The following is a 57,505-nucleotide window of genomic DNA, read 5'->3' as shown; positions in this document are numbered from 1 at the left end:
CGAAATAGGGGCCGACAAACGCGACGACCACGATCAGCACCAGGATGAAGATCGACAGCACCGCAGCCTTGTTGCGGCTGAGGCGATAGAGCGCGTCCTGCGTCAGGGACCGGCCCTTGGGCGCGTCCAGAGTGGCCAGCTTGTTGGCGTAGTCGGTGAGAACGGCGTCTTTTCCGGTAAACCCAGCCATCAGCGATACCTCACCTTGGGATCGAGCCAGGCATAAATGAGGTCCACGATCAGATTGAGTGCGAGAATAATGAACATATAAAGGATGGTCGTTCCCAGAACGATGCCGTAGTCGCGGTTGAGCGCTGCGGTCACGAAGTACTTGCCAATCCCCGGCAGGCCGAAAATCTGTTCGACGGCCAGCGAGCCGGTGAGCAGATAGGACAGGCCGGGCCCGAGATAGGAGACCACGGGCAACAAAGCCGGCTTGATGGCGTGACGCGCCAGCACCAGCCGTTCACCCAAACCCTTGGAGCGCGCCGTACGCACGTAATTGGTGCCCAGCACTTCGATCATCGAACCGCGCATCAGCCGGCTGATGCGCCCCGCATGCGGCCAGGCCAGCACGGTGACGGGCAGCACCAGATGCATCCAGCTGCCATTGACCCAGCCGCCGGCCGGAAGCCACTTGAGATAGACGCCAAACCACAGCTGCAGCAGCGCCGCCATGAGGAAGTTCGGGATCAGCACGCCAATCATCACGCCCAGCACCAGCACATAGTCGGGCCACTTGTTCTGATAGACGGCGGCGACCATGCCCGCGAGCATGCCAATGGCCGTGGCGATGACGAAAGCGGTCAGCGCCATGGTGAGGGTGAAGGGGAAGCCGATGGCGATCAGCTGGCTGACATTGAAGCCGTCGATCACCATGGAGGGACCGAGGTCGCCCTGCAGCAGGCGCCAGACATAAATGAAATACTGCGTGATCAGCGGCTGATCGAGATTGTAGTGGGCCCGCAGATTGGCCAGCACGGTGGGGGGCAGGGCCCGCTCGCCGTCGAAGGGGCCACCGGGCGCCAGACGCAGGATGAAGAAACAGACTGTAACAGCGATCAGTGCAATCGGAATGGCCGAGAGCACGCGCCGGAAGGCATAGGCCAGCATGAATTAGGACTCCTTGCCGGAGCGCTCGCAGACAGGGGGCCTGTGCGCATCACGGACAAAAGAACCGTGGGGGCTGTTGGCCCCCACGATCATCATTCTTTCCGCTTATTCCGACTTCGAGAGCCAGCGGGTGCGGAAGATGTTCTTCGGGTTTTCCTCGAAGCCCGAGATCTTCGGCGACACGACGTCCTTGGACACGTACCAGTAGATGGGGATCGCGGCGAACTCGTCCATGGCGATCTTTTCGGCCTTGGCGAGCAGCTCGCCGCGGGCCACCAGATCGAGCTCGGTCGAAGCCTGGGTCATGAGCGCGTCGAACTCGGCGTTCGAGAAACGGCCATAATTGTTGCCCCAGTTCATCGTGCCGGCCTGGTCGGTACCGGTCTTGAGCAGGTCCAGCGTGTTGGACGGGTCATTATAGTCCATCAGCCAGCCAGCACGGCCGACCTGGAAGTCACCGGCGCGCAGGGCGTCGTAGTGAACGGCGGTTTCGGCGTTGAACAGCTCGACCTTCACACCGATCGGCTCCCACATGGCGGCGATCGCCACGGCGATACGCTGGTGGTTGTCATTGGTGTTGTAGCGCAGCTGCAGGGTGAGCGGGTTGCTCGGGCCGTAGCCGGCTTCGGTCATCAGGCCGATGGCCTTCTCGACGCGTTCTTCATAGGGAACGTCGGCCCATTCGGGATGGTAGGCGTTCTCGACATAGTTGGCAGCGCCCGGCGGCACCCAGCCATAAGCCGGCAGTTCGCCGGTGCCCAGGATATCGGGACCGATCACGTCACGCACGATGGTGGTCGAGAGCGCTTCGCGGATACGGACGTCGGAGAGGACCTGGCCCTCTTCCTGGTTCATCACATAGTAGTAGATGCCCAGGAACGGGGTCACGTGAGCCTGGCCCGGCAGGTTCTCCTGCATCCAGGCATACTGGTCTGCGGGGAAGTCGGTCAGGATGTCGAATTCGCCGGCGCGGTAGCGGTTGAGCGCTGCGGCCTGGTCTTCGAGCACGTGGTAGAACACTTCATCGATCTGCACATTGGCAGCGTCGTAATAGTCGGCGTTCTTTTCCGAACGGACATAGGAGCCCGGCAGCCATTCCTTGATCAGGTACGGGCCGTTGCCGACGATGTTCTCGACCTTGGTCCAGTCATCGCCCAGCTTCTCAACGAGATGCTTGGGAACCGGATAGGCGGTGTAGTGGGTCAGCGCTTCGAGGAAATAGGGGGTCGAAGCGTTGAGGGTGATTTCGAGCGTCTTGTCGTCAATGGCCTTGACGCCAAGTTCGTTGAGATCGGTGATCTCGCCGGAATTGATGGCTTCAGCGTTCTTGATCGGGAACTGCAGGTAGGCGTAGTCGGCGGCGGTGGTCGGGTTGAACAGGCGCTGGAAGGCGAACACGAAGTCGCCGGCCGTCACCGGGGTGCCGTCGGACCACTGAATGCCGTCACGCAGATGGAAGGTATAGACCGTGCCATCTTCGGAGATATCCCAGCTTTCGGCCTGGCCAGGAATGGCTTCGGCGGTCGGGCTTTCGGTCAGCAGGCCTTCGATATAGTCGCCGATGACGCGGTTTTCCCAGTCGCCAGAGGCCTTATGCGGGTCGAGCGTGCCCGGATCACCACCATTGTGCAGCTGCAGCGTCACGGCGGAAGCTGCAGTGCTCATCATCAGCGCCATTGCGCCGGCGGTAGCGACCGCCTTCAGAGCTGTCGTGAACTTCATTCTCGTCCCATCTCCTTGTGGAATTCTTCGATCTTTGTCGGCTGCGCCGTTCAGTCTGCGCAGCGTGCGAACCTCATGGCCGCCAGTTTTTACCTGTCGGTCAAGGTAATTGGACGGTATCCCGCAATTCCGTCCACTGACAAGCAAAAGATTGACCTAAACGTCATCAAACCGCCGGTTGTGAACATTCTGCGATGACCTGACACAGGGAAACGTTATTGCGCCCGCTATTGGTGCGACGCAAAGTCGTTTCCAATCCGTCATGAATTCGCCACGAGCCCTAACGGCAATAATGCAAACACGGCGCCCGCCTGCCGGCAGCTCCGGTTAACAAACTGGCAACACCCAAAAATTTCAGCCGCCCAGCAATCCGGCGTTCTGCACGGCATAGATCGCCAGGGCCAGCGCAACCAGCGCGGCAAAGGGTACCCAGGCGGGCACTGGCCCGCGGGGTTTCTTCACCGGCGGCTCGGGCTTTTTCTCCGGCCGCCGGAATTTGATAACGTTTTCGCTCATGCCGCGCTCTCTACCAGAGCGGCGACGCCCATGCCACCGGCCGTGCACACCGAGATCAGCGCGCGCTTACCCACCTGTCCCGAAAGCAGCTTGGCTGTCAGCCCCAATATACGCGCCCCGGTGGCGGCGAAGGGATGGCCATAGGCCAGGCTCGAGCCCTTGACGTTGAGCTTGGCCGGATCGATCTCGCCCAGCACCGCGTCGCGGCCCAGCACGTCGCGGCAATAGGCTGGATCGTTCCACGCCCGCATCGTGCACAGCACCTGCGCCGCAAAGGCTTCGTGCAGCTCGAAATAATCGATATCGGCAAAACCGAGCCCGGCACGGTCCAGCATTTCGCTGACCGCAATGGTCGGCGCCATGAGCAGGCCCTCGCCATGGGCGAAGTCATTGCCGGCGACCCGCCCCATGCTCAGATAGGCCAGGATCGGCAGGCCGCGCGCCTTGGCCCAGTCTTCGCTGGCCAGCAACACGCTCGACGCCCCATCGGTGAGCGGCGTCGAATTGCCGGCGGTCAGCGTGCCACTGCCGGACTTGTCGAAAGACGGCTTCAGCGAGGCCAGCTTTTCCAGGCTCGTATCGGTACGCACATTATTGTCCCGCACCAGCCCGGCGCATTGCACCAATAGGTCGTCCTGGAAGCCCTCGTCATAGGCCGCCGAGGCATTGCGATGGCTGGCCACGGCCAGCGCATCCTGCGCCTGGCGGGAAATCCCCCACTCCTTGGCCATCAATTCGGCATGCTGGCCCATGGAAAGGCCCGTACGCGGCTCGTTGACCGATGGCGCTACCGGCGCAAGTTCCCCAAAGGAAAACCCCTTGGTGAAAGCCTTTAGCTTCTGCCCCGTGGTCTTGGCGGCATTGGCCGCAAGCAGGCGGTGCTGGAATTTCGGCCCGAAGACGATGGGGCTGTCGCTGACCGTGTCCGATCCAGCGGCAATACCGCTGTCGACCTGTCCGGAAGCAATCTTGCCGGCCAGGAGCAGCGCCGCCTGCAGGCTGGTTCCGCAGGCGATCTGCACCGTCGTCCCCGGCGTGCGCGGCGACAGCCCCGCATCGAGCAGCGCCTCGCGGGCAATATTGAAATCGCGCGAATGATTGATCACGGCGCCCGCAATCACCTCATCCACCTTCTCGCCCTTGAGCCCATATTTCTCGGCCAACCCAGCCAGGGTCGCGCCCAGCAGGGAGAGATTGGTTTCATCGCTATAGGCCGTACCGCCCCGCGCGAATGGAATCCGGGCCGAACCGACAATGGCAACGCGCTTGAGTTCAGTCATGTTTTTGTCCCTCAACGAGGTTGCAATTCTGACGCGGGAGGCGCCCAACCCACTGATCGTCACCCTCGGGCTTGACCCGATGGCTCTTCAGTTGGGGATGGCGCAGCAAGTTCAGGCCCCTCGGGTCAAGCCCGAGGGTGACGGCCGGGGATAGTGCGGACAGATGCGCAATAACGCCCATCACGCCCGCCCATCCGCACGAGCCCGCATCGGACCACCGAGGAAAGGCGCAAATCCCGTCCCCATGATCACGCCAACATCGGCCAGGTCAGCCGAACCGACGACGCCCTCTTCCACCACCACCTCGGTCATGTCCACCAGCGGCTTCACCAGTTCGCGGCCCAGCGCCGCAAGATCGGCATGCGCCGGGGTCTCACCCTTGACCGCCTTGCCCTTCTCCCACTTGTAAAAACCTTCGCCGGTCTTGCGTCCCAATTTGCCCTCGGCGATCAGCCGCGCAAACCGGCTATCGGCCGGTATGGAGTGTCCCAGTTCGGTCGCCACCGACTTGCCGACATCCAGGCCCACTGTATCCATGAGCTCGATCGGCCCCATCGGCATGCCGAAGGCCACGGCGGCGGCGTCGAGCAATTCCTTGCTCTCGCCCTTTTCCACCCGCTCCACGGCGCCCAGCATATAGGGCATGAGCACGCGATTGACCAAAAAGCCCGGCGCCGATTTCACCACCACAGGCGACTTGCCGATGGCGAGCGCAAAGCTTGCACCCCTGGCGATGGCTTCGTCGGAATTGAAGCGCGAGCGGATCACCTCGACCAGCGGCAATTGCGCCACCGGATTGAAGAAGTGCAGTCCGATCAGCCGCCCCGGCTCCTTCAGCGCCTCGGCAATGCGTTCGAGTTCGATCGAGGACGTATTGGTCGCCATGATCGCGCCCGGCTTCATCCGGCCCTCGACGCCGGAAAAGATCGATTGCTTGACCTCGAGCTTTTCCACCACCGCCTCGATGATCACATCGGCGCGCGGCACGCCACTGCCCTGCGGGTCGGCGGTCAGCCGCAGCATGGCGGCATCGACTTCGCGCTTTTTGCGGTAGCGCTTCTGAAACAGCTTCTTGGCCCGATCCAGCGCCGGCTGGATGCGCGCCATGTCGAGATCCTGCAGCGTCACGCTCATCCCGCGATAAGCGCACCAGGCCGCGATATCGCCGCCCATCACCCCAGCGCCGATCACATGCACACGCGCAAACTTTGCGCCCTTGAGCCCCTGCTTCTTGAGCCCCTCGGAGAGAAAGAATACCCGGCGCAGATTGGTGGCGGTGGGCGAGCCCATTAGTGGCACGAAGGCATCGATTTCCCCGCGCACCATCGCCTGCCAGTCATTGCCGTGCTTTTCGAACAGATCAATCAGCGCATAGGGCGCTGGATAATGCTCGCGCCGCGCCTTCTTGCCAGCCTGCTTGCGCATCTGGTTGGCCACCGCCTCGCGCACCAGCGGCAAGGCGGTGAGCTTCTTGGTCCAGCCGGCGCCACTCGACCGGCGCGATTGCAGCACCGCCTTGCGGCCTTCCCAGCGCAGCATGTCGCGATGCCGCACCAGCTTGTCGACAAGATTGAGCCCCCGCGCCGCGCCGGCCCGCAGCATCTTGCCGGTCAGCATGATCTGCATGGCATCGACCGGCCCTGCCTGCCGGATCGACCGACCCGTACCGCCAAAGCCGGGAAAAATCCCGAGATTGACTTCGGGAAAGCCGATGCGGGTTTTGTCGTCATTGACGGCGATGCGATAGTGGCAGGCCAGCGCCAGTTCCAGCCCGCCGCCGAGGCAGAAGCCGTGGATGCCGGCGACGACAGGCACCTTCAAATTCTCGATCCGCCAGAACAGCGCATGGGTCCGCTTCAGTGCCTCGGTCAGCACCGACGGCTCGCTGATGCCATCAAACTCGGAGACATCGGCCCCGGCGATAAAGCCGCTATCCTTGCCGGACAGCAGCACCACGCCGACCAATTGCTTGGAATTGGCCAGGTCCTCGATCCGCGCCACCAGCGTTTCGAGCTCCATGATCGCTTCCCGGCTCAGCACATTCACCGAACCCTCGGGGGAATGAATGGTGAGCCAGCCGATCTTCTCGAGATCGGTGTGAAAGCTCCAATGCTTCGTCTCGGTTGCCTGTGGGGCGATCATGGTCACTCCTCAAATCCTCCAGTCGGTCTCCCCTCCCCCTTGAGGGGAGGGGTCGGGGGTGGGGGTCCATCAGTGCACCACCAACCACCCCCACCCTCATTCCCTCCCCTCAAGGGGGAGGGAGGCGCAGGCTCAGCTCGCATCACTCGATTTCATCCAACGAATGAAGCCAACTCCGCGGCCTGCGGCTTGGTTTCCTTCAAGACATCCATCTCGAAATCATCGACATGCACCGCCCGGTTGGTCGCCTCGTCGGCCGCCCGCATGATGCCGGCCTCATTGTCGTTGAGCACGCCCGCAGCCACCGCATCGGCAATGGCATCACGGTCGAGCCGCCGCTCGAACACACCCTTGCGCGACGCCTTGATGAACCGACCTTCGATCTCCTCAGCCTCGGTCACCTTGATGAACGCGTCTTCCAGAACGCCCGTAACGTCATTGGGGTCCATCGAAACATAAACGCCCGTCGTCAAACGATCGCGGAAGGCGCCGGGCCGCAGCACCGCGCGCACGAAGCGATAATTGACCCGGTCGCTTGAGCGCTTGGCATGCCGCCCCAGCGGAAAGCAGAGGAAGCGCATGGCATTGGCGAAGACCGGATTGGGGAAATTGGCAAACACCTCGCCGAAGATGCGTTCGATATTGGCAACACGGTCTTCCATGATCGCGTCGACCAGTTCCTTGTCCTCGGCGATGCGGCCTTCCTCGTCGAAACGCTTGAGCGTTGCCGACATCAGGTAGAGCTCGCCCAGGAGGTCCGCCATGCGGCCGGAAAGCTTCTGCTTGCGCTTCAGCGCCCCGCCCAGCACCACCGTGGTCCAGTCGGCCACCAACGCGAAATCCTGCGCATAGCGATGCAGGCGACGATACCATTTGGCCATTGGCCCTTCATTGGGCGAGGTGGCGAAGGCGCCATTGCTCACCCCATGCAGGAAGCTGGCAGCGATATTGCGCAGCATGAACTTGGTGTGGCCGCCAAAGGCGGCGTGGAACGCCTCCATGCCGGCGCGCTTGTCCTGCGACTGGGCCGCTTGCACTTCCTTGAGCAGATAGGGATGGGCGCGCAGCACCCCTTGCGCAAATGTCATCAGCGTGCGGGTGAGAATGTTCGCACCCTCCACCGTGATGGCCACCGGCAGGGCCTGATAGGCGCCGAACAGATAATTGCCCGGCCCGTCCTGAATGGCGCGCCCGCCATGGATATCGAAGGCATCGTCCATGCTGTCGCGCATGGCTTCGGTGGTGGTGTATTTGAGCAGGCCCGCAATCACGGCCGGGCGCTGGCCTTCATCCACCATAGACGCCGTCAGCCGCCGCGCCGCCTCGTACATATAGGCGCGCTTGATCATCTCGCCCAGCGGTTCGGCCACGCCCTCCATGATCCCGACCGGAATGCCGAACTGTCGCCGCACCCGCGCATAGGCAGACGTGGCGCGCAGCGTCGCCTTGATCGAGGTCGAACCGATGGCCGGCAGCGAAATGGCGCGGCCGGTCGAGAGACATTCCATCAGCATGCGCCAGCCCTGGCCGGCATAGTCGGTGCCGCCGATCAGGAAATCCATGGGCACGAACATGTCCTTGCCGCGCACTGGCCCGTTCATGAACGCCTGGCGCGCCGGAAAATGCCGGCGACCGATATCAAGGCCGGGATGGTCATGGGGGATCAATGCCAGGGTAATGCCGATATCCTCGCCCCGCCGCAGCAGGTTATCGGGGTCCTTGAGAATGAAGGCGAGGCCTACCAGCGTCGCGATCGGGGCCAGGGTAATATAGCGCTTGTCGAAGCTGAGCCGCACGCCCAGCACTTCCTCGCCATTATACATGCCCTTGGTAACGACACCGATATCGCGCATGCCACCCGCATCCGAGCCCGAATGCACGCCGGTTAGCGCAAAGCACGGCACGTCCTGGCCAGTGGCGAGGCGATGCAGATATTTCTCCTTCTGCGCCGGCGTGCCGTATTTCTCAAGCAGCTCACCCGGCCCGAGCGAATTGGGCACCATGACCGTGATCCCCGCCGCCACCGAGCGGCTGGCGATCTTGGAGACGATCATCGACTGCGCCTGAGCCGAAAACCCGAGCCCCCCATGCTCCTTGGCAATGAGCATGCCCAGGAAACCCTTGTCCTTGAAGAACTGCCAGAGCTCCGGGCTGAGATCGGCGCGATTGTGACGGATATCCCAGTCGTCGATCATGCGGCAGGCCGCTTCGGTCTCATTGTCGAGAAAGGCCTGCTCTTCGGCGGTCAGGGTCAACGGCCGGATTTTGGTCAGCTTGTCCCAGTCCGGGCGGCCGGAGAACAGTTCGGCGTCCCAGCCGACAGTACCGGCGTCGAGCGCCTCCTGTTCGGTGCGACTGACCTTGGGCAGGATGGATTTGACTGCCGCATAAATCGGCGGCAGCAGCAGCGCCATCCGCACCGGCTTGAGACTCAGCGCCAGCAGCACCGCGCCCAGGACGATCAGCAGCCAGCTGCCAAAGCCCAGCCCATAGACTGCACTGCCCGCCTCGGTAAAGCCGATCCCCGACAGCAGCGCAATGACCACCATCGCCAGGCCCCACTGCCACATCGGGCTTTCGCGCATCGCCAGCACGGCGAAAACCACAAGACTGACTGCAATTAGCAACAAGGTCACTGCTCTGTCCTCCCAGAGCGTCTGCCGGCGAAAGGTCTGGGCCGCCGTTTGCAAACGCGCCAACTTCAAGATCGGGCGCCGGCAATCGTTCCGCCACCCCGTCCATTCTACCCATGCAGGACCTGCCCTCGACGCGGCAAGCCCCAGTGCCGTCTCCACAGCTTAGCGCCGTGACCAGCATTTGTTGAGCCAGTTTACTCAAGTTTACGTATACGTCAATCCAGCGCACATTAGGTCATGCATCAATGTGCAGAACCCGTAGGATGACCAAGTCCGGGCATCGAATTGACGCTAACGTAAAGCCATGGAATACTTTGCTAACCACGCAATGCCAGCCGCAGCAGCGGCAACCGGTCAACGTCCGGACATTGCGCGAGGGAGCCATCCGCTGGCGACAGCGGCATATGAGGAGGAACGCCATGGATACCACGACGACGACCCCCGCTACGCCGCGCCCCTGGATATCGAGCTATCCCGAGGGCATGCGCTGGGACGCCGAGATCGACACCACACCGGTACATGAACAGGTGCTTGCCGCCTGCGCCAAGAATCCATCCGCCGTTGCGTTGGATTTCCTCGGCGGCACCACCACATTCGGCGATCTCGCCAAGCAGATCATCGCCTTTGCCGGCGCCCTGCAGCGCCAGTTCGGCGTCACCAAGGGCACGCGCGTCGCCATCATGCTGCCCAACACGCCCTTCTATCCCATTGCCTATTTCGGCGTGCTGCGGGCCGGCGGAACGGTGGTCAATTGCAACCCGCTCTATACCGTGCCCGAGCTCAGCCACATCACGGCCAATGCCGGCGCCGATGTGATGATCACGTTGGACCTGCAGCAGATTTTCGAGAAGGGCGAAGCCCTGCTCGCAGCCGGTCACGTCAAGTCTCTGGTGGTCTGCCACTTCCCCAATGCCCTGCCGCTGGTCAAGAAAATCCTGTTCTCGGTGGCCAAGCGCAAGGATCTGGCGCAGCCGAAAAAATCCCGCTTTGCCGATCGCATCACCAGCTTCGGCGACATGATCGCGGCCAAAGCCACGCCCGACGCGGTGGTCATCGCCCCCGATGACGTTGCGGTGCAGCAATATACCGGTGGCACCACCGGCGTCCCCAAGGGCGCCCTGCTCACCCATGCCAATATCGCCGCCAATATGAGCCAGATCGACCAATGGGGTGACGGGCTGTTCTACCCGCCTTCCAAGGTCGTGGCCGTGCTGCCCTTTTTCCATATCTTCGCCATGACCGTCTGCATGAACGTGCCGCTCTGCAACGGCACTCAGGTGGTGATGCTGCCGCGCTTCGAGCTCAAGGCACTGCTCAACCTGCTCACCCGCACCCGCGCCAATGTGCTGCCGGCCGTGCCGACCCTGCTCAACGCCATTGCCCGCGCCGACACCGCCACTGCCGAACAATTGGCAAGCCTTGAAGTCGCCATCTCCGGTGGCGCGGCCCTGCCAGACGAAGTGCGCAATGCCTTCGCCAAGAAATCCAAGGCGCTGCTCGCCGAAGGCTATGGCCTCACCGAAGCCTCCCCCGTCGTATGCTGCGCCGCCCTGCGCGTGCCCTCCAAGCCCATGTCCATCGGCATGCCGCTCCCCGCCACCGACCTGCGCTTCGTCGATGTCGACAGTGGCAAGGTGGTGGAAACCGGCGAGGACGGCGAACTGCAGGTCAAGGGCCCTCAGGTCATGCCAGGCTATTTCGAGGACCCCAAGGCCAGTGCCGACGCCTTCATGGATGGATGGCTGCGCACCGGCGATGTCGGCCATATCGACGAGGACGGCTACGTGTTCCTGGTCGATCGCATAAAGGATCTCATCATCTGCTCGGGCTTCAACGTCTATCCGCGCACCATCGAGGAGGCGCTGATGACCCATGAGGCCGTCGAAGAGGTCAATGTCATCGGCGTGCCGGACGAGTATCGCGGCGAAGCCCCCGTCGCCTATATCAAGCTGCGCGCCGGCCAGTCTGCCACAGAGGAAAGTCTCAAGACCTTCCTCAAGGACAAGCTCAACAAGATCGAAATGCCCAAGGAGATCATTTTCAAGGACGCCTTGCCCAAGACGCTGATCGGCAAATTGTCCAAGAAGGAACTCCGCGAGGACTATGCCCAGACAAGAGCCGCAAAGAAGTGAACCGGATCGACGCCGACAACAAGGATCTCTACGCCATTGCCGACCTCGCCAAGGAGTTCGGCATCTCGACGCGCGCGATCCGTTTTTATGAATCCAAGGGCCTGATCGCCCCCGAACGGGTGGGCGCCACCCGCGTCTTCCGCCGCCGCGACCGCGCCCGGCTGATCCTCATCCTGCGCGGCAAGCGGCTGGGCTTTTCCCTGCGCGACATCTCCGACTATCTCAGCCTCTACGATGCCGACCGCAACCAGCAGGTCAACCTGCTCGCCGAAAAGGTCGACGAACGCATCGCCCTGCTCGAACGTCAGCGCGACGACCTTGAAACCACCATTTCCGAACTCCGTGAAATCAAGAACCTCGCCGACCAGCGGGTGCAGAAAGCGAGCTGATTGATTTTTTGTACAAAATAACGTACATAAGCGCGCAAGGAGACCTCCCATGCGCGCCAAATCCATTTCCGACTTTCGCAAAAACATCGCGGCCGACATCGATACGGTCATCGAAACCCGCGAACCCCTGATCGTCACGCGGACCGGCGGGAAAAAGCCTGTAATTGTCATCCCTCTGGATCAGGCGAGCGCCTGGGATGAGACAGCATATCTGCTGAGCAGCCCGGCCAACGCCGCAAGGCTTCGTGAAGCCATTGCCGAAGCCAATCGGGGCGAAGGAACGGTCCGCGAGCTGATTGAGGAATGAAAGTCGCCTTTATGTCGAAAGGCTGGGAGGACTATCTGTATTGGCAGGCGACCGACAAACAGGTGATCAAGAAACTCAATTCGTTGATCAAGGACTGCCAGCGCTCGCCCTTTGAAGGCATCGGGCAACCCGAAGCGTTGAAGCACGAATTCTCCGGCTGGTGGTCGCGACGCATTACGGACGAGCACCGCCTTGTCTATCGCCTGGTGGAAGACCGGCTGGAAATAGCCCAATGCCGCCATCACTATTGATGGCCAGGACCTAACGTCCCCGCGGCTTCCCTTTCGTCATCAGGTCCGGCTTTTTCGGCTTCACCCAGCCCTTGGGCGGTTGCCGCACCGGACTGTCCGATCCCAATCCCATCTGCCCCGGCGGTGGTTGGCCCACCGAAACCTCGACTGGCTTGCCCTCGTCGAGGATCACCTGCGTGGCGCCATTCTCCCCCTTGAGCCGGGCAATCTCGTCGCGCAGCGTCGCCGCCCGCTCGAAATCGAAATCCGCCGCCGCGTGCTCCATCTCCTGCTCCAGCGCCGCGAGACGCGCATGATTGCTGCGTGATGACATCTGTCTCTCCCAATTCGCCGAACCGCCCCTCCCCCTCTTTCAGGGGAGGCTGGGTGGGGGCTACCCCACAAATGCATCCATGTCCTCGAGCCGCGCCGCCTGCTGCGCCGGCTTGTCCCAGCGGATGCGGTTGATGCGCGGAAACCGCAGGGCCACGCCCGACTTATGCCGCCCGCTCTTTTGCGCGCTGTCGAACGCCACCTCGAAGACCAGTTCCTTCTTCACCTCACGCACCGGCCCGAAGGCCGCTGTGGTATTGGCGCGGATCCAGCGATCGAGCTGTTTCAGCTCCTCGTCGGTAAAGCCGAAATAGGCCTTGCCGATCGGCACGATCTCATTGCCCTTCCATACGCCGAATGTGTAGTCCGAATAATAGGAACTGCGCTTGCCATGCCCACGCTGGGCATACATCAGCACGGCGTCCACCACATTGGGATCGCGCTTCCATTTGTACCAGAAGCCTTTCGGCCGCCCGGGCACATAAGGAGCGGTCCGGAGCTTGATCATCACCCCCTCATGCCCGTGCTCGTCCGCCCCCTGTCGGCGCAAACGGCCGAGATCGTCCCAGTCGGCAAATGGCAATATTTCGGACAGGTCCATGCGGGTCTGCGGATTGGCCGCAAACCAGTTTTCAAGCCGCGCTCGCCGGTCCTGCCAGCCGAGTGCCCGGATATCCTCATCGCCATCGAACAGCATGTCATAGACCCGCACGAAAGCCGGCAATTCGCTCATCTGCTTGCCCGACGCCACCTTGCGATTGAGCCGCTGTTGCAGGTCGTTGAAACTCCTGGCGTCGAAGTCGTGCCCCACCAGCAGTTCCCCGTCCAGCACCGCCCGGCCCATCGCCGCCTCGACGACGTCTGGAAAACTCGCCGCAATATCGTCGCCGGTGCGCGAAAACAGCGAAGCACCGTTCTTGCCCAGCACCAATTGCACCCGAATGCCGTCCCATTTCCATTCGGCGGAGAAATCGGCGGGATCGAGCTTTTCGAAATCCTTGTCCTCGATCGGGTTGGACAGCATCAGCGGATGAAACCGCGCCGTATGATCAATTTCTGGCCGTTCCGCCTTGCCCTCCAGCCAGGCGAACAGTTCCTCATAGGGCGGCTTCAGCCCATGCCAGACTTCCTCGATCGCCTGCAACTCGACCCCGCTCATCTGCGCCAGCGCCGTCTTGGCCAGTCGCGCCGATACGCCGATGCGCAGGGCTCCGGTGGCCAGCTTGACCAGGGCCCAGCGCTCATGAATCGCCGCCTGCGTCAAAAGCCCACCAATCACCTTGGGCAATTGCGCCTTGCTGGTGGTGTTGAGCAACTGCACCAGATCGCGCAATCGCGGCAGCTCGCCCGCGCCGTGGTGGGGCCAGATCAACGCGATGGTCTCGCCGAGATCGCCGACATAGTCGTAGCTCAGCGCAAACAGCGTCTCGTCCACCTCGGCCAGCACCGTTTCCTTGAGCAGCGCCGGTTTGACATTGCTGATGTCCATTTCCCCGGTCAGCACCGCCAGCGCCAGCCCGCGATCGGGATCGGGCACCTCGGCAAAATACTGCGCCAGCGCTACAATCTTGCGCGTCCGCGATGGCGTCAATGCGAGAAGTTCCAGCAGGTCGGCAAAGCGCTTCATTCGCCACCCTCCCCGCCATCGTCGTCCAATCCCGGCAGAGCCAACGGCTCCGCGTCGAGGCCCTGGGTGCGGCACCAATAGACCAGCGCATCCTCGCGACCATGCGTCACCCACACGGTCGAAGCGCCGCTTTCGAGGATGGAGGCATTGAGCTCGCCCCAGTCGCAATGGTCCGAAATTACCAGCGGAAGTTCCACCAGCGCCTGACGCGCCCGCTGCTTGACGCTCATCCAGCCCGAGGCCTGGCACACCACGGGATCGGGAAAGCGTCGGCTCCAGCGGTCGCGAATGGCCGAGGGCGGTGCGATCACGATCTGCCCCGCCATCGCCGCCTTGGGCATGCCGGTAGCCGGGATCAATTCGCCCAGCGACACACCCAGTTCTTCATAAAGAGCACAAAGCCGGATCATCGCCCCGTGCAGATAGATCGGCCGGTCCCAGCCGGCATCGCGCAACAAGGCGATCACCCGCTGCGCCTTGCCCAGCGCATAGGACCCCACGAGGTGACAGCGCTCCGGCTGCGTCGCCACCGATTTCAACAGCCGACCGATCTCCTCGCTTGCCCGTGGATGCTGGAACACCGGCAGCCCGAACGTCGCCTCGGTCACCAGGAGATCGCAGGCCACCGGCTCATAGCGCTCGGCCGTGCGGTCCGGCAGCCGCTTATAGTCGCCTGTTATCACCACCCGCTCGCCACCGCGCTCGAGCCGCACCTGCGCCGAACCCAGAATATGTCCGGCGGGATGAAGGCTCACCTTTGTGCCGTCAATATCGAGGTTCTCGCCAAACCGCAGCGCCTCGAACCGCCCGGCGCAATCCTCGCCATAGCGCACCTTCATGATGGCGATGGTCTCGGGCGTCGCCAGCACCGCGCCATGCCCCGATCTTGCATGGTCGGCATGGCCATGGGTGATGATGGCACGCGGCCGCGGCTCCGCCGGGTCGACCCAGGCGTCGATGGAAGGCACATAGAGATTGCGTTCGATGATGGCCATGACACCCCGCGCTCAGCAATCGGAAACGGCGCGCACCCGCATCCGGTTGCGCCGCCTACCTCTCACCTTGCCCCACTCACCCTGCCACCCGCTGGCAGCAATACCATTGCGGGGCCGGATTTGACCCTCACGCGCGGGATCGGCATGGTGCAAGGCCCTTTCCCTGACGAGCGATTCCCCCATGACGCCCAAGGACTGGTCAACCATCTGGCCGCCGCTCAAGTCGATCTACGCCATCTTCCTGCGCCAGGAGCGCTGGATGCTGGTCGGGATCGCCATGGTGGTCCTGGTCAGCGCCATTCTGGCGGTGGTCACGCCCTATGTCTTCTCCCGCCTCGTCGACATGCTGGCAGCAGGCAATCTCCCGGCCGGCATTCTCATGGGCTTTATCGGCTTTGCACTCTTGCGGGGCATCGCCACCATTGCCGGTTATTCGGTCAATTACCTCGCCATCATCGCCGCCGAAAACCTCAACTACATCGCGGCCACCAGCTTCTTTGCCACTCTCTTGCGCAAGCCCGGCGGCTTTTTCATCGATCACAACCCGGTCGAAATCCAGACCGCCCGCAATCAGGGCGAAAACGCCGTCTATGCCCTGGTGCAGCTGGCCATCATCGTCTTTATCCCCGGCATCACCCAGATCATTCTTGCCATTGCCCTGCTCGGCGCGGTGATCACCCCCGAGCTCATGCTCATCGTCGTTATCTACGGCATCTTCTTCATTGGCCTTACCGCCCTCGCCAATCGCTGGACCCGCCCCCTGCTCGACAAGGCCATCGAGGCGCAGCAGGACAATTCCAGCTTCGTCGGCAATGCCGTCAATGCCATGGAGACACTGCGCTATTTCAACGGCGACCGCTGGATCAGCGAGCGCTTCGCCGAAAAGGCCAATCTTTCCCGCGCCTCCTGGATCGGCTGGTCGAGCCGCCGCATCTTCCTCGCCGGCATTTTCGGCGGCGCCCTCGCGGCACAGTTGGCCATTACCTATGCGCTACTGCTGCCGCGCTTTGCCGCCGGCGAAATCAGCGTCGGCGACATCGTCCTCATCAACATGATCCTCATTCAGCTCAACCAGCCTTTCGAGATGATCGGCACCTCGATCGATGAATTGATGCGCGCCGCCGCCCGCTTCATGCCCTTTGCGCGCATGTGGTCCTCGCCCGACGACACCGCCCGCCATGGCGATGCCGCGCTTGTCGTGCGCGAGGGACGATTGGGGTTCGAGAGTGTCGGTTTCCGCTATGGCGAGCGCCAGACTCTCGCGGGCGTCAGCTTCACCGCTGCGCCCGATCGCATCACCTTCATCACCGGGCCCACCGGCTCGGGCAAATCCACCCTGTTCAAGCTGGCGCTCAAGACGCTGGAACCCACCCAAGGCACGATCCGTGTCGACGGCACCGATCTCTCAACCATCAGCCGCACCAGCTGGTATGATGCGGTGGGCGTCGTGCCGCAGGACGTCATGCTGCTCAACGATAGCCTTTCTGCCAATATCGTCCTCGGCCGCCCCTATGACGAAGCCCGCATGCGCGAAGCGGCGGCCCAGGCCTCGGTGCTGTCCTTCATTGAAACCCTCCCCGATGGCTTCGCCACAACGGTGGGCGAACGCGGCCTGAAACTCTCGGGTGGGGAAAGACAGCGTGTATCCATCGCCCGGGCCCTTTACGGCCGCCCCAAGGTGCTGTTTCTGGACGAAGCCAGTTCGGCACTGGACGAAACCACCGAAGCCGAGATCATGATGGAACTGCGCAGCCTGCGCCATGCGGTCACGATCCTGGCCATTACCCACCGGCGCAGCGTCATCGGACCGGAGGACCAGATCGTTACCCTGGCTGAGCGCGCACCGGCCATCCCAATGGAGACTAAGCAATGAAAACGCGGCGACTGGGCAAGACCGGTTATGACGTCAGCGAAATCGGCCTCGGCTGCTGGCAGCTCGGTGGCGATTTCGGCCCGGTGGGCGACGACACCGCCACCGCCATTCTCGACGCGGCCGAGGCCGCCGGCATCAGTTTCTGGGACACCGCTGACGTTTATGGCGGCGGCCTCTCGGAAAGCCGCATCGGCGCCCATGCCAAGCCGGGCATACGCATCGCCACCAAGGTCGGCCGCGATTCCAGCCTCTTTCCCAATGCCTATAGTTTCGAAGGCATACGCGAGAGCCTCCTCGGGTCGGCCCGTCGCCTGGGCGTCCAGACCCTCGATCTCGCCCAGCTCCATTGCGTCCCCACCGAAGTGCTGCGCGAAGGCGCCATTTTCGGCTGGATGGACCAGCTCCGCGCCGAGGGTGTGGTGCGCCATTGGGGCGCCAGCGTCGAAACCATAGAGGAGGGCCTGATCTGCCTCGACCAGCCCGGCTGCGCGACGCTGCAGATCATCTTCAACCTGTTCCGTCAGGACGCCGCCACCACGCTTCTGCCCAAGGCCGCCGAGCGCGACGTCGGCATCATCGTCCGCCTGCCCCTGGCGAGCGGGTTGCTGAGTGGCAAATACGACAAGACCACGCGGTTCGAGGCCAGCGACCACCGCAATTACAATCGCGACGGCGCCGCTTTCTCGGTCGGCGAAACCTTTTCCGGCATTCCCTTCGAGCGCGGCGTCGAACTGGTGCAGGAACTGAGAGGCCTGGCGCCCGAAGCCCTGCCGATGAGCCAGTTCGCCCTGCGCTGGATTCTCGACCACCCCCAGGTGTCGACCGTGATCGCCGGCGTCTCCAAGCCCGAACAGATCGCTGATAACGTCGCCGCCAGCGAGCACAAGAGCCTGTTCCCGGCGCTGATGACCCAGCTGGGCGAATGGTATGAGCGCGAGGTCAAGCCCGAAATCCGCGGCGGCGTCTGAACCTTTGCTGCCCGGCGCCAGGCCGGGTAGCAAATTACTCCTCGCAGCGCGCCGGCAGAATGGCGTCAAGCGCGCCCGAGGCCGGTTTCATCTCGCCCTTTTCGATATGCAGCGGCTGGTAGGGCGGCGCATCCTGAATGCTCGGCTGGGCCAGCCTGAGCGTATAGCAACCGACGAATTGGCTATGCTTGCCGGCCGCATCTACCGCATCGATGGCGACGGGCAAGGTGTAATAGCTGCTGCCAGCAGCCCCCTCCTGCGACTCGTCACCGGTCAAGAGCGTCACGAATTCGGTCTCGGCATAGCCCTTCTTGAACGCCTCGTAATCTTCTGCAGCCTTGGCATCATCGGCCCGCGCCACGGCGTTCTCGCCATAATAGGACCAGGCGCGCAGATATTCCTTGCGGTTGATGGCATTGTAGAGCGACTGCACCAACGCTGCCCCAGAGGAGCGGTCATCCTGATAGCTCGGCGGCTCCTGCGCCAGGGTCGGTGTTGAAATCACCAGGGCAAGTGCAAGACAAATATAGCGCATAGGGGCCTCCGAACTGCAGCGCCCCAACCTGCCCACCCTTTGCGTCAGCATCGCGGCGAAGCGCTCATCGGCCCTGCTGCGCCTTCACATAGGCCTTGAGCACATCCTGCATGCGGGTGATGTGCCCCTTGCCCTGCTGCTTGAAAAACGCGAACACGTCCGGATCGAGCTTGAGATGCACAGACGTGGGAGATGATCTGGGAGGAACCAGAACAGCGTGCTTCCAGAATTCTTCGCCCAATTCAGGGCCCTCTGGAGCGTCTGGGTTGTGTCGAATCTCACCCCTCTCCTTCATCGCGCGGATTTCCGCGAGGGTTGATCGCTTGATATTTTGCTCGGTCACGTCGACCTCCTTTCCAGGCAGAAATGAGCCTTACCGCTTCATCTCGCTCGGTGTGTATGACGACATAACAAACGTCATCGACAAAACCGACCGACTTGTACCGAACCTCGCCGTAGTCATGGCGGAGATCGGGAATGGTCAGTGTTTCACCCTCAAAAATTAACGCAGCGATCAGAAGATCGACACCGCGCTTTTCCAGATTTGCCTGACGCTTGGCTTCATCCCACTCAAGATGCATGGATTAGCTCCGATTGATGTGGTCTTCCGCATTTTCATTCTCCGTAAAACTCAATCAATCAGCGCGGATGCCTGCGACCGATTTCGCAGAAACTTAAATGTACATTATAATGTACACAAATCAAGCCTCTGCAGGCGTGCGTCGGGATCAGATCACTCCCGTTGGCACCGCCCAGGCAAACTTGCGCGACCTGCATCGAACATCGCCCCTAGCGACGCCGCATTTGTGCACCTAGGTTAGATGCCTGAAAATCAAGAAGAGTAGCCGTCAATGTCCCACCCTGCCTTCGAGCTCGTCCGCGACGAGACCATCGCCGAGATCAATTCGCAGGCGCAGCTCTTCCGGCACAAGAAGACCGGGGCGGAGGTGCTCAGCCTCGTCAATGACGACGAGAACAAGGTGTTTGGGATCACCTTCAAGACCCCACCCGAGGATTCCACCGGCATCGCCCATATTCTCGAGCACTCGGTCCTGTGCGGCAGCGCCAAGTTTCCGGTGAAGAAACCGTTCGTGGAGCTGCTGAAGGGCTCCATGCACACCTTCCTCAACGCCATGACCTTTCCGGACAAGACCGCCTATCCGGTGGCCAGCCAGAACCTCAAGGACTTCTACAACCTCGTCGATGTCTATCTCGACGCCGTGCTGTTTCCGCTTTTGACCGAAGACACCTTCGAGCAGGAAGGCTGGCACTATGAGCTGGAAAGCCGCGACGCGCCGCTGGTCTATAAGGGGGTCGTCTTCAATGAGATGAAGGGTGTCTATTCCTCGCCCGATTCGGTGATGCACACCCTCACCCAGAATGCCCTCTTTCCCGACACCACCTATGGCAAGAGCTCGGGCGGCGATCCCAAGGTTATTCCCGAATTGACCTTTGCCGACTTCAAGCGCTTCCACCAGACCTATTACCACCCGTCCAATGCCCGTGTGGTCTTTGCCGGCGATGACCCCGCCGACAAGCGCCTGGAGCTGCTTGACGCCTATTTCAGCCGCTTTGAGCCCATCCCCGTCGATGCCGAGGTCAAGCTGCAGCCGCGCTGGAACGCCCCGCGCCAGGTCAGCGGCACCTATGCCGGCGATATCGACCCCGACAAGCGCCGTGACGGCATGGTCTCGGTCAATTGGATGCTCGAGCCGCCGCAAGGCCGCGAGGAAGTGCTCAGCCACGGCATGCTGAGCTACCTGCTCGCCGGCAATCCCGCCGCACCCCTGCGCAAGAAACTCACCGAAAGCGGGCTGGGCGAAGGCATGATCGGCGGCGGCATCTCCACCTTTCTGCGCCAGCCCATGGGTGGCTTCGGCCTCAAGGGCATCGATCCCGCCGACGCCGAAAAGGTTGAGAAACTGGTGCTCGAGACCCTGGCCGAACTGGCCGAAACCGGCTTTTCCGCCGAACAGCGGGAAGCGGCGATCAACACCTTCGAATTCAACCTGCGCGAGCAGAATACCGGCTCCTATCCGCGCGGCATGAGCTACATGTTCTCAGCCCTCGGCAATTGGCTGCATGGCGGCGACCCCCTGGCGCCGCTGCAGTTCGAAGCCGCGCTCGACGCGCTCAAGGACAAGGCCGGCAAAGGTCATTTCGAAAAGGAAATCCGCCGCCTCTTCCTCGACAATCCGCATCGCCTCACCAGCCTCTTGCAGGCCGATCCCGAGCAGGGCGCCCGCGAGGCGCGCGAGGAAACCGAAAAGCTCGCGGCCATGCGCGAAACCCTCGACGACACCGCCATCGATGCGGTGATCGCGCGCACCGAACGGCTGAAAGCCCTGCAGGAAGAAGTCGACAAGCCCGAGGATCTGGCCAAGATCCCGACGCTGACCCTGGCCGATCTCGACCGCGACATCCGTACCATCCCCACCGAGGAAAGTCGGGTGGGCGGCGTCCGCATGCTCTACCACCCGCTGCCGACCCTCGGCATTCTCTACCTCGACATCGGCTTTGACCTGCGCGTGCTCGACAAGGCCCTCCTGCCCTATCTGCCGCTCTTCGGCCGCGCCCTCTTGCAGACCGGCACCGGCAAGGAAGATTTCGTCTCCCTCACCCAGCGCATCGGCCGCACCACCGGCGGCATCGCCCAGCATCGCGCTCTCGCCACCAAACAGGATGGCAGCGGCACCGCCGCGTGGTTCTTCCTCTCCGGCAAGGCCGTGCCCGACAAATTCGGCGCCATGCTGGAGATCATGGGCGATGTGCTGCTCGACGCTCAATTGGGCAATCGCGAGCGCTTCAAGCAGATGGCGCTCGAGGAAAAAGCCGGCTTCGAGGCTCGCCTCGTTCCCGGCGGCAATGGCATTGTCGATACCCGCCTCAAGGCCGGTCTGACCGAAGCCAGCTGGGTGGCCGAACAGCTGGGCGGCGTCTCCTATGGGCAGTTCCTCAAGACCCTGGTCAAGACCATCGACAGCGACTGGCCCGCGGTCGAAGCCACGCTCCGCACCATCCGCGACCGCCTGTTCAACCGCACCCGCATGGTGGTCAACGTCACCGCCGACGAGGCGCTATGGCCGCGGGCCCAGGGGGAAATCGCCGGCTTCGTTTCGGGCCTGCCTGATGCAGCGCTGCCCGACGCCGACTGGAGCCACGCCTTTGCCCCGCGCAATGAAGGTCTGATCATCCCGGCCCAGGTCAATTATGTGGGCAAGGGCGCCAATCTCAAGGCGCTCGGCATCGAACTCAGCGCCGCCACCAGTGTGGCACTGCGCCTGCTCAACACCACCTATCTCTGGGACAAGGTGCGCGTGCAGGGCGGCGCCTATGGCGGGTCGAGCCGTTTCGACCTCACCTCGGGCAATTTCGCCTTCCTCTCCTATCGCGACCCCAACCTGCTCAAGACCCTCGACGTCTATGACGGCGCGGCCAAGGCTCTCAGGGCCGAGATCGGCGAAACCGACCTCACCCGCTCGATCATCGGCGTCTTCGGCGATCTCGACCGGCCGGAATTCGTCGATGCCAAGGGCTATTCCGCCATGTGGCGCCTGTTGACCGGCACCACCGATGCCCTCCGCCAACGCCGCCGCGACGAAATCCTCGGCACCAGCCGCGCGGATTTCCTCGCTCTGGCCGACGCTCTCGACGCGGTTGCCAAACACGGCCATGTCGTCGTCCTCGGCGGCGAAGCCGCCATCACCGCCGCCAACGAAAAACGCCCCGGCCTTTTGGAAGTCAGCAAGGTGCTTTAGGCCCGCCGCGACCTTTCAGCGCCACAAAGCCGCCCTCGGGATTGACCCGAGGGCCCTTAGCAGGTCTGCCACCGCCTCAAGTTCCGCGCGGCTTGGCCCGGCTGGTGGCCGGGGCCGCCAGCGGGTCATCGGGCCAGGGGTGGCGGGGATAGCGCCCCTTCAGATCCTTGGCGACATCCTTCCAGCTGCCGCGCCAGAAGCCGGGCAGGTCGCGCGTCGTCTGGATCGGCCGATGCGCCGGCGACAATAGGATCAACAACAGCGGCACCTTGCCATTGGCGATGCTCGGATGCCGGTCGAGCCCGAACAACTCCTGCACCCGGATCTCCAGCGCCGGACCGTTTTCGGCGGCATAGTCGATCGGCAGGTGGCTGCCCGACGGCGCATGGAAATGACTGGGCAGCAGCTTTTCGATCTCCTGCCGCTTCGCCCAAGGCAATAGCGCATCCAACGCCATACCCAGATGCTCGGCTGAAATCGCCGAAAGTTTTGTCTCGCCCACAATATGAGGCACCAGCCAAGCCGTATCAGTCGCCAGCGCCGCGTCCGAGAGATCGGGCCAGTCCCCGCCCAGCGTCTGCTGCAGGAAACTGGCGCGGGCCCGCAACGCCTTCTGCTCCTTGCTCCAGGGCAGCGTTTCCGGCCGTTTGAGCGCCGCTTCGGCCAGCAATTGCGCCGCCGCCTCAAAGTCGCTTACCGGCGCCGTGTCGTCCGCCAGCCGCAGGGCGTCGAGCCGCCTCTGCCGCCGCGCCCGCACCGAGCCGGTGGCGGCGTCGAAGGCCAGCACTGTGCGGCTTTCGATATGCGCCACGAACAGGGTTTCGAGGTCGTCGCCATCCAGCGCCACCGCCGAGCGGATGCGGCCCTGCGTGGCACTGCCGGTAAGATCGGCCACCACGATGAACGGCGACCCCGCCAGCCCATGGCCCTCGTCCAGCTGCGCCTGCCGGCCATTGGCCAGCCGAAACCGTCCCCGCGCGCCCGCCGATTGCGCCACCCGATCGGGGAAAGCCCGTGCCAGATGCTGCCCCGCCGGCAATGCCTCGCCCGTGGCGCCGCCCGCCATGCGTGCCCAGCGTCCAGCCAGCGCCCGCGCCTCCTCGGCCCGCTTGCCGCGCTCATTGCGAAACCGGTCGAGCCGGCGCGCCAGGTCGACATCATCGCCCCCTAATCCCCGCTCGCCGATCAGCACCGCCAGTTCCGCCGCGCCACGCGCATCGCCATCCTCGGCTCCGGCCATCACCATATGAGCCAGCCGAGGATGCAGCGGCATCTGCGCCAGCCCCCTGCCCGCCGCCGTCAGATGCCCAAACGCATCCACGGCATCGAGCCGGGTCAGCAGTGCCCTGGCCTCAGCCCAGGCCGGGGCCGGTGGCGGATCGAGAAAGCGCAGCGTGTCCGGGTCGGACACGCCCCAGGCCGCTAGGTCGAGCATCAGCCCCGGCAGATCGGCGGCGAGGATTTCGGGGGTGTCGAAGGCCGACAAAGCCGCCGTCTGCCCCTCGTTCCAGAGGCGTATACAAACGCCCGGACTGGTGCGCCCAGCGCGGCCGCGGCGCTGATCGGCACCCGCGCGCGACACCCGCACCGTGGCTAAGGTGGTCAGCCCTGTCGCCGGCTCATAGACCGGCACCCGACGAAAGCCGCTATCGAGCACGATCCGCACGCCCTCGATGGTCAGCGAGGTTTCGGCGATCGACGTCGCGAGCACCACCTTGCGCCGCCCCTCCGGCGCTGGCTGGATGGCGCGGTCCTGTTCGGCGGGACTGAGCTGGCCATAGAGCGGGGCGAGATCGATAGTGCCGGGCAATTGCGCAGAAAGCCGTTCGGCCACGCGGGTGATCTCCCCCTGCCCCGGCAGAAACACCAGCATCGAGCCCTCATGCTCGCGCAGTGCCCGCAATGCCGCCACGGCCACTTGGTCCTCGAGCCGCTGCAACGGATCGGGCTCGGCATAAAAGGTCTCGACCGGAAATGTCCGGCCCGGACTATCGATCACCGGCGCGGCATCGAGCAATTGCGCCACCCGCGCCCCGTCAATGGTCGCCGACATCACCAATAGGCGCAGATCCTCGCGCAGCGCCTTGGCGTCGAGCGCCAGCGCCAGGCCCAGATCGCCATCGAGGCTGCGTTCGTGAAATTCGTCGAACACCACCGCCGCGATCCCGCTCAGCTCCGGGTCATCGAGGATCAGCCGGGTAAACACCCCCTCGGTGACGATTTCAATGCGCGTACGCGCCGAGACCCGGGTTTCCATGCGCACGCGATAACCGACCGTCTGCCCCACCTCTTCGCCCAGAAGCTTCGCCATCTGCCGGGCGGCGGCGCGTGCGGCCAGCCGGCGCGGTTCGAGCACGATGATGCGTCCATCGCCCCGCCAGGGTGCGCCGAGCAGCGCCAGGGGCACGCGCGTGGTCTTGCCGGCGCCCGGCTGCGCCACCAGCACCGCACTGCCATGGCTCGCCAGCGCCTCGGCCAGCGCCGGCAGGGCAGTATCAATCGGCAAGGGCGGCAGCGGCGGCAGGCTCATGGCTTTGGCGATAGCCGGTTGCGCCAATGCCCGGCAAGGCCTATTCGGCGCGCCGCGTTCAGACACCGTTCACGACAAGGCGTACTCGGTGGTTCTCACCGGCCGGATATGGGTTTAGGCTCCGCCACGTTCAGAAACGAATCGTCCGGAGAGACGCCATGCAACTGACCCGGATCGGCAATGGCGAGCTCACCGTCGATATCGCTGCCTTGGGCGCCGAGATGCAGTCGATCCAGACCCGCGACGGCCGCCACTGGCTCTGGCATGGCGACGCCAGCTACTGGACTGGCCGCTCGCCCATTCTCTTCCCCATGGTCGGCAAGGCGCCCAACGACACGGTGACCATTGAGGGCGAACGCTACCAGATGAGCCAGCACGGCTTCGCCCGCCGCAGCAATTTCACCCTTGTTGTGGAAGAATCCGACCGCTGCATCTATCGGCTGGAGGCCTCCGAAGCCAGTCGCGCCCTCTATCCCTTCGATTTCCGTCTCGATGTCGAACATCGCGTCCATGGCCGCAGCGTCAGCGTCACCGCCGAGGTCACCAATCGCGACCATCGTCCCATGCCCTTCGGCATCGGCTTTCACCCCGCCTTTGCCTGGCCGCTGCCCGGCGCCGCAGGCCAGCCGCACCGCATCGCACTGGACAACCAGTCCGACCCCGCTTTGCACCGGCTTTCCGGCGGTCTCGTTGTCCCCGAGCAATTGCCTTCGCCTTTCGACCACGGCCTGCTGACGCTCGACCACAGCCTTTTCCGCGACGATGCCATGATCTTCCCGCAAGGGGCCGGTGCCGGCTTGCGCTATGGCCCCGAAACCGGCCCAGCCCTGCGCTTCTCCTGGGAAAACCTGCCCAATTTCGCCATCTGGTCCAAGCCTGGCGCCGGCTTTGTCTGCCTCGAACCCTGGCGCGGCACCGCTGCCGAAGTCGGTGGCTCCGATGATCTCAGCGAACGCCCCTATGCCGAAACCCTCGGCCCGGGCGCCCTCGGACGCTACCGCTTCACCGCCGAAGTCATCGGCTGACACGCCGGCCCACCTGACCGCCCGCTCCTATTCAAAAAAGTCCGGAAAATCCTCGATCGTCTGGCTGAGCAAAGTTTCGGCGCGGGCCAGATGGTCCCGCATGGCCGCTTCTGCCGCGATGGGATCGGATTTGGCGATGGCATCGGCGATCAGCTTGTGTTCGGCGATGGCGCGCTGCTTGGACGACACCCCCAGCGTCAGATAGCGCACCCGATCGAGCTGGATCTTGTGGTCGTCCACCAACTGCCAGGCATATTCGACGCCGGCCAGGCGGGCGAGCGTGCGGTGGAACAACTCGTCCAGCGCGTGAAAGCGCCGGGTATCGTCGGCGCGGGCGGCCTCTTCCTGTTCGGCGATCATCGCGGCGATGGTGTCATGCACAGCCTGATCGGGGGCGCTGGCGACCCGCCGGATGATCTCGACCTCGATGCTTTCGCGGATGAAACGGCTCTGCCGCACCCCGTCGGGGGAAATCTTCTTGATCACCGTGGCGCGCTTGGGACGGATCAACAGCAACCCCTGCTGGGCCAGGCGGATAAAGGCCTCGCGCACCGGCTGGCGTGACACGCCGAAGCGGCCGGCAATGTCGCTTTCTGAAATGACGTCGCCGGGCTTGAGCGCCATGGTGACAATGTCGTCGCGCAGGGCGTGAACCAGCCGCATGGCCATGGTCTCGGGACTGGTTTGCTGAACTGGTGTCATATGCCCTCGCTTGTGCCCTCCGCCGACGCCGACCACCGACAGATCAACCTGTCCAGCGGATTTTTGCCGGCCGCGCAACTGTACGCTGCCACAGCATCGCACGAATTGTAGAAACAACAGTACATTTCCGCAATCTTGTATGGTAGATTTCGGATCAATGCCGCCCGCCTGGGCCGGCCATCTGTCAGACCCAGACCGGAGACACTGCAATGACCAAGACCTACGCGCTCGTGGGCACCGGGGGCCGCGCCCGCATGTTCTACGAGGCGATCCTTGGACCGCATCGCGACCAGTCGCGGCTCGTCGCCCTGTGCGACACCAATGCCGCGCGCATGGATTTCACCAATCGCGTCATCTCCGGGGAATTGGGCGGCACCGCCGTGCCCACCTACAGGGCCGCCGATTTCGCCACCATGATCGCCGAAACCCGGCCGGACGTGGTGATCGTCACCTCGATCGACCGCACCCACCACCAATATATCATCGCCGCCATGGAACTGGGCTGCGACGTCATCACCGAAAAGCCGATGACCACCGATCCGGAAAAGTGCCAGGCCATTCTCGACGCGGTGGCGCGCACCGGTCGCGACCTGCGCGTCACCTTCAACTACCGCTACGCCCCGCACAATTCGGCCCTGCGCGAACTCATCGCCGAGGGCGCCATCGGCAAGGTCACCTCGGTGCATTTCGAATGGCTGCTCGACACCCGCCATGGCGCCGATTATTTCCGCCGCTGGCACCGCGACAAGCGCAATTCCGGCGGGCTCATGGTGCACAAGTCGACCCACCATTTCGACCTGGTCAATTTCTGGCTCGGCAGCCAGCCCGACACCGTCTTCGGCATGGGTGATCTCAAATTCTACGGCCGCGCCAATGCCGAAGAGCGCGGGGTCTTTACCCCCTATACCCGTACCACCGGCGTCGCCGCGGCCAAGGATGATCCCTTCGCCATCGATCTCACCGACAATCCCGTGCAGAAAGGGCTTTACTGGGACGCGGAGGCTGAAGACGGCTATCAGCGCGACCAGAACGTCTTTGGCGACGGCATCTCCATCGAGGACACGATGAATGTCATCGTGCGCTATCGCAACAAGGCGGTGATGACCTATTCGCTTTATGCCTATGCACCCTGGGAAGGCTTCAACGTCGCCATCAACGGCACCGGGGGGCGGCTGGAGCTGACGGTACACGAAAACTCCTACATCAATGCCGGTGCCGGCTCGGAAACCGAAGGCGCAGCCAAGGGCGTCAAACTCTATCACTTCCCACTGCATGGCGAGCCACGCGTCGTGCCGGTCAAGCATGGCGAAGGCGGCCATGGCGGCGGCGACAAGATCATGCTCGAGGAAATCTTCGGCGACGCCACCCCCCGTCCCGGCTATGGCGCCAATCATCGCGATGGCGCCCTCTCCATCCTCACCGGCATCGCCGCCAACAAGAGCTTCGCCACCGGAATGCCGGTCGACGTCAACACGCTGGTGCGGTTCTAGGAGGCGCCGCCCCCCAAAACAAAAAGCCAGCATGTCGAAAGGACATGCTGGCTTGGTTTTCCGTTCGGCTTCGTGCGGGGGGCGGGTGACGAAACCGATTGGGGCGTGAAGATCGGGATCGCTCTCGTCTTCACGAGATCGGTTCTAACCCCCTGCACCTGAACGCGACTGCAAGCATCTGTTCATCTGGCGTTCATCTGAAGCGGCCAGCGCAATTTTGCGCCAGCAGGCCCTCTTGAACTGCATTCGGCCTCACCTACATCTGTGTGGTCCGCCGGATAGCCGGGGACACCGGTGCCGCAAAGACAGTTTCGCCGATCAAGGGAGATGTCGAAATCGGGGCCGGGACCAACAGACCCACGTTGCTCAATTGGAGAATGTGACTATGCAGACCTTTGATTTTTCCCCCTTCTATCGCTCCACTGTCGGCTTTGACCGCGTGTTCAATCGCCTGGACACCCTGGTTGGCCAGGAAGCCAAGACCTACCCGCCCTATAATATCGAGCGCACCGGCGAGGATGCCTATCGCATCTCCATCGCGGTGGCCGGCTTCTCCAATGGCGACATCGCCATCGAGACCAAGGAAAACTCCCTGGTGATCAAGGGCGCCAAGCCCACCGAAACCGGTGACAGCAAGCGCGAATTCCTCCATCGCGGCATTGCCGAACGCGCTTTCGAGCTGCGTTTCCAGCTGGCCGACTATGTCGAGGTTCATGGCGCCAGCCTCGAAAACGGGCTGCTGCATCTGGAGCTGAAGCGCGAATTGCCCGAGAGCAAGAAGCCGCGCACCATCCAGATCAATGGCGGTACTGCCTCGATCGAAGACAAATCCGTCAACTAATCGTCCTCCCCCTGACGATAAAAGGCGCGGCCCGCAAGGGCCGCGTTTTTGTTTGTTGGCGAGCCACTGATGCCCCTTCCCTCGCCCCCCACCCGCAAGAGGGAAGGAGTTCGGCCCGTGCTTGTGGCTAGACCTTGCCCAGAACGCGATATGGCTCCTCCCCCTTCTTCAGGGGGAGGCTGGGTGGGGGTGTGCCGCCCACTCAAGCCCTCTACTGAAGTCCCGCGTGGAGAAGCGGGCAACATCATCCAGTCCGTAAACGCCTACGCCCCCAGATGCTCGGCCAGCAGGTCAAAAACCAGCCGGATGCGGGCACTGGTGTGGATTTCACGATGGGTGACCAGCCAGACCGGAATGGGCACCGGCTCCATTTCCGGCCAGACCAATTCTACGCCCGGCGTGGCCTCGGCCACCTTTTCCAGCATCAGCGCCATGCCCATGCCGCGCCGCACCCATTCCCAACCGACCGAGCCGCTATTGGTGAATGGCCGACAATTCTCCGGCCCCATTTTGGCGCCCCGCCGGTTGAGCTCGGCCAGCATCTCGCCATCGTCACCGATAAAGCCGATCAACCGGCCCCAGGCCAGCTCCTCGCCATTGCGGGGCCGCCCGAAGTGCTCGAAATAGCTGGGCGCCGCATAAAGCCGGGCCCGCGTGTCGGCGCAGCGGCGCGCCACCAGCCCATCCTGGTCCGGGCGGCCATGGCGAATGGCGATATCGGCCTCACGCCGCACCAGATCCTGCACCGCGTCGGCGGCAATCAGTTCCACCCTGAGCTTTGGCGCCCGCTCCTCCATCAGCGCCAGGAAGGGCGGCAGCACATGGGCGGCATAGAGCTCGATGGCGGTGACGCGGACCACCCCATCCATGGCCTGCGACTGTCCCGCCGCCGCCAGCGTCAGGCCATCGGCGGCTTCCCCCATGCTCCGCGCATGCTCGACCAGCAACCGCCCGGCCTCGGTCAGCACCAGGGCGCGCCCCGGCCGCTCGAACAGCGTCACCCCCAACGCGACCTCAAGCGCCGCCACCTGCCGACCCAGCGTCGGCTGCGCCAGTCCCAATTGCCGTGCGGCCGCCGAGAGCGAGCCGGCCTCCACCGTGGCCATAAAGGCCCGCACCAGGTTCCAGTCAAAATCCATGCCGCGCATTTTCATGCATTAATGCATATCGTAACTGCCTATTTATGCAATTTTCTTGTTCACGACCCGGCTCTATCTTGGCCCCGTTGGCGAAGGAGCACACAAGACATGGCCGCAAGCACCGCATTCTGGAACAATATGGCCGAGCGCTATGCCGCTTCCCCCATCGCCAATCAGGCCGCCTATGAGCGCAAGATCGAGGCAACACGCGCGCTGTTCCGTCCGGACATGGAGATCTTCGAATTCGGCTGCGGCACCGGCTCGACGGCGCTGCGCCATGCCCCCTATGTCGGCCATATCAGGGCAGTGGATTTTTCCGAGAACATGATCGCCATCGCCCACGCCAAGGCGGAGAAGGCCGGGATCACCAATGTGGATTTTGCTCAGGGCGATATTGCCAGCCTGCCGGTCGAGCGGGAGCGCTATGACATGGTGATGGGCCATTCGATCCTGCATCTCCTGGCCGATCCGCAGGCGGCGATCGACAAGAGTTTCGCCATGCTCAAGCCGGGCGGCTATCTGGTCACCAGCACCGCCTGTATGGGCTGGAGCCCCCTGGCCGTGCTCATGCCGATCGCCCCGCTGGGCCGGGCGCTGGGCAAACTGCCGCAATTGAGCTTCTTTTCCGGCAATGGCCTCGAAAAGATGCAACGCAAGGCCGGGTTCCAGATCGTCCATCGCTGGCATCCGGGTGGCGTGGCGGCAGTGTTCTTCATTGCACGCAAGCCACAGGCGCTGGCCTGAGGCTTGTGGATGGCGCACGAGTTCTGGCCGAATCGCCTCCCCTCTGTGCTAGGCAGAAGCCAGTGATCGTGATGGGCGCCAAGCGCCGGCCGGAGAAGGAATGCAGGTAGCCATCGACATGGGCGCAAGCCAGGGCAAGGGCCCGGCCTCGCTCGACCTCGAGGAACTGCTGGCCACCCGTCTCCTGGTGCAGGGCAATTCCGGTTCCGGCAAATCCCACTTGCTGCGGCGCCTGCTCGAACAGTCTGCCCCCTGGGTGCAGCAATGCGTGGTCGATCCCGAGGGCGATTTCGTAACCCTCGCCGACAAATACGGCCATCTGGTCGTCGACGCCGCCCGCACCGAGAACGAACTCACTCGCATCGCCGCCCGCGTGCGCCAGCACCGCGTCTCTGTCGTGCTCAATCTCGAAGGCCTCGACGTCGAGCAGCAGATGCGCGCCGCCGCCGCTTTTCTCGGCGGCATGTTCGATGCCGATCGCGATTATTGGTATCCGGTGCTGGTGGTGGTGGACGAAGCCCAGCTCTTCGCCCCGGCCGCTGCCGGCGAAGTCTCCGACGAAGCCCGCAAACTCTCGCTTGGGGCCATGACCAACCTCATGTGTCGCGGCCGCAAGCGCGGTCTGGCGGGCGTCATTGCTACACAGCGCCTCGCCAAGCTGGCCAAGAACGTCGCCGCCGAGGCGTCGAACTTCCTCATGGGCCGCACCTTCCTCGATATCGACATGGCCCGTGCCGCCGATCTTCTGGGCATGGATCGGCGCCAGGCCGAGCAGTTCCGCGACCTGCAGCGCGGCCATTTCGTCGCCCTGGGGCCGGCTATATCGCGCCGACCACTGCCGATCACCATCGGCACGGTGGAAACCTCGGCCCGCTCGACCAGCCCCAAGCTGACCCCGCTGCCCGAGGCGCCTGTTGATGCCGCCGACCTCATCTTCACCATGGAGCCGGACGAACTGGCCCGCCCCGTCGTGCGCCGCCCGCCGCCGCCACCGCCGCCCTCGACCAATGAACTGCTCGCCCAGGTGGCCGAAGCCCGCGCCAAGGCGCGCGCCGAAGCACCCGACGAGCCTGCCTCGCTGTTCCCGGAAATCGACGAGGCTGAGCGCGAGGCGCAGATCCAGGCGGTGATGGCTGAACTGCTGAGCGACCCCGATGCCGGCTTCCGCACCACGGCCGTGCTCTATCAGGATTTCCTCGTGCGCTGCCGCATCCGCCGCGTGCCCGGCGAGCCACCGGCTTTGCCGGCCTTCAAGCGCCTGCTGGCCGTCGCCCGTGTGGCGCCCGATGAGGAAATCGCCAGCTCCGACGGCTGGCAACAGGCCCTCGCCCTCTCGGAAACGCTGACCGATGACGTGCAGGGCGTGTTCCTCGTCATCGCCCAGGCCGCGCTCACCGGCGCACCCTGCCCGTCCGACGCCACCTTGGCCCGCCTCTACGGCACCCATTCGGCCAGCCGCGCCCGGCGCTTGCTGACCTGGTTCGAGGAGCGCGGCCTCATCGTCCTGCGCACCGATTTCCGCAACCAGCGCATCGCCGCCTTCCCCGATCTCGGCTGCGAAACCGCCCCCGGCGATCCCAACGGCCCCGACGCCCTCATCGACCACCGCGGCGCCGCCGAGTAGTCTTTGACATTTGGAGCATCGCTCCACCTCGACCCTTGCCATTTCCGCGCACCCGGCCCAAGTCTGGGCAGTGAACATCCCGACCAACGGAGCCATCATGCGCCGCACCAGCCATCCTGCCGGAACCGTCCATCGCCTCATGGTTGAGAGCCAGGCCCTCAAGGGCAATCTGCTGGGCGATCCGACCACGCGCATCGTCGATGTCTATGTGCCCCATGGTCACGACGGACGGGACCTGCCGCTCCTCGTCGATCTCGTCGGCTATACTGCCGGCGGTCCCGCCCACACCGCCTGGAAGGCCTTTGGCGAGAACGTGCCCGAGCGGCTCGATCGGCTGATCGGCGAGGGCAAGATGGCGCCCGTCGTCGTCGCCTTCCCCGATTGCTTCTCGCGGCTGGGCGGCAATCAATATGTGAACAGCCCGGTGCTCGGAAACTGGGAGGATTTCCTCACCACCGAGATGCTTGCGGAAGTCGAGCAGAAGTTCGGCTGCGGCGGCAGCGGTCGGCGCGGCGTCTTCGGCAAGAGCTCGGGCGGCTTCGGCGCGCTGATCCACGCCATGCGCCATCCCGATATCTGGTCGGCTGCCGCCAGCCATTCCGGCGATGCGGGCTTCGAGAACCTTTACCTGCCCGAATTCCCCAACACCCTGCGGGCACTGGCCAAATTCAACTATTCCATCGAAGCCTGGATGAGCGCCTTCGAGGCAAAACCCAAGCTTGACGGCAAGGACACCATGCTGCTGATGATCCTCGCCCAGGCCGCCAGCTTCGATCCCGATCCGAACCCCGAAACCTTTCTCGGCCTGCGCCTGCCGGTGACCAATGACACCTGCGAGCTGATCGAGGACCGCTGGGCCAATTGGCTCAAATGGGACCCGGTGCGCATGGCCGAAACCCAGGCCGCCGCCATTGGCACGCTCAAGGGCTTCTATCTCGAATGCGGCACCGAGGATCAGTACAACATCCTCTATGGCACCCGCCGCCTGCATCGCTTGCTCGACCAGCAGGGCATCGTCCATCGCTACGAGGAATTTCCCGACAACCATTCGGGCGTCGACTACCGCATGGACCTCAGCCTGCCCTATCTGGCAGCAGCGCTGAGCTAGGTGATATCACCCTAAGGTGGACCTCTGGTCGCTTTCGCCTCCCGCCCCCTTGAAGGGCGGGCTATCGCATATGGTCTTGATCTCTGATCCCACACGAGCGGCAGCGCAGCTCGGCGCTTCGTGTCGCACGGCGTTCCCCATCCACCGTTACGCCCTCGGGCTCGACACGAGGGCGGCGTGGTGCGCGTTGCATTTGTCGCGCCAGAACCCAACTAGACGCTCTAACCCCGCGTCTGGTCGGTGATGAAGGCGTCAAACGCGGCCAGCACCTGGCCGCGAATGACGTCACTCTCCATAAACATTTCGTGCCGGGCGCCGGGGATCACCATGTGCCGCCCGGTGCGCAGCCGCAGGCCCAGCGCCTCAATGGCGGGGGTGGAGACGATCTCGTCGCGCGCCGCCGCCAGCATCAAAAGCGGAATTTTGAGCGTCGCCGGAAAATTGTCATGGGCGGCATCCGCCATGGCCCGCATCGAGGCCGCCAGCCAGCGCAGCGTCGGCGAGCCCAGATAAAGCCCGTCATCGGCGCGGATGGTTTCGACCATGCGGTTGTAGCGCAGCACGTCCGAGGTCAGTGGATTGTTGACGAACATCGCCTCGTCCGGCCGCCGGTCGCCCCTGCGCGCCACCGGCACTTTTCCAAGCCCCACAAAGCTCGCCATTTCGGCGAACAGGGCCCAGCGCTTCATGGCCTGTTCCATCTTGTAAAGGCTCACCATCGGCGCCGACAGGAACACCCGATCGAACATCATCCGGTCGCGCGTCGCCGCATAAAGGCTCGCCAGCCCGCCCATGGAATGGCCGACGAGATAAAAGGGCGGCGGGCAATCGGGCAGCAGGATCTCGGCGTGGAAACAGCGCAAATCGGTCCAGTAATCGTCGAACTTGTCGACATAACCCAGCGTCGGATTGCCGATCAGCCGCTCCGACCCGCCCTGTCCACGCCAGTCGAAAGTAGCCACGGCAAAGCCCCGCGCCCGGAAATCGGCCACCGTCTCGAAATATTTCTCGATATATTCGGTGCGTCCCTGCACCAGGCACACCGTCCCCCGATGCGGCCCCGCCGATTTCGGCCAGATCGCATAGCGCAGGCGCAACTTGTCGGAGGTGGTGAAAAAGCCCACCCGCACCCCTTCGGGCACCGGATTGTTGGGCGTTACGGCGAGTTTTGGGCCATGGGGGTCGACAAGAGCGGTCACGGACGAACCTTGCATTGCATTTTATCGGACCCTAGCCCGATTTCATCCCCGGCGAAATCGGCACCATTGCGGTGATCGACAGCCAGCACAAAAAAGCGCCCCCGGGGCCAAAACCCCAAGGGCGCTCGACACTCAAAAACCAAAAGACCTCAGCCCTTGAGCAGGCTGGCTTCGCGCGCCAGGCTCTCGATGCGGGCGAAATCGCCGGAGGCCAGCGCATCGGCCGGCATGATCCAGGAGCCGCCGACGCAGATGACATTGGGCAGGCCGAGATAGGTCTTGGCCTTGGCCGGATCGATGCCGCCGGTGGGGCAGAAGGTGATATCGGGCAGCGGCGAGGCGAAAGCCTTGAGCACCGGCGCGCCGCCCAGCGCTTCGGCCGGGAAGAATTTGAGGAAGCTATAGCCACGCTCAGCCGCAGCCATGGCCTCGGTCGGGGTGCCGATCCCCGGCAGGAGCGGGATGGCCACGTCTTCGGCCGCGTCGAGCAGGCGCGGCGAAGCGCCCGGCGACACCATGAAGCGACAGCCGGCATCCACCGAGGCTTTCATATGTGCGGCATTGCGCACCGTGCCGGAGCCGACAATCGCGCCGGTGACCTTGGCCATTTCTTCCATCACCTTGAGCGCATTGGGGGTGCGCAGCGTCACTTCCAGCACCGGCAGGCCGCCGGCCACCAGGGCCTCTGCCAGGGGACGGGCCTGGGCGACATCGTCGAGAATGATGACGGGCACGACCGGCGCCAGCGAGAGGATAGAGCGAATGGCATTGGCGTCTTGCGGCATGAACTGGTCCTCGGCAGGAAGAAACTGGCCCCAGCGTTAGGCGTCTCGTCACTTTCCTGCAAGGCCATTCATTGAATTGAAAGCCAATAATCCCTAGGTTCCCGGCGTTGAGCGTGGGAGGCCCCGATGGTGCAGATGATCAATGCGGTAACCCCGCTCGCGGACGCCCGCGCTATTCTCGCCGATCATTTCGATCTCGGCTATTCCAAGGCCGTGGAGCGCGCCACCGACAAGATCTTCGATCGGGTCAAGGACAAGATTCCGGGCGTCGAATGGCCCTTCTATGCGCCGCTGATCTTTCAGATCAACCGGCTCAAGAAGGAGAAGGATGCCGTCATCCTGGCGCACAATTACCAGACGCCACAAATCTATCACGGCGTCGCCGATGTGGTAGGCGACAGCCTGCAATTGGCCATTGAGGCCACCAAGGTCCGCCAGTCGGTCATCGTGCAGTGCGGCGTGCACTTCATGGCCGAAACCTCCAAAATGCTGAACCCGGAAAAGACGGTGCTGATCCCCGATAGCCGCGCCGGCTGTTCGCTCTCGGAATCCATTACCGCCGAGGACGTCATGGCCATGCGCGCCCGCTATCCCGGCGTGCCGGTGGTGACCTATGTCAACACCTCGGCCGCGGTGAAGGCGGTTACCGATGTGTGCTGCACCTCCTCCAACGCGCTCGACATTGTCAATCGCGTCGAGGGCGACACGGTGATGATGATCCCCGACCAATATCTGGCCAAGAACACCGCCAAGAAAACTCACAAGAAGATCATCACCTGGGCCGGCGCCTGCGAGGTGCACGAAACCTTCACCGCAGACGACATTTCCGAGCTGCGCCACGCCTATCCGACGGCCAAGATCATCGCCCATCCCGAATGCCCGCCCGAGGTGATCGACGCGGTCGATTTCGCCGGCTCTACCGCGGCAATGATCGACTGGGTCAAGTCCACGAGGCCGGCCCGCGTCGTCATGGTCACCGAGTGTTCGATGTCAGACAATGTCGCCTCCGAAACCACCGGCGTCGACTTCCTGCGCGGCTGCAATATCTGCCCGCACATGAAACGCATCAATCTCGAAAACGTGCTGTGGTCGCTCCACACCATGAGCGAGGAAGTCACCATCCCCCCCGACATCATCGGCCCCGCCCGCCAGGCCGTCGAGCGCATGATCGACATGAGCCGCAAACAGGATTGAGACCAGCCGCCGAGCTGACGCATGACCTAATTTCGAGCCCTATTCCGCTTCCCCCAAACAAATGGGCCTCCCCCGATCCGGGAGAGGCCCATTTGTCTGCTTCAAAACCTCGCGTCAGCGCGGCAGGTCGGTCTTGCCCATCAGGTCCTTGTCGATGGCACGGGCGGCCTGGCGGCCTTCGCGGATGGCCCAGACCACCAGTGACTGGCCCCGGCGCATATCGCCGGCAGCATAGACCTTGTCGACCGAGGTCTTGTAGGTGAACGTATCGGCAAAGAGATTGCCACGCTTGTCGAGATCGGCGCCGAGCTCGCTCAGCATGCCGTCCTGAAGCGGACCGGCAAAACCGATGGCGAAGAGCACGAGATCGGCCTTGATGACGAACTCGCTGCCCTCGATGGCCTGGCGCTTGCGGTCGACCCTGGCGCATTCCACCCCGGTCACATGACCCTTGGCATTGCCGAGGATCTTCATGGTGCCGGCGGAGAATTCACGGATGGCGCCTTCGGCCTGGCTGGACGAGGTGCGCATCTTGACCGCCCAGTTGGGCCAGTTGGTCAGCTTGTTCTCGAGCTCGGGCGGCATGGGGCGCACGTCGAGTTGGGTCACCGCAATGGCGCCCTGACGGAACGATGTGCCGACGCAGTCCGAGGCGGTATCACCACCGCCCACCACCACGACATGCTTGCCGGCGGCCGAAAGCTGGAACTCGCCCGACACATCCTCGCCACCGACGCGGCGGTTCTGCTGGATCAGGAATGGCATGGCGTAATGCACGCCATCGAAACTATTGCCCTCGACATCGACGGCGCGCGGCTTTTCCGCCCCACCGGCCAGCAGCACGGCATCATGCTCGGCCTGCAGCGTGGACAGCGGCGTGGTGAACCCGACATTGACGCCATAGTGGAAGGTGACGCCTTCGGCTTCCATCTGCGAGACGCGGAAGTCGATATGATCCTTTTCCATCTTGAAGTCGGGAATGCCATAGCGCAGCAGGCCACCGGCCTTGGGCTCGCGCTCATAGACATGCACGTCATGGCCGGCGCGCGCCAATTGCTGGGCCGCGGCGAGACCGGCCGGGCCGGAGCCGATAATGGCGACGCGCTTGCCGGTCTTGTGCGCCGGCGCCTGCGGCTTGATCCAGCCGGACCTGATGGCCTTGTCGGCAATGGCCTGCTCGACGGTCTTGATGGCGACCGGCACGTCCTCGAGGTTCAGCGTGCAGGCTTCCTCGCAGGGCGCCGGGCAGATGCGGCCGGTGAATTCGGGGAAGTTATTGGTCGAGTGCAGATTGCGCGCCGCTTCTTCCCAGTCATTGTTGTAGACGAGGTCGTTCCAGTCCGGGATCTGGTTGTGCACGGGGCAACCAGTATCGCCATGACAGAAGGGCACGCCGCAATCCATGCAGCGGGCGGCCTGGTCCACCACCTGCGCTTCGCGCAACGGAATGGTGAATTCGCCAAAGTGACGAATGCGGTCCGAAGCCGGCTGATAGCGCGGTTCCTCACGATCGATTTCGAGAAAGCCTGTAACCTTACCCATGCTTTCCTCCTAGTTTTCCGTCCGGAAGGACGGCAGTCCAAGTTCTTGTTCCGAGGCTTTTATCCAGGCCAGCACTGCCGGGCGCTTGGCAAGATCGAAGCCGCCCTGTGGCGCCTGGCGCGTATAGGCGAGCAAGGCGATATCGGCGATCGTCATGGTCTCGCCCACCAGCCATTTTCGACCCGTCAGCGCCTGTTCCATCAGGTCGAGCGCCTTGTTTCCCCTGGCCACAAGGCTTGGGTCGAGATCGGCAATAGCCTGCCCGTCATAGACGACGCGGGCCCGCGCCACCGCCACGGTCGGCTCGTGACTATACTGTTCCCAGAACAGCCACTCGTCCACCTTGGCCGCCAGATACGGGTCGACGGGCAGGAAGCGCGTCCCCTGCGCCAGATAGCGCAGGATGGCGTTGGACTGGGCCAGCGGCCGGCCGTCCTCCAGCACCACCACCGGCATCTGCCCGGCAGGGTTGAGCTTGAGGAAGTCCGGCGTCTGCGTCGCACCGGAGCGCGACGCGATCTCATGCAGAACAAAGGGCCGTCCGGTGGCGTCGGCGATGTACTTGACCTTGAGGACGTTGCCCGAGCCAAGGTTGCCGTAAAGCTGCATCATCACTCTGCCGCCGCCACGGCGCCCGAAGCGCGCTTCTTTTCCATCTCGAGGATGGCGCGGCGATATTCGACCGGCATGACCTTGACGAATTTGGGCCGCATCTCGACCCAGTTTTCAAGGATGTGCTTGGCCTTGCTCGAGCCGGTATAGTGCAGGTGATTGCTGATCAGCTGGTGCAGGCGCTCATCGTCATGCTTGGTCATGTCGCCCGAAATGTCGACACGGCCATGCCATTCGAGGTCCCCACCATGGTGGTGGAGCTTCTGCATCAGCTCTTCTTCTTCCTGCACCGGTTCGAGATCGACCATGGCCAGGTTGCAGCGCGACCGGAAGGTCCCGTCTTCATCCAGCACATAGGCGACGCCGCCGCTCATCCCCGCCGCGAAGTTGCGGCCGGTCTGGCCGATGACCACGACAAGGCCCCCGGTCATGTATTCGCAGCCATGATCGCCCGTGCCCTCGACCACCGCGATGGCGCCCGAATTGCGCACCGCGAAGCGTTCCCCGGCAATGCCACGGAAATAGCATTCACCGGCAATGGCACCATAGAGCACGGTATTGCCGACGATGATCGACCGATTGGGATCGAACCCGACCGTGTCCGAGGGACGCACCACGATGCGGCCACCCGAAAGCCCCTTGCCCACATAGTCATTGGCGTCGCCGATCATGTCGATCGAGATGCCCTTGGCCAGGAACGCGCCAAACGCCTGTCCGGCCGTGCCGCGCAGGGTGATGGCAATGGTGTCGTCGGGCAGGCCCTCATGGCCATATTTCTTGGCCAAGGCACCTGACAGCATGGCGCCTGCCGAGCGGTCGCGGCTGCGAATGGGCAGCTCGAACTGCACCGGGGTGCCGTTTTCCAGCGCCGGGGCCGCCAGTTCGACCAGCTTGCGGTCGAGCACGCTTTCCAGGTGATGGTCCTGCCTCTCGGAGTGATAGAGCGTATCACCACCCAGCGGCTCGGGCTTGTAGAACACCTTGGCGAGGTCGATGCCCTGGCCCTTCCAGTGATCGTCGAGCTTCCGCTGATCGAGGAGGTCCGAACGGCCGATGATCTCGTTGAGGGTGCGGGCACCCAGCGATGCCATCAGGCCACGCAGTTCCTCGGCGATGAAGAAGAAGTAATTGATGACATGCTCGGGCGTACCCTTGAAGCGCTTGCGCAGCACCGGGTCCTGGGTGGCGACGCCAACCGGGCAGGTGTTGAGATGGCACTTGCGCATCATGATGCAGCCCGCCGCGATCAGCGGCGCCGTCGAAAAGCCAAATTCGTCGGCACCGAGCAGCGCGCCGATCAGCACGTCACGGCCGGTCTTGAGACCGCCATCGACCTGCAGCTTTACGCGCGACCTGAGCCTGTTGAGCACCAGCGTCTGGTGGGTTTCGGCCAGGCCGATTTCCCACGGGCCGCCGGCATGCTTGAGCGAGGTCAGAGGCGAAGCGCCGGTGCCGCCGTCATAGCCGGAGATGGTGATGTGATCGGCGCGCGCCTTGGCGACGCCGGCCGCAACCGTTCCGACACCGACTTCCGACACCAGCTTGACCGAGATATCGGCCTGCTCATTGACGTTCTTGAGATCGTAGATCAGCTGCGCCAGATCTTCGATCGAATAGATGTCGTGGTGCGGCGGGGGCGAAATCAGGCCCACGCCGGGCGTCGAGTGACGGGTCTTGGCGACGATCCAGTCGACCTTGTGGCCAGGCAGCTGACCGCCTTCGCCGGGCTTGGCACCCTGCGCGACCTTGATCTGGATCTGGTCGGAATTGACCAGATATTCGGTGGTGACGCCAAAGCGGCCGGAAGCGACCTGCTTGATGGCCGAGCGCAGCGGATTGCGCGAGCCGTCGGGCAGGGGCTTATAGCGATCGGGCTCCTCACCGCCTTCGCCGGTATTGGACTTGCCGCCGATCCGGTTCATGGCAATGGCCAGCGTCGTATGCGCCTCTCGGGAGATCGAGCCGAAGCTCATCGCGCCGGTGACGAAACGCTTAACGATGTCGGCGGCCGGCTCGACCTCCTCCAGCGCCACGGCCGGGCCGATGGGGCGGATGTCGAACAGATGGCGAATGGCCAGATAGCCGTTCTCGCCCGAATTCACCCGCGCCGCAAAGCTGTTATAGCGGTCCTGGGCATTTTCCGGGCTTTCTTCGAAAGTGCGCACGGCATGCTGCAGATCGGCCACCACGTCGGGCGACCAGGCATGCTTTTCGCCACGAATGCGGTAGGCATATTCGCCGCCGACATCGAGCTGCTTGCGCAGCACGGCATCATCGCCGAAGGCCAGGTTGTGGCGGCGCACGGTTTCCTCGGCCACTTCCTTGAGACCCACACCTTCGATCGTGGTGGCAGTGCCGAAGAAGTACTTGTTGACGAAGTCCGAGGAGAGCCCCACCGCATCGAAGATCTGCGCGCCGCAATAGGACTGGTAGGTCGAAATGCCCATCTTGGACATGACCTTGAGCAGGCCCTTACCGACGCTCTTGATATAGCGGTAGACGACCTCGTCGGCCGACACTTCCTCTGGATAGTTGCCCTCGGCATGCAGCGACTGCAGTGCCTCGAAGGCAAGATAGGGGTTGATCGCTTCGGCGCCATAGCCGGCCAGCATCGCGAAATGATGGATTTCGCGGGCTTCACCGGTTTCGACCACCAGACCCGTCGAGGTGCGCAAGCCCTTGCGGATCAGGTGATGATGCACGGCGGCAAGCGCCAGGAGCGTCGGAATATCCAGCCGGTCGGCCGCCACCAGGCGGTCGGAGAGGATGATGATATTGTATTCGCCCCGCACCGCTTCCTCGGCGGCCTGGCAAAGCGCCTCGATCGCCGCTTCCATCCCCTCGGCGCCGTGCTCGGCGGGATAGGTGATGTCGAGCGTCTTGGTCTTGAACTGGTTGCTCTCGATGTCGCCGATGCCGCGGATCTTTTCGAGATCCTCATTGGTCAGGATCGGCTGGCGCACTTCCAGCCTCTTGACCGTCGAGAGGCCCTCGAGATCGAACAGGTTCGGCCGCGGCCCGATGAAGGAGACCAGGCTCATCACCGATTCCTCACGGATCGGGTCGATGGGCGGGTTGGTCACCTGCGCGAAGTTCTGCTTGAAATAGGTATAGAGCAGCTTGGCCTTGTCCGAGAGCGCCGAGATCGGCGTATCGGTGCCCATCGAGCCCACGGCTTCCTGGCCGGTGGTGGCCATGGGTGCCATCAACAGCTTGATGTCTTCCTGCGTATAGGCAAAGGCCTGCAGCCGGTCGAGCAGCGCTTCGGTGGCTTCGGGCGCACGCGGCGGCACGGCTGGCAGGTCTTCCAGCACGATCTGCGTGCGGGCCAGCCAGTCGGCATAGGGGTTGGCGGTCGCCAGCGTCGCCTTGATCTCGTCGTCGGAGATGATGCGGCCCTGTTCGAGATCGATCAGCAGCATGCGGCCGGGCTGCAGGCGCCAGCGCTCGACAATGTCCTCGTCCGGAATGTTGAGCACACCCGATTCCGAGGCCAGCACCACATGGCCTTCCTTGGTGACGAGATAGCGCGCCGGACGCAGGCCATTGCGGTCGAGTGTGGCCACGACATAGCGACCATCGCTGAGCGACATGGCGGCCGGACCGTCCCAGGGCTCCATCAGCGAGGCATGATACTGGTAGAAGGCGCGGCGCTTTTCATCCATCAGCGGATTGCCGGCCCAGGCTTCCGGGATCAGCATCATCGCCGCATGCGGCAGCGGATAGCCGCCACGCACGAGGAATTCGAGCGCGTTGTCGAAGCAGGCGGTGTCGGACTGGCCCTCATAGGAGATCGGCCAGATCTTGGAAATATCCTCGCCGAAATAGCGCGAATGCACCGAGGCCTGCCGCGCCGCCATCCAGTTGACGTTGCCACGGATGGTGTTGATCTCACCATTGTGGGTGGTCATGCGATAGGGGTGGGCCAGCTTCCAGGAGGGGAAGGTATTGGTCGAGAAGCGCTGGTGCACCAGCGCAATGGCGCTTTCGAAATCGGCATCGTGCAGGTCATGGTAGAAGCTGCCCAGCTGATCGGCCAGGAACATGCCCTTATAGACCAGCGTCCGCGCCGACATGGAGACGACGTAAAAGCCGTTATCTCCATCGCTCTCGGGCACTTCCTTATAGACGGTGTTGGAGATCACCTTGCGCACGATCAGGAGCTTGCGCTCGAACTCGTCGAGCGTCAGGCCCTCGGGGCGGGCGATGATCATCTGCTCGATCACCGGCTGGGTGGCGATCACCCCCCGGCTGAGCTTGCCATTATTGGTGGGCACGATGCGCTCGCCCAACAGGGCGAGGCCCTCCTGGCTGAGGCAACGCCGCACCACATCGGCGCAGCGGTCGCGCAGGCCTTCAATATTGGGATAAAAGATCATGACCACGGCGTAGTGGTGCTTTTCGGGCAGATCGAACGGCAGCACCTTCTTGAAGAAGGCGTGCGGGGTCTGCACCAGAATGCCGGCGCCGTCGCCCATCAGCGGGTCGGCGCCCACCGCGCCGCGATGTTCCAGGTTCTCGAGGATTTCGAGACCCTTTTCGACCACTTCGTGGCTGGCCAGGTTCTTGATATTGGCGATCATGCCGATGCCGCAGGCATCGTGTTCGTTGGCGGGGTTATAAAGACCCTGCGCCGCCGGGCGGCCGGTAACACGCTTGCCATTGAGAATGAGGGTTTTGCTGGCGACTGGTTCCGTCTCGGCGGAAAGTCCGGTCCGTTCGTGTGCCATGGCTCAACCTCGTTCTGTTCGGCGCCCTCGCAGGGGGCAATTAAAGTCGCGTGCGCATCCTGTTGCTGCCGGTTCACCGGCTCTCGGATGCATCCTTTCCTCTGGCGGTCAGCAATCCAAGCGGGTCGTACTGTTTTCGTACGGCTCGGGTGAGCGCTTCAGCCATTTTAACGGGGAGCGGCACTGCATCCAAATGGCCGCTCATAATTCGGGCTCTGAGCCCCGCCTGTTCGTTTCCATTCTCGACGAATGGTCCAGCCGAACCAGCGTGCGCGCTGGCCGCGGAGAGCGGGGCGACGCGTCAGATAGGACAGAATAGCTGCCCTAACCAGGGCACATTTGCATAGTTCCAAACTGCGAGCAAGCGCCAAAGTTGGACTTTGTGGAAAATCTATAGGAAAGGCAGGAAATAGCTATAGGAAAAATAGGACTTTTCCGCAGAGATTTACGCCATTCTGCATAAATTCTACGCATCATGCACGAAAATTAGGCTGAACTCCTACTTTCGTGCGCATTGGCTGCGATATTTCCTACAAACCCAAAAAGCAGGCATAGGACAGCAGCGGACATAAGAGCGGCGGGGACGCCACCAGGCACCCCCGACCCAACATAGATTCTATTCGAGATGCGACTTGATGAACCACAGATTCTTGTCGAGCTCGCGCGAAAAGGCGGTGAGGATATCGGCGGCATCGGCATCGCCGGCCTCATCGGTGGTGTCGATATCCTCGCGCACCTGATTGGCGAGGGCCGCATAGCGTTCGGCCAGCGCCGCCAGATGCTCGGTGCTCTCGCGGATATCGGTGGGATAGGCGGCGAGTTTGGTCGCCTTGGCCACCACCTGGCTGGTGCCCAGTGCAATGCCGTCGAGCTGGGCAATGCGCTCGGCGATGATGTCGACATGATTGTCGATGGCGGCGCGCATCGGATCGAGCATTTCGTGCACGGCGATGAAATTGGGGCCCTTGAGGTTCCAATGCGCCTGCTTGGTGATCAGCGCCAGGTCGATGGCGTCGGCGAGACGGGCATTGAGCACGTCGATCACAGCGGACTTGGCATTGGCTTTGAGATCTATGGACGGGGTTTTCATGGGACTTTGTCCTGACGCTGGTTGAAAGGGGCGGGCGTGCTGCCCGTCGCTCTTTCAACTTGTGCATGGGCTGATGCGTTCCGTCCCCGCACCCCGCATTTTGCTCACCTCAGCCCTGCTCTCAACTCACATTGACGACTAACATGTTAGTTGCTAGGGCAGACAGACCATCAGCCGGAGTGCCGAAAATGCCTGCCATCGACAAGGTCCTGACCGTCGCGGAAATGCAGCGCCTGGCGCGCCGGCGCGTCCCCAAGATGTTCTTTGAATATGCCGATAGCGGCTCCTATACCGAGAGCACCTATCGCGACAACGAAAGCGACTTCCAGAAGATCCTGCTCAACCAGCGCGTGGCGGTGAACCTCGAAGGTCGCAATCTCAAGGTCGACATGCTGGGCAAGTCCATCACCATGCCGGTGGCCATCGCCCCGGCGGCGACGGGCGGCATGCAGACCGCCGACGGTGAGATCAAGGCAGCGCGCGCCGCCCACAAATTCGGCATTCCCTTCACCCTCTCCACCATGAGTGTCTGCTCCATCGAGGACGTGGCCGAGAACACCGACGCTCCTTTCTGGTTCCAGCTCTATGTCATGCGCGATCGCGACTTCATCAATCGCCTGATCGACCGGGCCAAGGCCGCAAAATGCTCGGCCCTGGTCCTCACCATGGACCTGCAGATCCTGGGTCAGCGCCACAAGGACATCAAGAACGGCCTTTCCACCCCGCCCAAGATCACCCCCTATTCGGTCTGGCAGATGATGCAGCATCCGCTCTGGTGCCTGCGCATGCTCGGCACCCAGCGCCACACCTTCCGCAATATCGTCGGCCATGTGAGCGGTGATCACGACCTGGCTTCGCTCTCCTCCTGGACCGCCAGCCAGTTCGATCCCACCCTCAACTGGGGCGACGTGCGCTGGATCAAGGAGCGTTTCGGCGGCCCGGTCATCGTCAAGGGCGTGCTCGATGCCGACGATGCACAAGCCGCCATCGACAATGGCGCCGACGCCATCGTCGTCTCCAACCATGGCGGCCGCCAGCTCGATGGCGCGCCCTCTACCATTCGCGTCCTGCCCGAAATCGTCGACCGGGTCGGCCACAAGACCGAGGTCTATCTCGATAGCGGCATCCGCTCCGGCCAAGACGTGCTCAAGGCCGTGGCCTATGGCGCCAAATCCACCTTCATCGGCCGCCCCATGCTCTATGGTCTGGGTGCCGGCGGCGAGGCCGGCGTCACCCGCGTGCTCGAAATCATCCGCAAGGAACTCGACACCACCATGGCCCTGTGCGGCGAGCGCGACATCCTCAATGTCGGCCGGCACAACATCTATTCCAATGACCTGCCGGCACGGAATGCGCCGGTACGGGACTAGGGCCTGCGTCTCTGGTTATCCCCCGATCGTCATTGCCCGGCTTGACCGGGCAATCCAGCGGCACGGTATCTTGTGGACCACCGGGTCGAACCCGGTGGTGACGATGGGGCGGGCTGCATCTTGGATGACCCCCTACCCAGCGCCGCGCCCCCACCCCTCCTCCAAAGGGAGAGGTTTTCAGAGATCGCGGTAGCCACGCTGGCTTTGGCCAGGACTCAACTGCGCCGCCACGCTGGTCAGAACCGCCTGCATCGCCTCGGGCGGTTGCGGCCCCACCAGGGTGCAGGTGAAGATATCGTCGGCCCAATAGACAGCCGTATCGACGCCGAAGCGCACTGTATCCAGCGCCGGCCCACCCACCCCGTTCGATGGTGTTATATAAAGCGTCAGCCGCTCGCCCGCCGCGTCCTCATACATCAGTTGCGCCGCCCGTCCGCCCGCCACTTCCGGCGCCGGCAGCAGCCGCCCACCCAGAAAACTCAGCCCCTCTGCCGAAAGATCGGGCATGGCCAGCTTGCTGGCCAGCCGGTTTGACAGCCAGTTGGACAAATGCTCGCTCTCGCTGCCCGAAACCTCCACCGCATGACGCTGCTCGGCCACATAGACGGTGTGAGCACTGACGGCATTGGCGATCAGCCGGTCGTAAAGCGCCGGCGCCTCGCCGCTCGGCCGCAGCATCCAGCCGGCGGCAATGCCGACGCCCAGCACAGCGACGATCATAGCGGCACGCCCCACCGCCTGCACCCGCTGCCGATTGCGCACCAGCGCCAGCCGATGCGGATCGAGCCGCGCCGGCACCGGCTCGGCTGCGGCAGGGGCAAACAGCGTGCGGATGGCGTCGGCCTGCCGTTGCAGGGCGGCAATCTCGATCATGGCGGCGGCATCGGCCTCCACCGCCGCACGCCCTGCGGGGTCGAGCTCGTTGTCGATATAGGCCATCAGCCGGTCGCGATCGGGCGTACTCATTTGACCGTCCTCAAATGCGGCTCGGCCGGCGTGCCGGTCATGGTCCTGAGGCTGGCACGGGCACGGCCCAACCGGCTCATCAGCGTGCCCGTGGGGATGCCCAGAATGGCGGCGGCTTCGGCATAGGCAAGGCCTTCGAGAGTCACGAGCAGCAAGGCTTCCTTTTGATCGAGTGGCAGGGTGTCGATGGCGCGCGCCAGCTCCGCCAGCGCCATATGACCGGGCTGCGGGGCCGGGATTGCCGGTTCAGCCACCGCATCGAGATCGAGCACGGTGCCATGCCGTCGCGCCTCGCGCCGGCTGTTGCGATGCAAATTGGTGAGAATGGTGAAGAGCCAGGGGCGCAGCGGCCCACGTGGCTGGAACAGCCCACGACGGCCGATGGCGCGCTCCAGGCAATCCTGCACCAGGTCGTCGGCGCGATCGATATCGCGGGTGAGCGCCCGCGCATACCGGCGCAGGGCCGGTACATTGGCTTCGAGCTCATCGAGAAAATCGACCACGCCGAACGGTCCTGGAACGTCTACGCCTTATTCGACCGCAAGATGCCAGACGCCACCCACGCCGTCACCCTTGATGTCGCCGGCAGCCGCATCCTCGTACCAATAGTAAAGTGGCCACCCCTTATACGCCCACATCTTGGTGCCATCGTCGCGGGTCACGACGGTGAAATCGCCCTCGGGGGCGGCATTGTCGTCGGCGAAGAGCGGCGGCCACTTGGCGGCGCAATCATCATTGCACACGCTCTTGCCGTCACCCTTGGTGTCCTTGTCGAAGGTGTAAAGGCTCATGCCATTGGCGTCGGTCAGCACCATCTTGCCACCGATGTCGGTGGCTTTGACCTGCCCGCCGAGAAAGTCTGCGGCAAAGGCTGGCACGGCGAACAGCGCGAGCGCCGCGGCGCCGGCGAGAAGCGAACGGAACTGCATTTCGAAATCTCCTGTCTGGGAAGCCGCATGCGCGCGCTTCACCAGTATCAACACCACAGCCCGAGCTTTCATCCCGCAGCGACGAAATAATTCCTGTGCTGGTGCGGACCGGTAAAAAGTCGAGGCGAACAAACAAGATGCTGGACAGCAGCCGCCACGATTGCTTTCTTGATCGGGACCAGCGTGTCCCAGGGAGAGGGAGCCGCGCTGCATGCGTCGCCCGGCGGCGCATTTTCAGGAGGAAATGAATGAAAAGACGCGAATTCTTCAAGCAGGCTTCGGTGGCCACCATCGGCGCGGCGGCGGCAACCACTCTGGCCGCACCCGCCATTGCCCAGGGCAATATCACCTGGCGCATGGTCACCACCTGGCCCAAGAATTTCCCGGGCCTGGGGGTCGGCGCTCAGAACCTCGCCGACCGCATCACCCGCGCCTCCGGTGGCCGACTGACCGTGCAGCTCTACGCCGCCGGTGAAATGGTTCCGGGTCTGCAGGCGCTCGATGCCGTAATCGATGGCTCCGCCGAAATGAGCCACGGCACCCCCTATTACTGGCAGAACAAGAGCCAGGGCCTCAGCTTCTTCACCGGCGTGCCCTACGGCATGACCAGCCGCGAGCTCACCGCCTGGGTCCGCTATCTGGGCGGGCAGGAACTCTGGGACAAGATCTACGACCAGTTCGGCCTGCAGGGTTTCCTCTCGGGCGACACCGGCACTCAGGCCGGCGGCTGGTTCCGCAACGAATTGACCGGCGTTGCCGATATCCAGGGCCTGCGCTTCCGTACCCCGGGCCTGGGCGGCCAGGTCTGGGCCAAGCTCGGGGCATCCGTCACCAACCTGGCCGCCGGCGAAATCTTCGCCGCGCTGCAATCGGGCACGCTCGACGCCGCCGAATTCGTCGGCCCCTATAACGACCTGGCGCTGGGCTTCTACCAGATCGCCAAGAACTACTACTTCCCCAGCTTCGTCGAGCCGGGCCTGGCCACCGAAATCGTCGTCGACAAGGCCAAGTTCCAGGCGCTGCCCGAAGACCTGCAGGAAATCGTCAAGATGTGCGCCCAGGCCTCCTATGACGACGTGGCCTCCGACATGTATGCCAACGATCCCCGCGCCCTCAACGCGCTGGTCACCGAGCACGGCGTCAATGTGCGGCAATTCCCCGAGGAAATTCTCGAGGCCGGCGCCAAGGCGTCGATGGAACTGATCGCCGAAATCCGCGACGGCGGCGACGCCCTCACCAAGGAAGTGGCCGAGAGCTTCGTCACCGCCTTCAACCTCTTGCGCCAGCGCACCGAAGGCACCGACATGCCCTTCCTTGCCGCCCGCGAAAAATACATCAAATACGAATAATCCCGGCCCACCGGCTTACGCCAACCCCGCGGTCGCTGCCGCGGGGTTTTTGTTTGGTTGGTTTTCGGCGCATGCAGCAAACCACCCTGCCGCCGCCATCCATGGCACGGTGCGTCGCCGGCCGCTGAACGTCCCCGACCACCCGTGATGGCTCCAACCCCAGAAAAAACCGGCGGATCGCTCCGCCGGTTTTTTGTTCTTCGGCGCCGAGGCCGTGCTCAGCCATAGATCATCTTGGGCAGCCAGGTGATCAGGTCCGGGAACATGAACAGCAAGACCAGCGCCACGAGCTGCAGGATCACGAAGGGCACCGCCCCGCGATAGATCATGCCGGTCGAGACGCTTCTGGGCGCCACGCCGCGCAGATAGAACAGCGAGAAGCCGAAGGGCGGCGTCAAAAAGCTGGTCTGCAGGTTCACGCCCACCATCACCCCCAGCCAGATCGGGTTCACGTCCAGCGCCAGCAGCACCGGGGCAGTGATCGGGATGACGATGAAGATGATCTCGAAGGTGTCGAGGATGAAGCCGAGCAGGAACATGATCAGCATGACGATGATCAGCGCGCCCACCGCCCCGCCCGGCATGGACGAGAGGAATTCGTGCACGAGATTGTCGCCGCCCATCATGCGGAAGACGATGGAGAACACCGCCGCGCCAAACAGGATGATGAACACCATCGAGGTGATCGTCGCCGTCGAGATCACCGCCTGCTTGAGCACGCCGAAATCGAGCCGGCGACGGAGCAGCGCCAGGATCAGTGCACCGATCGAGCCCACCGATGCCGCTTCGGTCGGCGTGGCGACGCCCGCCAGGATCGAGCCCAGCACCGCCACGATCAACAGCAGCGGCGGCACCAGCGCCGTCACGATCTCCCGGGCGAGGTGCTGCTTTTCTGCCTCCGGCACCGGCGTCGCCGGGCAGGATTTGGGATCGGTGATCGCCTTGAAGATGATGTAGAGAATATAGAGCCCCACCAGCAGCAGGCCCGGAATGATGGCGCCGGCAAACAGCGCCCCGACCGAAACCGGCTCCGGCGCGAAATTGCCCTTCGACATCTGCACCTGGGCATTGATGCCCGAAAGCATGTCACCCATGAAGATGAGAACGGTGGAGGGCGGAATGATCTGCCCCAGCGTGCCCGAGGCGCAGATGACGCCGGTGGCCAGTTTCGGATCATAGCCGGCACGCAGCATGGCCGGCAGCGAGATCAGCCCCATGGTGACCACGGTGGCGCCGACCACGCCGGTCGATGCCGCCAGCAGCGCCCCCACCACCACCACCGAAAGCCCCAGTCCGCCGCGCAGATTGCCGAACAGCTTGCCCATGGTCAGCAGCAATTGCTCGGCAATGCCCGAGCGCTCCAGCACCACGCCCATGAAGATGAAGAGCGGTACCGCCACCAGCACTTCATTGGTCATCAGCCCGATATAGCGTCCGGCCAAGGAGCCGAAATTGGATGGGTCATAGACGCCCAGCCACCAGCCGACGAGACCGAAGATCAGCGCCGTGCCGGCCAGCGAAAACGCCACCGGAAAGCCCAGCATCAACACGCCGATAATGCCGAAAAACATCAGCGCGGCGAGAATTTCCCCAATAAGGACGGGATCCATCAGGCAGTTCCTCCGGCCGCTTGCGGCTTTTCCTCATCGGTTTCGTAGCGCAGATCGGGCGGCAACAGCGCCTCGCGCCCGGCCAGCACTAGGATGGAGCGCGCGGCCATGGCCAGCCCCTGCAGGCCGACCAGCACGGCGAATACCAGGATGAAGGTCTTGAGGATGAACAGTCCCGGCATACCCCCGATATTGGACGAGGCCTCATAAAAGCCCCAGGAGCGCCTGACGGCCGGGAACGTATAGGTCCACACCACGACCATGAAGGGGATCAGGAACAGCACCACCCCGATCAGGTCGGAAATAGCCCGGCGCCGCACAGAGGCGGGGCGATAGAAGATGTCGACGCGCACATGGTCGTTGCGCAGCAGTGCGAAGCCGGCCACCCCGGTGAACATGGCACCGGCCAGCCACACATAGAGATCCTGCATCCATAGGGTCGAGCTATGAAAGAAATAGCGTTGCACCACGACGCTGAAACAGACGAACACGCACGCCAGTGCGAGCCAAGACAAGACCTGGCCCACGAGCCAGTTGATGGCGCTGATCACCCGGACCAGCGCGGCGAGCCCTTGCAATTGAGAGCCTCCCTTCTTTCCCTATGGGCCATCCCTCTCCCCGAGACGGCAATCCACTGGACCGATTGAACATTATCCGTTCGGTGGGTCAACGCTTAACTCCGCATGACTTGGCCGATTTCGGCCGGGATCGGCCCTCTGGCAACCCATCGCGACGGGCTGGAAACTCATGCGACTAAAGTGCTATGGCAGCACCGACACATTCTAGGGGAGAGACCATGTTCGTTGTCGGCGGCGAGAGCCTGATTGATCTGGTGCCGGTCTCGGCAGCGCCCGGCGCCGAACGCGTCGCCCATGCCGGCGGCTCCCCGTTCAACTGCGCCATTGCGCTGGCCAAGCTGGGCAATGACACCGGCTTTCTCTGCCCTATCAGCCAGGACGAGCACGGCGACCTCCTGCTCGCACCTCTGGCCGAAGCCAAGGTGTCGGTGCTGCTAACCGAGCGCGTCGCCGCCCCGACCACCAAGGCCATCGTCAGTTTCAATGACAAGATGCAGGCCTCCTACGTGTTCGAGCGTGGTGCCGACCGCGCCTTCACCCGCGACGGCCTGCTTAGGGCCCTGCCGCAATCCATTGCCCTCTACCAGGTCGGCGGCTTCTGCCCGATCCTAGAGGAAGACGCCCTGGTCTGGCTGGACATTGTCCGCGCCGCCATCGGCCGGGGCGCCACCATCTCCTTTGACATCAATGTCCGCGACAAGCTGGTCGATGACGAGGACGGCTATCGCCGCCGCCTGTCGCAATTTCTCGATCTCGCCCATCTGATCAAGCTCTCCGAGGAAGACCACGCCTGGCTCGCGCCCGAGCTCAGCATCGAGCATTACGCTGCAAAATTGCTCGACCGGCCCAATTGCGAGCTGGTCGTCGTCACCCTGGGCGAACACGGCTCGCGCGCCTTTTCGCGTCGGGCCGAAGCCAGGGCCGCCATCTATGCGCCGCCGGTTTTCGGCGACACGGTGGGCGCCGGCGACAGCCTTATGGCGGGCATCCTCACCTGGCTCTCCGAAACCGGCGCGCTCAAGCCCGGCGCCCTGGGCCAGCTCGATGCCGAAGCCCTCGCCACCACGCTGCGCTTCGGCGCCGTCGTCGCCGGCCTCAATTGCGGCAAAAAAGGTTGCCAGCCCCCCAGCCGCGCCGAGGTCGACACCATCCTCGCCGCCTGACCATCCGCCGGGTCTTCGGCCAGCATAACATGACATATGCAGTCTTGTTTTACGCCGCCCCCCGGCGTAGAAGGCGCGCGCGGGCCCTCCTCGCAAAACGCTTTCCAAGGCCATCTCATGTTTCCTATCAAGTCCGGCGCCGCGCTGCTCAGTCTCGTTCTGGCGCTGGGAACAGTTCCCGCCTTTGCCGCCTCGACCAGCTATCCCCTGACGCTGGACAATTGCGGCGTCTCCGTCACCTTCGACAAGGCACCCGAACGCGCCGTCGCCCTGGGGCAGAACAGCGCCGAGATCATGCTGCTGCTCGGGCTTGAAGACCACATGGTGGCCACCGCCTTCTGGCCGAGCAAGGTGCTGCCCGAGCTCGAAGCGGCCAATGCCAAGGTCAAGCTCCTTACCGTCGAACAGCCCAGCCTCGAGGCGGTGCTGGCCGAAAGCCCCGACTTCGTGGCCGCGCAATTGCCATTGCTGCTTGGCCCGGAGAGCAAGGTGATCAAGCGCGAGGACCTCGAGACGCTCGGCATCCCCGGCTATCTCTCTCCCGGCGTCTGCACCACCCGCCAGGATACCAAGGATGTCTATGGCAGCCGCGATGCGCTGTGGAACATGGATCTGCTCTACCAGGAAATCGACGAGCTCTCCCGGATCTTCGACGTGGCCGATCGCGGCCAGGCGCTGATCGCCGATTTCAAGGCCCGCGAAGCCGCCCTGCGCGCGCGCGTCGGCACGGCCAACCAGGACCTCTCCTTCGTCTTCTGGTTCTCCAGCCCCAGCCCCGCCGATGACGCCTATCTCGGCGGCAAGAACGGTGCATCCGGGTTCATTGCCGACCTCTTGGGTGGCCACAATGCCATCACCACCGAGGCCGAATGGCCCACCATGGGCTGGGAAGGCATCATGGCCACCAATCCCGATGTCATCGTGGTCGCCGATCTCGATCGCAATCGCTGGGAGCTCGACAAGCCTGCCAACAAGATTGCCTTCCTCAAGTCTGACCCGGCCGTCAGCCAGCTCGACGCGGTCAAGAACGACCATATCGTGGTTATGGACGGCCAGGCGATGAACCCCACTATCCGCACCCTCTATGGCGCAGAGCAGGTGGCCGCCCAGCTCGAGAAGCCCGGTCTCATCCAGTGATCTGGCACGACAGGCTTGCGGGAGCCGGGCTTGGCCTGTTGCTCCTGCTCTCCAGCCTCCTGCTGGTGCTGGCCATTGCCGCCGGCACCGGCATCGGCGAGATGTCGATCCCGCTCGATGTCACCTTTGCCGCATTCACCAATCGGCTGGGCTGGACCGCCATTGCCCTGCCGCCCATCCAGGAAAGCGTCATCTGGGACTATCGGCTCAGCCGCGCATTGGTCGCCGCCTGCTGCGGCGCCGGCCTCGCGCTCAGCGGAGCGGTGCTGCAATCGCTGTTGCGCAATGCCCTGGCGGAGCCCTATGTGCTGGGCATTTCCGCCGGCGCCTCCACCGGGGCCGTGGCCATCGTCATTCTCGGGGTCGGGGCGGGCACGCTCACCCTCTCCGCCGGCGCCTTTGCCGGCGCATTCGCCGCCTTCCTCTTCGTCGCCCTGCTCTCCAATGGCGCGCGCGGGGGGGCGGGCAAGACCATCCTTGCCGGTGTGGCCGCCTCGCAATTGTTCAATGCCCTCACCTCCTATGTCGTCACCACGTCGGGCAATGCCCAGCAGGCCCGCGACGTCATGTTCTGGCTTCTGGGCAGCTTTGGCGGCGTGCGCTGGCCCGAATTCTACCTCGTGGCCGCCGTGGTGGGCCTCTGCTTCCTCGTCTGCCTCTATTTCGCCCGCGCGCTCGACGCCTTCGCCTTCGGCGACGACGCCGCCGCCTCGCTCGGGATACCAGTAGGCGCGGTGCGGTTCGGGCTGTTTGGCGTCACCGCGCTGATGACCGCCACCATCGTCTCCATGGTCGGCTCGATCGGCTTTGTCGGCCTCGTCGTGCCTCATGCCGCCCGCTTCATCGTCGGCCCCAACCACGCCCGTCTGCTGCCCACCTGCGTGGTTGCCGGTGGCATCTTCATGGTGCTTGCCGATATCGTCGCCCGCGTGGTCATGCCCCAGCAGGTGCTGCCCATCGGCGTGGTGACCGCACTTGTCGGCGTGCCGTTCTTCGCTATCATCCTCTACCGTTCCAAGGGGGCCGCATGACCATCGCGGCCAAGAACCTCTCCTGGTCCATCGGGCACAAGCGCATCGTCGACGATGTATCGCTGCAAGCCCAGCGTGGTGGCATGCTGGGCCTGTTGGGCCCCAATGGCTCGGGCAAGTCCTCGCTGCTGCGCCTGCTCGCCGGGCTGCGGCGCCCTGAGGCCGGCATGGTTACCCTCAATGGCCAGGACATCGGCCGCATCGGCCGCCGTGCTCTCGCCCGCCGCGTGGCTTTGGTCGAACAGCATGCCTCGACCGAGGCCAATGTGCGGGTGCTCGATGTGGTCCGGCTCGGCCGCATTCCCCACCGCGCCCCGCTTTCGGGCTGGACCAGGGCCGACGACCAGGCCGTGCGCGAAGCGCTTAGCCGCGTCGGCATGCTCGATCGGCAGCACCAGTTCTGGCACAGTCTTTCCGGCGGCGAGCGCCAACGCGTCCATATCGCCCGCGCCCTTGCCCAAACCCCGACCGAAATCCTGCTCGACGAGCCCACCAACCATCTCGACATCCAGCATCAGATGGAACTGCTGCAGCTGATTTCGGCTCTCCAGCTCACCAGCATCATCGCCCTGCACGATCTCAACCACGCCGTCCTGTTCTGCGACCAGCTGGTGGTGATGGAAAGGGGCCGCATCGTCGCCCGCGGCACTCCGGAAACCGTTCTCACGCAACAGCTTTTGCGCGATGTCTTCCGCGTCGATGCGCGCGTCGAGACCAGTCCGCACCACGGCAAGCCGCATATCCACATCCTGTCGGCCTGACCCGCGCCCCTTTTGCCTGCGTCAAACTGCGCAAAATTATTTTCCTATAACGCGGCGCGGTGGATTGATTGCCCGCCCATTTGCTGATGCATATGGGCGATGTGCTCCCCAGCGCCCGGCTATAAGCAAACCATTTCAAGCCAGACTTTCTGATGTACTCCTATATCCTGCGTCGCCTGGGCATGATGGCCGTGACTTTGTTCGCCATCATCACGCTCACTTTCTTCCTCATGCACGCTGTGCCGGGCGGGCCCTTCGTGTCTGAGCGCATGCTGGCGCCCGAAATCTCCGCGGCGCTCAATGCCAAGTACGGGCTCGACCTGCCCATCTGGCAGCAATATTTCAATTACCTCGCCCGTATCCTGAGCTTCGATCTCGGGCCTTCGTTCAAATATCCGGGCGTCTCGATCAATTCGATGATCGCCGCCGGCCTGCCGGTGACGCTGCAGACCGGCCTTTTGGCCGTCATCTGCGTCGTCGCCGTCGGCGTGCCTTTGGGGATCACCGCCGCGCTCAACCGCAATCGCTGGCCCGATACGCTGGTCATGGCCATCGCCACGCTTGGCGTCGCCATCCCTTCCTATGTCATTGCCACCGTGGCGCTTTATGTCTTCGCCCTGCGGCTGGGCTGGGTGCCCACCTTCGGGCTCGATGACTGGCGCGGCTATATCCTGCCGGTCATTGCCCTCTCCGGCTTCTGGATTTCCTTCGTCTCGCGCCTGACGCGCTCCTCGCTGCTCGAAACGCTCGAGCAGGACTATATGACCACCGCCCGCGCCAAGGGCCTGAAACCCGGCCAGATCCTGATCAAGCACGGCTTGCGCAATTCGCTCCTGCCGGTGGTCACCGTGCTCGGCCCGGTTGTCGCCAATCTCGTCACCGGCTCCTTCGTCATCGAGCAGATTTTTGCCCTGCCCGGCATCGGCCGGCAATTCGTGCTCTCGATCACCAATCGCGACTACACCGCCATCATGGGCATCACCATCTTCTACGCCGCCATTCTCATGGTCATGATCCTCATCGTCGACCTGCTCTATGTCTGGCTCGATCCCCGCATCAAGCTCAGCAAGGCCGCCGCATGACCCAGATCGCTCCCGAGATGTGGGCCAAGCTGCCGGCGGACGCCACCCAGGCACCCCCGCCACCGCCCGCGCCCACCTATGGCCAGGAAGTGCGCCGGCGCCTGCTCGCCAACAAGCCGGCCATGGCCAGCATCGTCTTCATTGTCGCGCTGGTCATTGCCGCCTTTTTCGGTCCGGCCTTGTCCCCGCACACCTATTTCCGCCAGGACCTCAAGCTCTCCAATATCCCGCCTGTTTTCGAGACCTATGCGGTCACCAGCTCCACCGGCGAAACCACCCACTTCTTCCTCAACGCCTCCAATTTCAACCTCTACGAGGTCGATAGCGAGGGCCACGTGCTCTCTCTGGTGCGCGGCGAGCGTCGCGACATGATCAAGAAGAGCCAGGCTTTCGAGTTTGGCGACACCACCGTCACCCTCGACTATTCCCGCCTGCCGCCGCGCCTGCTGCTGGCAGACGGCAGCGAATTGCGCCCCTCCGGCTGGAGCTGGAACCGCACCTATATCTTCGGCACCGACCAGCTCGGGCGCGACATTCTCGTGCGCCAGCTCTATGGCGCGCAGATTTCGCTCACCGTCGCCTTTGTCGCCACCCTGGTGAACTTCTTTGTCGGCGTCT

Annotated in this window: 49 protein-coding genes (2 of these 49 only partly in view); 22 read left to right on the top strand and 27 right to left on the bottom strand. The window is 63.5% G+C overall.

Annotation, left to right across the window (positions count from 1 at the left end):
- The 7 genes from BGO80_RS05700 to BGO80_RS05670 form a co-directional block, all read right to left on the bottom strand.
- A protein-coding gene (locus BGO80_RS05700; RefSeq protein WP_126149988.1) for an ABC transporter permease crosses the window boundary here: on the bottom strand, window positions 1-190 show its 5' portion. The gene continues 731 nt to the left of window position 1, outside the view; only the first 190 of its 921 coding nucleotides appear in the window; it begins with the start codon at window positions 188-190; its stop codon lies beyond the left edge, outside the window.
- Window positions 190-1,113 carry an ABC transporter permease gene (locus BGO80_RS05695; protein WP_126149989.1) on the bottom strand — a complete coding sequence of 308 codons (924 nt, stop codon included), beginning with the start codon at window positions 1,111-1,113 and terminating at the stop codon, window positions 190-192. Before BGO80_RS05695 ends, BGO80_RS05700 begins: the two co-directional genes overlap by 1 nt.
- A gap of 105 nt (window positions 1,114-1,218) precedes the next feature.
- Window positions 1,219-2,835: a peptide ABC transporter substrate-binding protein gene (locus BGO80_RS05690; RefSeq protein ID WP_286719827.1), complete on the bottom strand. Its 1,617-nt coding sequence runs from the start codon at window positions 2,833-2,835 to the stop codon at window positions 1,219-1,221.
- Window positions 2,836-3,189: 354 nt separating this feature from the next.
- On the bottom strand, window positions 3,190-3,351 hold the full coding sequence (locus BGO80_RS05685; RefSeq protein ID WP_286719825.1) for a hypothetical protein: 162 nt from the start codon (window positions 3,349-3,351) through the stop codon (window positions 3,190-3,192).
- Window positions 3,348-4,631, bottom strand: coding sequence for an acetyl-CoA C-acetyltransferase (locus tag BGO80_RS05680; protein ID WP_286719823.1), 1,284 nt, complete (start codon window positions 4,629-4,631; stop codon window positions 3,348-3,350). Before BGO80_RS05680 ends, BGO80_RS05685 begins: the two co-directional genes overlap by 4 nt.
- Window positions 4,632-4,811: 180 nt before the next feature.
- A complete protein-coding gene (locus BGO80_RS05675) occupies window positions 4,812-6,773 on the bottom strand; it encodes a 3-hydroxyacyl-CoA dehydrogenase NAD-binding domain-containing protein (protein WP_286720741.1) in 1,962 nt (653 codons plus the stop codon).
- 152 nt (window positions 6,774-6,925) lie between these two features.
- Window positions 6,926-9,409, bottom strand: a complete 2,484-nt coding sequence (locus BGO80_RS05670; RefSeq protein ID WP_286719822.1) for an acyl-CoA dehydrogenase — start codon at window positions 9,407-9,409, stop codon at window positions 6,926-6,928.
- A gap of 419 nt (window positions 9,410-9,828) precedes the next feature.
- Between BGO80_RS05670 and BGO80_RS05665 the strand changes: the two genes are divergently transcribed.
- Genes BGO80_RS05665 through BGO80_RS05650 form a run of 4 tightly spaced genes read left to right on the top strand, consistent with a single transcriptional unit; the run spans window position 9,829 to window position 12,488 of the window.
- Window positions 9,829-11,541: a long-chain-fatty-acid--CoA ligase gene (locus BGO80_RS05665; protein ID WP_286719820.1), complete on the top strand. Its 1,713-nt coding sequence runs from the start codon at window positions 9,829-9,831 to the stop codon at window positions 11,539-11,541.
- Window positions 11,538-11,930 (top strand): MerR family DNA-binding protein, encoded by a 393-nt coding sequence (locus BGO80_RS05660; protein WP_126150661.1) that lies wholly within the window; start codon window positions 11,538-11,540, stop codon window positions 11,928-11,930. Before BGO80_RS05665 ends, BGO80_RS05660 begins: the two co-directional genes overlap by 4 nt.
- 49 nt (window positions 11,931-11,979) lie before the next feature.
- The gene (locus tag BGO80_RS05655) at window positions 11,980-12,237 is read left to right on the top strand and encodes a type II toxin-antitoxin system Phd/YefM family antitoxin (protein ID WP_126150660.1); all 258 of its coding nucleotides are present in this window, start codon (window positions 11,980-11,982) and stop codon (window positions 12,235-12,237) included.
- Window positions 12,234-12,488 (top strand): Txe/YoeB family addiction module toxin, encoded by a 255-nt coding sequence (locus BGO80_RS05650; protein WP_286719818.1) that lies wholly within the window; start codon window positions 12,234-12,236, stop codon window positions 12,486-12,488. The genes BGO80_RS05655 and BGO80_RS05650 overlap by 4 nt, the downstream gene beginning before the upstream one ends.
- 10 nt (window positions 12,489-12,498) lie before the next feature.
- On the opposite strand, the gene BGO80_RS19445 is transcribed toward BGO80_RS05650, so the two are convergent.
- From BGO80_RS19445 to BGO80_RS05635, 3 genes are read right to left on the bottom strand one after another with little or no spacing between them, the layout of a single operon-like run.
- A complete protein-coding gene (locus BGO80_RS19445) occupies window positions 12,499-12,801 on the bottom strand; it encodes a UvrB/UvrC motif-containing protein (RefSeq protein WP_502686543.1) in 303 nt (100 codons plus the stop codon).
- 60 nt (window positions 12,802-12,861) lie between these two features.
- A complete protein-coding gene (locus BGO80_RS05640; RefSeq protein ID WP_286719815.1) occupies window positions 12,862-14,427 on the bottom strand; it encodes a cisplatin damage response ATP-dependent DNA ligase in 1,566 nt (521 codons plus the stop codon).
- Window positions 14,424-15,422, bottom strand: coding sequence for a ligase-associated DNA damage response exonuclease (locus tag BGO80_RS05635; RefSeq protein ID WP_286719813.1), 999 nt, complete (start codon window positions 15,420-15,422; stop codon window positions 14,424-14,426). The genes BGO80_RS05640 and BGO80_RS05635 overlap by 4 nt, the downstream gene beginning before the upstream one ends.
- A 181-nt stretch (window positions 15,423-15,603) precedes the next feature.
- On the opposite strand from BGO80_RS05635, the gene BGO80_RS05630 reads away from it, so the two are divergent.
- Entirely contained in the window at window positions 15,604-17,295 is a 1,692-nt protein-coding gene (locus tag BGO80_RS05630; protein WP_286719810.1) for an ABC transporter ATP-binding protein, read from the top strand.
- Window positions 17,292-18,263, top strand: a complete 972-nt coding sequence (locus tag BGO80_RS05625; protein WP_286719807.1) for an aldo/keto reductase — start codon at window positions 17,292-17,294, stop codon at window positions 18,261-18,263. Before BGO80_RS05630 ends, BGO80_RS05625 begins: the two co-directional genes overlap by 4 nt.
- Window positions 18,264-18,297: 34 nt before the next feature.
- On the opposite strand, the gene BGO80_RS05620 is transcribed toward BGO80_RS05625, so the two are convergent.
- The 3 genes from BGO80_RS05620 to BGO80_RS05610 all read right to left on the bottom strand — a co-directional run bounded on the left by BGO80_RS05620 (window position 18,298) and on the right by BGO80_RS05610 (window position 19,379).
- The gene (locus BGO80_RS05620) at window positions 18,298-18,798 is read right to left on the bottom strand and encodes a hypothetical protein (protein ID WP_286719804.1); all 501 of its coding nucleotides are present in this window, start codon (window positions 18,796-18,798) and stop codon (window positions 18,298-18,300) included.
- 64 nt (window positions 18,799-18,862) lie between these two features.
- Window positions 18,863-19,039 carry a BrnA antitoxin family protein gene (locus BGO80_RS05615; protein ID WP_286719801.1) on the bottom strand — a complete coding sequence of 59 codons (177 nt, stop codon included), beginning with the start codon at window positions 19,037-19,039 and terminating at the stop codon, window positions 18,863-18,865.
- 37 nt (window positions 19,040-19,076) lie between these two features.
- Window positions 19,077-19,379 carry a BrnT family toxin gene (locus tag BGO80_RS05610; RefSeq protein WP_286719798.1) on the bottom strand — a complete coding sequence of 101 codons (303 nt, stop codon included), beginning with the start codon at window positions 19,377-19,379 and terminating at the stop codon, window positions 19,077-19,079.
- 270 nt (window positions 19,380-19,649) lie between these two features.
- Here BGO80_RS05610 and BGO80_RS05605 point away from each other — a divergent pair, with 270 nt between their 5' ends.
- Window positions 19,650-22,556, top strand: a complete 2,907-nt coding sequence (locus BGO80_RS05605) for an insulinase family protein (protein ID WP_286719796.1) — start codon at window positions 19,650-19,652, stop codon at window positions 22,554-22,556.
- Between the two features lie 76 nt (window positions 22,557-22,632).
- Here BGO80_RS05605 and hrpB read toward each other — a convergent pair whose 3' ends face one another.
- Entirely contained in the window at window positions 22,633-25,086 is a 2,454-nt protein-coding gene (gene hrpB / locus BGO80_RS05600; RefSeq protein ID WP_286719794.1) for an ATP-dependent helicase HrpB, read from the bottom strand.
- Window positions 25,087-25,244: 158 nt separating this feature from the next.
- On the opposite strand from hrpB, the gene BGO80_RS05595 reads away from it, so the two are divergent.
- On the top strand, window positions 25,245-26,111 hold the full coding sequence (locus BGO80_RS05595; RefSeq protein WP_286719791.1) for an aldose 1-epimerase family protein: 867 nt from the start codon (window positions 25,245-25,247) through the stop codon (window positions 26,109-26,111).
- Between the two features lie 27 nt (window positions 26,112-26,138).
- Here BGO80_RS05595 and BGO80_RS05590 read toward each other — a convergent pair whose 3' ends face one another.
- Window positions 26,139-26,813: a GntR family transcriptional regulator gene (locus BGO80_RS05590; RefSeq protein WP_126150648.1), complete on the bottom strand. Its 675-nt coding sequence runs from the start codon at window positions 26,811-26,813 to the stop codon at window positions 26,139-26,141.
- Between the two features lie 209 nt (window positions 26,814-27,022).
- Here BGO80_RS05590 and BGO80_RS05585 point away from each other — a divergent pair, with 209 nt between their 5' ends.
- Both BGO80_RS05585 and BGO80_RS05580 read left to right on the top strand, forming a co-directional pair.
- Window positions 27,023-28,303, top strand: coding sequence for a Gfo/Idh/MocA family oxidoreductase (locus BGO80_RS05585; protein WP_286719789.1), 1,281 nt, complete (start codon window positions 27,023-27,025; stop codon window positions 28,301-28,303).
- A 385-nt stretch (window positions 28,304-28,688) separates the two neighbouring features.
- Window positions 28,689-29,144, top strand: coding sequence for an Hsp20 family protein (locus tag BGO80_RS05580; protein ID WP_126150646.1), 456 nt, complete (start codon window positions 28,689-28,691; stop codon window positions 29,142-29,144).
- Between the two features lie 263 nt (window positions 29,145-29,407).
- On the opposite strand, the gene BGO80_RS05575 is transcribed toward BGO80_RS05580, so the two are convergent.
- A complete protein-coding gene (locus BGO80_RS05575; protein ID WP_286719788.1) occupies window positions 29,408-30,298 on the bottom strand; it encodes a LysR family transcriptional regulator in 891 nt (296 codons plus the stop codon).
- A gap of 93 nt (window positions 30,299-30,391) precedes the next feature.
- Here BGO80_RS05575 and BGO80_RS05570 point away from each other — a divergent pair, with 93 nt between their 5' ends.
- From BGO80_RS05570 to BGO80_RS05560, 3 genes are all read left to right on the top strand, one after another.
- A complete protein-coding gene (locus BGO80_RS05570; RefSeq protein ID WP_286719787.1) occupies window positions 30,392-31,027 on the top strand; it encodes a class I SAM-dependent methyltransferase in 636 nt (211 codons plus the stop codon).
- A 100-nt stretch (window positions 31,028-31,127) separates the two neighbouring features.
- Window positions 31,128-32,651 carry a helicase HerA domain-containing protein gene (locus tag BGO80_RS05565; RefSeq protein WP_286719785.1) on the top strand — a complete coding sequence of 508 codons (1,524 nt, stop codon included), beginning with the start codon at window positions 31,128-31,130 and terminating at the stop codon, window positions 32,649-32,651.
- Window positions 32,652-32,748: 97 nt separating this feature from the next.
- Window positions 32,749-33,759: an alpha/beta hydrolase gene (locus BGO80_RS05560; RefSeq protein WP_286719783.1), complete on the top strand. Its 1,011-nt coding sequence runs from the start codon at window positions 32,749-32,751 to the stop codon at window positions 33,757-33,759.
- 221 nt (window positions 33,760-33,980) lie between these two features.
- Here BGO80_RS05560 and BGO80_RS05555 read toward each other — a convergent pair whose 3' ends face one another.
- Complete coding sequence (locus BGO80_RS05555) at window positions 33,981-34,973, bottom strand: alpha/beta fold hydrolase (RefSeq protein WP_286719780.1); 993 nt, start codon at window positions 34,971-34,973, stop codon at window positions 33,981-33,983.
- Between the two features lie 134 nt (window positions 34,974-35,107).
- The gene (gene eda / locus BGO80_RS05550; RefSeq protein WP_286719778.1) at window positions 35,108-35,743 is read right to left on the bottom strand and encodes a bifunctional 4-hydroxy-2-oxoglutarate aldolase/2-dehydro-3-deoxy-phosphogluconate aldolase; all 636 of its coding nucleotides are present in this window, start codon (window positions 35,741-35,743) and stop codon (window positions 35,108-35,110) included.
- Between the two features lie 135 nt (window positions 35,744-35,878).
- On the opposite strand from eda, the gene nadA reads away from it, so the two are divergent.
- Window positions 35,879-36,937, top strand: a complete 1,059-nt coding sequence (nadA, locus tag BGO80_RS05545; protein WP_286720740.1) for a quinolinate synthase NadA — start codon at window positions 35,879-35,881, stop codon at window positions 36,935-36,937.
- A 114-nt stretch (window positions 36,938-37,051) separates the two neighbouring features.
- On the opposite strand, the gene BGO80_RS05540 is transcribed toward nadA, so the two are convergent.
- The 4 genes from BGO80_RS05540 to dps form a co-directional block, all read right to left on the bottom strand.
- A complete protein-coding gene (locus BGO80_RS05540) occupies window positions 37,052-38,479 on the bottom strand; it encodes a glutamate synthase subunit beta (RefSeq protein ID WP_286719776.1) in 1,428 nt (475 codons plus the stop codon).
- Between the two features lie 9 nt (window positions 38,480-38,488).
- Complete coding sequence (locus tag BGO80_RS05535; protein WP_286719775.1) at window positions 38,489-39,088, bottom strand: glutathione S-transferase family protein; 600 nt, start codon at window positions 39,086-39,088, stop codon at window positions 38,489-38,491.
- Window positions 39,089-39,090: 2 nt separating this feature from the next.
- On the bottom strand, window positions 39,091-43,821 hold the full coding sequence (gene gltB / locus BGO80_RS05530; protein ID WP_126150638.1) for a glutamate synthase large subunit: 4,731 nt from the start codon (window positions 43,819-43,821) through the stop codon (window positions 39,091-39,093).
- 616 nt (window positions 43,822-44,437) lie between these two features.
- A complete protein-coding gene (gene dps, locus BGO80_RS05525; protein WP_286719772.1) occupies window positions 44,438-44,911 on the bottom strand; it encodes a DNA starvation/stationary phase protection protein Dps in 474 nt (157 codons plus the stop codon).
- A 188-nt stretch (window positions 44,912-45,099) separates the two neighbouring features.
- Here dps and BGO80_RS05520 point away from each other — a divergent pair, with 188 nt between their 5' ends.
- Entirely contained in the window at window positions 45,100-46,281 is a 1,182-nt protein-coding gene (locus BGO80_RS05520) for an alpha-hydroxy acid oxidase (protein WP_502686542.1), read from the top strand.
- 177 nt (window positions 46,282-46,458) lie between these two features.
- Here the strand turns inward: BGO80_RS05520 and BGO80_RS05515 are convergent, their stop codons facing one another.
- From BGO80_RS05515 to BGO80_RS05505, 3 genes are read right to left on the bottom strand one after another with little or no spacing between them, the layout of a single operon-like run.
- Window positions 46,459-47,247, bottom strand: coding sequence for an anti-sigma factor family protein (locus tag BGO80_RS05515; protein ID WP_286719771.1), 789 nt, complete (start codon window positions 47,245-47,247; stop codon window positions 46,459-46,461).
- Complete coding sequence (locus tag BGO80_RS05510) at window positions 47,244-47,750, bottom strand: sigma-70 family RNA polymerase sigma factor (RefSeq protein WP_286719769.1); 507 nt, start codon at window positions 47,748-47,750, stop codon at window positions 47,244-47,246. The genes BGO80_RS05515 and BGO80_RS05510 overlap by 4 nt, the downstream gene beginning before the upstream one ends.
- A gap of 27 nt (window positions 47,751-47,777) precedes the next feature.
- Window positions 47,778-48,176: a COG4315 family predicted lipoprotein gene (locus BGO80_RS05505; protein WP_286719766.1), complete on the bottom strand. Its 399-nt coding sequence runs from the start codon at window positions 48,174-48,176 to the stop codon at window positions 47,778-47,780.
- 248 nt (window positions 48,177-48,424) lie between these two features.
- Here BGO80_RS05505 and BGO80_RS05500 point away from each other — a divergent pair, with 248 nt between their 5' ends.
- Window positions 48,425-49,525, top strand: coding sequence for a TRAP transporter substrate-binding protein (locus BGO80_RS05500; RefSeq protein ID WP_126150633.1), 1,101 nt, complete (start codon window positions 48,425-48,427; stop codon window positions 49,523-49,525).
- Window positions 49,526-49,743: 218 nt separating this feature from the next.
- Here the strand turns inward: BGO80_RS05500 and BGO80_RS05495 are convergent, their stop codons facing one another.
- Both BGO80_RS05495 and BGO80_RS05490 read right to left on the bottom strand, forming a co-directional pair.
- A complete protein-coding gene (locus tag BGO80_RS05495) occupies window positions 49,744-51,135 on the bottom strand; it encodes a TRAP transporter large permease (protein WP_286719764.1) in 1,392 nt (463 codons plus the stop codon).
- Entirely contained in the window at window positions 51,135-51,713 is a 579-nt protein-coding gene (locus tag BGO80_RS05490; protein WP_126150631.1) for a TRAP transporter small permease subunit, read from the bottom strand. Before BGO80_RS05490 ends, BGO80_RS05495 begins: the two co-directional genes overlap by 1 nt.
- A gap of 218 nt (window positions 51,714-51,931) precedes the next feature.
- Between BGO80_RS05490 and BGO80_RS05485 the strand changes: the two genes are divergently transcribed.
- The 6 genes from BGO80_RS05485 to BGO80_RS05460 all read left to right on the top strand — a co-directional run.
- On the top strand, window positions 51,932-52,876 hold the full coding sequence (locus tag BGO80_RS05485) for a carbohydrate kinase family protein (RefSeq protein WP_286719761.1): 945 nt from the start codon (window positions 51,932-51,934) through the stop codon (window positions 52,874-52,876).
- 117 nt (window positions 52,877-52,993) lie between these two features.
- Entirely contained in the window at window positions 52,994-54,013 is a 1,020-nt protein-coding gene (locus BGO80_RS05480) for an ABC transporter substrate-binding protein (protein WP_126150629.1), read from the top strand.
- On the top strand, window positions 54,010-55,044 hold the full coding sequence (locus tag BGO80_RS05475) for a FecCD family ABC transporter permease (protein ID WP_386849554.1): 1,035 nt from the start codon (window positions 54,010-54,012) through the stop codon (window positions 55,042-55,044). The genes BGO80_RS05480 and BGO80_RS05475 overlap by 4 nt, the downstream gene beginning before the upstream one ends.
- Window positions 55,041-55,805, top strand: a complete 765-nt coding sequence (locus tag BGO80_RS05470) for an ABC transporter ATP-binding protein (RefSeq protein ID WP_286719757.1) — start codon at window positions 55,041-55,043, stop codon at window positions 55,803-55,805. Before BGO80_RS05475 ends, BGO80_RS05470 begins: the two co-directional genes overlap by 4 nt.
- A 152-nt stretch (window positions 55,806-55,957) precedes the next feature.
- Entirely contained in the window at window positions 55,958-56,887 is a 930-nt protein-coding gene (locus BGO80_RS05465; RefSeq protein WP_286719756.1) for an ABC transporter permease, read from the top strand.
- On the top strand, window positions 56,884-57,505 hold the 5' portion of the coding sequence (locus tag BGO80_RS05460; protein WP_286719753.1) for an ABC transporter permease. It continues 551 nt past the right edge of the window; only the first 622 of its 1,173 coding nucleotides appear in the window; its start codon is at window positions 56,884-56,886; its stop codon lies beyond the right edge, outside the window. The genes BGO80_RS05465 and BGO80_RS05460 overlap by 4 nt, the downstream gene beginning before the upstream one ends.

Origin of the sequence: Devosia sp. 63-57, from assembly GCF_001899045.1 — a bacterium.
In the GTDB taxonomy this organism is placed as follows: domain Bacteria; phylum Pseudomonadota; class Alphaproteobacteria; order Rhizobiales; family Devosiaceae; genus Devosia; species Devosia equisanguinis.
The sequence above is the reverse complement of the archived record's forward strand: the minus strand, read 5'-3'. Positions and strand labels throughout refer to the sequence as shown.

Excerpts from the sequence above, each read along its gene's own strand:
- BGO80_RS05695 (WP_126149989.1), bottom strand. The coding sequence starts at position 1,113 with ATGCTGGCCTATGCCTTCCGGCGCGTGCTCTCGGCCATTCCGATTGCA.
- BGO80_RS05690 (WP_286719827.1), bottom strand. The coding sequence starts at position 2,835 with ATGAAGTTCACGACAGCTCTGAAGGCGGTCGCTACCGCCGGCGCAATG.
- BGO80_RS05685 (WP_286719825.1), bottom strand. The coding sequence starts at position 3,351 with ATGAGCGAAAACGTTATCAAATTCCGGCGGCCGGAGAAAAAGCCCGAG.
- BGO80_RS05680 (WP_286719823.1), bottom strand. The coding sequence starts at position 4,631 with ATGACTGAACTCAAGCGCGTTGCCATTGTCGGTTCGGCCCGGATTCCA.
- BGO80_RS05675 (WP_286720741.1), bottom strand. The coding sequence starts at position 6,773 with ATGATCGCCCCACAGGCAACCGAGACGAAGCATTGGAGCTTTCACACC.
- BGO80_RS05665 (WP_286719820.1), top strand. The coding sequence starts at position 9,829 with ATGGATACCACGACGACGACCCCCGCTACGCCGCGCCCCTGGATATCG.
- BGO80_RS05655 (WP_126150660.1), top strand. The coding sequence starts at position 11,980 with ATGCGCGCCAAATCCATTTCCGACTTTCGCAAAAACATCGCGGCCGAC.
- BGO80_RS05650 (WP_286719818.1), top strand. The coding sequence starts at position 12,234 with ATGAAAGTCGCCTTTATGTCGAAAGGCTGGGAGGACTATCTGTATTGG.
- BGO80_RS19445 (WP_502686543.1), bottom strand. The coding sequence starts at position 12,801 with ATGTCATCACGCAGCAATCATGCGCGTCTCGCGGCGCTGGAGCAGGAG.
- BGO80_RS05640 (WP_286719815.1), bottom strand. The coding sequence starts at position 14,427 with ATGAAGCGCTTTGCCGACCTGCTGGAACTTCTCGCATTGACGCCATCG.
- BGO80_RS05635 (WP_286719813.1), bottom strand. The coding sequence starts at position 15,422 with ATGGCCATCATCGAACGCAATCTCTATGTGCCTTCCATCGACGCCTGG.
- BGO80_RS05630 (WP_286719810.1), top strand. The coding sequence starts at position 15,604 with ATGACGCCCAAGGACTGGTCAACCATCTGGCCGCCGCTCAAGTCGATC.
- BGO80_RS05625 (WP_286719807.1), top strand. The coding sequence starts at position 17,292 with ATGAAAACGCGGCGACTGGGCAAGACCGGTTATGACGTCAGCGAAATC.
- BGO80_RS05620 (WP_286719804.1), bottom strand. The coding sequence starts at position 18,798 with ATGCGCTATATTTGTCTTGCACTTGCCCTGGTGATTTCAACACCGACC.
- BGO80_RS05610 (WP_286719798.1), bottom strand. The coding sequence starts at position 19,379 with ATGCATCTTGAGTGGGATGAAGCCAAGCGTCAGGCAAATCTGGAAAAG.
- BGO80_RS05605 (WP_286719796.1), top strand. The coding sequence starts at position 19,650 with ATGTCCCACCCTGCCTTCGAGCTCGTCCGCGACGAGACCATCGCCGAG.
- hrpB (WP_286719794.1), bottom strand. The coding sequence starts at position 25,086 with ATGAGCCTGCCGCCGCTGCCGCCCTTGCCGATTGATACTGCCCTGCCG.
- BGO80_RS05595 (WP_286719791.1), top strand. The coding sequence starts at position 25,245 with ATGCAACTGACCCGGATCGGCAATGGCGAGCTCACCGTCGATATCGCT.
- BGO80_RS05590 (WP_126150648.1), bottom strand. The coding sequence starts at position 26,813 with ATGACACCAGTTCAGCAAACCAGTCCCGAGACCATGGCCATGCGGCTG.
- BGO80_RS05585 (WP_286719789.1), top strand. The coding sequence starts at position 27,023 with ATGACCAAGACCTACGCGCTCGTGGGCACCGGGGGCCGCGCCCGCATG.
- BGO80_RS05580 (WP_126150646.1), top strand. The coding sequence starts at position 28,689 with ATGCAGACCTTTGATTTTTCCCCCTTCTATCGCTCCACTGTCGGCTTT.
- BGO80_RS05575 (WP_286719788.1), bottom strand. The coding sequence starts at position 30,298 with ATGAAAATGCGCGGCATGGATTTTGACTGGAACCTGGTGCGGGCCTTT.
- BGO80_RS05570 (WP_286719787.1), top strand. The coding sequence starts at position 30,392 with ATGGCCGCAAGCACCGCATTCTGGAACAATATGGCCGAGCGCTATGCC.
- BGO80_RS05565 (WP_286719785.1), top strand. The coding sequence starts at position 31,128 with ATGCAGGTAGCCATCGACATGGGCGCAAGCCAGGGCAAGGGCCCGGCC.
- BGO80_RS05560 (WP_286719783.1), top strand. The coding sequence starts at position 32,749 with ATGCGCCGCACCAGCCATCCTGCCGGAACCGTCCATCGCCTCATGGTT.
- BGO80_RS05555 (WP_286719780.1), bottom strand. The coding sequence starts at position 34,973 with ATGCAAGGTTCGTCCGTGACCGCTCTTGTCGACCCCCATGGCCCAAAA.
- eda (WP_286719778.1), bottom strand. The coding sequence starts at position 35,743 with ATGCCGCAAGACGCCAATGCCATTCGCTCTATCCTCTCGCTGGCGCCG.
- nadA (WP_286720740.1), top strand. The coding sequence starts at position 35,879 with ATGATCAATGCGGTAACCCCGCTCGCGGACGCCCGCGCTATTCTCGCC.
- BGO80_RS05540 (WP_286719776.1), bottom strand. The coding sequence starts at position 38,479 with ATGGGTAAGGTTACAGGCTTTCTCGAAATCGATCGTGAGGAACCGCGC.
- BGO80_RS05535 (WP_286719775.1), bottom strand. The coding sequence starts at position 39,088 with ATGCAGCTTTACGGCAACCTTGGCTCGGGCAACGTCCTCAAGGTCAAG.
- gltB (WP_126150638.1), bottom strand. The coding sequence starts at position 43,821 with ATGGCACACGAACGGACCGGACTTTCCGCCGAGACGGAACCAGTCGCC.
- dps (WP_286719772.1), bottom strand. The coding sequence starts at position 44,911 with ATGAAAACCCCGTCCATAGATCTCAAAGCCAATGCCAAGTCCGCTGTG.
- BGO80_RS05520 (WP_502686542.1), top strand. The coding sequence starts at position 45,100 with ATGCCTGCCATCGACAAGGTCCTGACCGTCGCGGAAATGCAGCGCCTG.
- BGO80_RS05515 (WP_286719771.1), bottom strand. The coding sequence starts at position 47,247 with ATGAGTACGCCCGATCGCGACCGGCTGATGGCCTATATCGACAACGAG.
- BGO80_RS05505 (WP_286719766.1), bottom strand. The coding sequence starts at position 48,176 with ATGCAGTTCCGTTCGCTTCTCGCCGGCGCCGCGGCGCTCGCGCTGTTC.
- BGO80_RS05500 (WP_126150633.1), top strand. The coding sequence starts at position 48,425 with ATGAAAAGACGCGAATTCTTCAAGCAGGCTTCGGTGGCCACCATCGGC.
- BGO80_RS05495 (WP_286719764.1), bottom strand. The coding sequence starts at position 51,135 with ATGGATCCCGTCCTTATTGGGGAAATTCTCGCCGCGCTGATGTTTTTC.
- BGO80_RS05485 (WP_286719761.1), top strand. The coding sequence starts at position 51,932 with ATGTTCGTTGTCGGCGGCGAGAGCCTGATTGATCTGGTGCCGGTCTCG.
- BGO80_RS05480 (WP_126150629.1), top strand. The coding sequence starts at position 52,994 with ATGTTTCCTATCAAGTCCGGCGCCGCGCTGCTCAGTCTCGTTCTGGCG.
- BGO80_RS05470 (WP_286719757.1), top strand. The coding sequence starts at position 55,041 with ATGACCATCGCGGCCAAGAACCTCTCCTGGTCCATCGGGCACAAGCGC.
- BGO80_RS05465 (WP_286719756.1), top strand. The coding sequence starts at position 55,958 with ATGTACTCCTATATCCTGCGTCGCCTGGGCATGATGGCCGTGACTTTG.